The sequence below is a fragment of the Allobosea sp. GW821-FHT10B12 genome (assembly GCF_059415545.1).
In genome coordinates this window covers 278,588-335,032 of sequence record NZ_JBWKNL010000004.1, presented here as the reverse complement: position 1 = coordinate 335,032, position 56,445 = coordinate 278,588, and the positions used below count along the sequence as shown (strand labels likewise).

Below are 56,445 nucleotides of genomic sequence, written 5' to 3'. Positions count from 1 at the left end.
ACCGTGGAGTTGGCGCGCCTCAATATGTCGTATCTTGAACGCGATTGTAGACGAAACTCGGTGTCCAGCAAGATTGAATCGTCAGGGCGCGAAAATAGCGAAATGGCTTTTATCGTGACATGTCATCTCTTGCTAAAAAGTATATGTTACCTATATTCGCCCTTAGATTTAAGGTGCGCCCAATAATTTGGCAAAAAATGCATGCGCCTGAGTAGTTTAATTTACAAAAAATAACAGTATATACCTCACGAATCCATCTTCAGCGCGGCGATGAAGGCTTCCTGCGGAATCTCGACGCGGCCGAACTGCCGCATCTTCTTCTTGCCTTCCTTCTGCTTGTCCAGGAGCTTGCGCTTGCGCGAGGCGTCGCCGCCATAGCACTTGGCGGTCACATCCTTGCGCAGGGCCCGGATCGTCTCGCGGGCGATGATCTTGCCCCCGATCGCCGCCTGCACCGGAATCTGGAACATATGCGGCGGGATCAGCTCCTTGAGCTTCTCGCACATCGCCCGGCCGCGCGCGTCGGCGCGCGAGCGGTGGACCAGCATGGAGAGTGCGTCGACCGGCTCGGCATTGACCAGGATCGACATGCGCACGAGGTCGCCCTCGCGGTAGTCGGTGATGTTGTAGTCGAAGGAGGCATAGCCCTTCGAGATCGACTTCAGCCGGTCGTAGAAGTCGAACACCACCTCGTTCAGCGGCAGATCGTAGACGACCTTGGCGCGCGAGCCGACATAGTTGAGGTCGATCTGCAGGCCACGCCGGTCCTGGCAGAGCTTCAGCACCGAGCCGAGATACTCGTCCGGGGTGAAGATCGTGGCGCGGATCCACGGCTCCTCGATGAACTCGATCTTCATCACGTCCGGCATGTCGGCCGGGTTGTGCAGTTCGAGCGTCGTGCCGTCGCGCAGCTTGAGGTGATAGACGACCGAAGGCGCGGTCGAGATCAGGTTGAGGTTGAACTCGCGCTCGAGCCGCTCCTGGATGATCTCGAGATGCAGCAGCCCGAGGAAGCCGCAGCGGAAGCCGAAGCCGAGCGCCGCCGAGGTCTCCATCTCATAGGAGAAGCTGGCGTCGTTCAGGCGCAGCCGCGACATGGCGCTCCGCAGCACCTCGAAATCGGCTGCGTCGACCGGGAAGATGCCGCAGAACACCACCGGCTGCACCGGCTTGAAGCCCGGCAGCGGCTCGGCGATCGGCTTCTTGTCGTCGGTGATGGTGTCGCCAACGGCGGTGTCGGCGACTTCCTTGATCGAGGCGGTGAAGAAGCCGACCTCGCCAGGGCCGAGTTCCTTCACTTCGAGCATTTTTGGCTTGAACACGCCGACGCGGTCGACGCCATAGCTGGCGTTGGCGCGCATCATCCGGATGGTCATGCCCTTCTTCAGCACGCCGTCGATGATGCGCACGAGCACGACGACGCCGAGATAGGCGTCGTACCAGGAGTCGACCAGCAGGGCCTTGAGCGGGGCTTCGAGGTCGCCTTTGGGCGCCGGCAGTTTCTTGACGATGGCTTCGAGCACGCCCTCGATGTTGAGGCCGGTCTTGGCCGAGATCGGCACGGCCTCGGAAGCGTCGAGCCCGATCACATCCTCGATCTGCTGCTTGATCCGCTCGGGCTCGGCCGCCGGCAGGTCGATCTTGTTGAGGACCGTGACGATCTCGTGATTGGCGTCGAGCGCCTGGTAGACATTGGCGAGCGTCTGCGCCTCGACGCCCTGCGAGGCGTCGACGACGAGCAGCGAACCCTCGCAGGCCGCCAACGAGCGCGAGACCTCATAGGCGAAGTCGACGTGCCCGGGCGTGTCCATCAGGTTGAGAATGTAGGTCTTCCCATCCTCGGCCAGGTAGTCCAGCCGGACGGTCTGCGCCTTGATGGTGATGCCGCGCTCCTTCTCGATATCCATCGAGTCGAGGATCTGCTCGCTCATGTCGCGCGCCGCGACCGTACCGGTCTGCTGGATCAGCCGGTCGGCAAGCGTCGACTTGCCGTGGTCGATATGCGCCACGATCGAGAAATTGCGGATGTTGTCGAAACTGCGGGTGCTCATGCGCGCGCCATAGCAGTGCGCGCCCCTTGCGCCAAGGGTGTGGGGCAGATCGAGTGCCGCTTCACTCTGCCGCGAGCAGGCGTTCCTGCGCCCAGTTCAGCGCCTTGTAGTCGAAGCCGGCCTCCAATGTCGGCTTCACCACGGAAAAATAGGGCGAGATGTCGAAGTCACGCGGCATGTAGAGCGAATGGTGCCGGATATGCAGGATTTCCTGGAAATCCTCCTCGCCCATCGCCTGAGCGTATTCGACCGTCGGCAGGACGGGGTAGCGCGCCGCCTCGAAGGCCTGCGCGATCAGGGTCGAGCAGATCGCCCGCGTCGGGTCGCCGGAGCCAAGCGCGATCATGCGCCGGCGGAAACCGGCCGGCGCCCAGGGAATCGGGACGAGCCAGCGCGCCAGGTCGAGAATGTTCTTGAGGTCGTACTGGGTTCCGAGCCGGTCGAGCACATAGTCGACCGCAATCTGGCGGCCCTCGCGGTCAAGCGCCTGCGGCCGGCAGATCCGGGTGCCGAAGGCGCCGTATTTCGACAGCGGCGAGAGCACGCAGCCGACATCCATCTCGACTTCGGCCAGCACCAGCGGCTCACCCTCAGGGCTGAACCGGCCGGTCTCGCCGACATAGAGCGCTGCGTGCGACCAGGTCGACTGCGTCAGGTACTTGATCGCCGCCGAGACCTTCATGTGGCCTTCGACCAGCAGCACGTCGCCGGGTCTCAGTGCCGCCTCAAGCCTCGCAAGGGCCTTGCGATCGACCGGCCCGCTTTGCGGCTTGCCGCGCGTGATGAAGCGGACCACCGACCGGCCGACATATTCCAGCCCTCTGTTCATCGACGCCTCCCCTTGCGCCGGCGCCGTTTCCGGCGTCTTCCGGCTCCAGCAAAACGCGAGCCCGTGACTTTTTCGGAAATCACCTGCCGGATTTGCGCTGGCGAGACCGGAATTCGCCGAACGTCGTAAAATCCAGGTTGACGGCGGGTCGCAGCGACCTTGTTCCTGACGATCCACTATGTTGGAATTAATCTTGCATAGTAGACTGCGCCGCCGGCTGGCGGTGCGAGGAGACAGATCATGACGAGGCCGGACAGCGTGACCATCGAACAGCTCGACGGGGATGGGGCGCGGGCAGCGATACCCGGGCTGACGGAGATCCTGCGCGATTCCGTGGCGAACGGCGCCTCGGTCGGCTTCATGGACTGGAACACATCAGCCGAATTCGAGAGCTTCTGGCGCGGCATCGCGGCGGAGGTCGCCGCCGGGCGCATCCATCTCTTCGTCGCGCGCGACGAGAGCGGCATCGTCGGCACGGCGCAGCTCCACCCGGTCGGCAAGCCGAATCAGCCGCACCGCGCCGAGATCGCCAAGGTGCTGGTGCATTCGCGCGCTCGTCGCCGCGGCATCGGCGAGGCGCTGATGCGGGCGGCGGAGGCGGCGGCGCTGGCACTCGGGCGCGATCTCCTGGTGCTCGACACCGATGAGGCCGGCGCGGCGCGCCGCCTCTACAACCGGCTGGGCTGGACGGAGGTCGGCACGATCCCGCGCTATGCGCTGATGCCGGACGGGCGCGATTGCGGCTCGACTTTCTTCTACAAGGCACTTTCCCAATTAACATGCTAGCTCTGGTTGCGTATCTCTAGCTCTGGTTGCAACTCTGCAGAAAGGAGACTGGTTTGCCATTCGGCGATGGATTCGAGGCGCTGATCGACGGGCTCTACGAGGCTGCCGTCATTCCGGAGCGCTGGCAGGGTTGGCTTGCCGGGCTGGCGCAGGATAGCGGCGCGACCGCCGCATTGTGCTCGCGGATCAGCGAGACGCGGGTCTCGATCATCAGCACGAGCGCCGCCTTCCAGGAGATGTGGGACGAGATCTGGCTCACCCAGGGCGGAGCGCAGAACGAGCGGACCAAACGGGCCATCGCCTTCCGGCACGCCGGCTTCGTCACCGATGGCGACGTCTTCGCGCCCGGTGAGGCCGAGGCGCTGCCGCTCTACCGCGACTTCCTGATCCCGCGGGGCTACGGCTCCGGCGCCGCCACCGCAATCGCCATCCCCTCGGGCGACTTCGCGATGCTCAATGTCGAGAAGCCCTATGCGGAAGGCCCGTTCCCCCGGGCGATCGTCGACGCGCTCGACCGCGTCCGGCCCCATCTTGCCCGCTCTGCCCTGATCGCCAACCACCTGGAGGTCGAGCGCGCACGCAGCGCGGCCGCAGCGCTGGAACTCATGAAGCTGGCAGCGGCCGTCCTCGGCAAGGGCGGTCGAATCCTCGCCGCCAACAGCCTGCTGACGCGGCTGATGCCGTCAGCCGTCGAGGACCTTCCGTCACGGCTGAAGCTCACCGACGCAGGCGCCGATGCGCTTTTCGTGACCGCGCTGGAGGCGCTTGGCCGCGGCGGGAACATGGCTGCGGTCCGCTCGATCCCGATGCGGGCGCGTGGCGAGCTGCCGCCGATCATCTTCCATCTGGTGCCGGTCAAGGGCGCGGCCCATGACCTGTTCACCCAGGCGAGTGCGATCCTCGTCGCGACGCCGCTGGTGCAGGCCGCGGCTCTCTCCCCCGATCTTGTCGCCGGCCTGTTCGACCTTACCCCGTCGGAAGCGCGCCTCGCTGCGCTGATCGCCGGTGGTCATCCGCCGCGTGAGGCGGCGGCCGCGCTCGGCTGGACGGAGGGGACGGCCCGCTCCACGCTCAGGCAGGTGTTCGCCAAGACGGGCGTGACCCGGCAGGCCGAGCTGGTCGGGCTGCTGCGCGGCGCCGTGCCGAACTGAGGCCGGACGGTCGTTCCGATCCTGGCAGACCAAACCGCTAGCCGAGCTCGGCGCTGCGCGAGAGCGCATCGACGATGCGGCGCAGGCCTGACAGCAGCGCCTCGCGCTCGCCCTCGGAAAAGCCGGCCAAAGCGCGCGCATTGACACCCTTGGCGGCGGCAAGCGCCGGCTCCTGCAGGGCTCGCGCCCGCCCCGTGAGCTGGATACGGCGGGCGCGGGCATCGGCCTGGTCGGGGCGACGCTCGATCAACCCGTCGCGCTCCATCCGGGCCAGCGTCGCCGCCATGGTCGCTTGCTCGACATCGAGCCGCCCGACCAGGTCCTTCTGGGTCAGCCCATCCTCGCGCCAGAGCTCGAGCAGCACCATGAACTGCGCCGGAGCGAGGCCGAGCGGGCGCACCGCCTCGGCGAGCTCGCGCGCGAACAGGCGGGCGACATGATTGGCGAGATAGCCGGCGGAACTGGTCTTGAAGCTGGTCATGCAGGGCCCGATCCGGCGAGATTGCAATCGGACAGCATGCTATGCAATAATAGATAGCATGCTGTTCATTTTGAGGAGACGGCCATGCCTGACTCAATCCTCGATGCGACCATGGAGCGAAGCGGCGTTTCCGTCACGGGTCTTGTCGCGCTGATCCTGGCGACTTTGTTCGCCGGTGCTGCGATCTACATTCTCGCCGCCGAGCAGCCGGCGCGGCTCGCGCTCACGGACGCGCCACTGCTGCGGCACTGGCAGGAGAGCTATCCGCGTGCGGCGCGGATGCAGGCCGGGCTCGCGGTGCTCGCGAGCCTTGCTGGCGCATTCGCCTTCTGGCGGGCGCGGAACCCGCTCTGGCTCGTCGGCGCGGCATTGATGCTCGCCAACCTGCCGTTCACGCTGACCGTGATCGCGCCGGTGAACAACGCGCTGTTGGCGCTCGGCGCCGAGCAGGCGGGAGCGGCGAGCCGGGCGCTGATCGAACGTTGGGGATCGCTCCACGCCGTGCGCGCCGGGCTGTCAGTGCTGGCGGTCGCCGCTTTCGCGCTGGCGATCGCCCGCGGCACGCCTCACTCGGCGTTGCGGAAATAGGGCTCGACCGTGCCCTTGAGCTTCACCGTCATCGGGTTGCCATGGCGGTCCTTGGCATTGCCGGCGGTGAGGCGGACCCAGCCCTCGCTGATGCAGTATTCCTCGACATTGGTCTTCTCGACGCCCTTGAAGCGGACGCCGATGTCCTTCGCCAGCAGCTCTTCGTTGTAGAAGGGGCTGTTGGGGTTGGAAGAGAGGCGGTCGGGGAGGGTGTCGGCCATGGCGCTACTCGTCGGTTGCGGTGATTTGCCGGACAGGTAGCAGGCCATGGCGCGTTCGGCAAAATGCGCCGCACGCCGTCATGCTCGCCCTTGTGGCGAGCATCCACGTCTTGAACACCACATGCGATCAAGGAAGCGAAGACGTGGATGGTCGGGACAAGCCCGACCATGACGGAAAATGCGATGGCAGAAGCGTCTCAGCGCTCGGCGAAGGCCTTCTCGATGACGTAGTCGCCGGCCTCGCCGTGATTGCCTTCCTCGAGGCCACGCTCCTCGAAGATCTGCTTGAGGTCGACCAGCATCTGCGGGCTGCCGCAGAGCATGAAGCGGTCGCTGGCAGGGTCGAACGGCCCCAGGCCGGTATCGCTGAAGAGCTGGCCGGAGGTGATCAGGTCGGTGATGCGGCCGCGATTCCGGAACGGCTCGCGCGTCACGGTCGGGTAGTAGATCAGCTGCTCGCGGATCATCTCGCCCAGGAACTCGTCGTTCGGCAGTTCCTGCTGGATGCGCTCGCCATAGGCCAGCTCGGAGACCTGGCGGCAGCCGTGCATGAGCACGACCTTCTCGTAGCGCTCATAGGTCTCGGGGTCGCGGATCAGCGACAGGAAGGGGGCAAGGCCCGTGCCGGTGCCGAGCAGGAACAGGCGCTTGCCGTCCTTGAGGTTGTCGAGCACCAGCGTGCCCGTCGCCTTCTTGCCGATGATGATCGGGTCGCCGACCTGCAGGTTCTGCAGGCGCGAGGTCAGCGGGCCGTCCGGCACCTTGATCGAGAAGAACTCGAGGTTCTCGTCGTAATTGGTGCTGGCGACGCTGTAGGCGCGCAGCAGCGGCTTCTCTCCGACCTTGAGCCCGATCATCGTGAACTGGCCGTTCTTGAAGCGGAAGGTCGTGTCGCGGGTCGTCGTGAAGCTGAAGAGCGTATCGGTCCAGTGATGGACGGAGAGGACGCGCTCCTCGTAGAAATTGCTCATCTCGTCGATCCTTAGATAGTCTAGCGATTTAGCAGATTATCGGATGCAGGCCACCCAATATCACATTGCCGGACGTTCGGAAAGCAGGTCGATCTTGTCCGGTATTCCCTTCCAGTCGTCGGCATCCGCCGGCGGCTCGCTCTTCTGGGTGATGTTCGGCCAGAGCGGCGCCAGCCTCGCGTTCAACGCCAGCCACTGCTCGGCCCCGTCGGCGCTGTCGGCAACGATCGCCTCGGCCGGGCATTCCGGCTCGCAGACGCCGCAGTCGATGCATTCGTCCGGGTGGATGACGAGCATGTTCTCGCCCTCGTAGAAGCAGTCGACCGGACAGACCTCGACGCAATCCATGTACTTGCAACGGATGCAGGCGCTGGTGACGGCGTAAGGCATGCGCGATCCTTGCTGCTTGACAGCCGGGTCCGGACGGGGCAGAAATTCATTCGTATACAAACAATATCTCGCATCCCGCCACGCTTGTCAATCGGGCTTGTGGCAATGAGGATGGCGGCGGATTTCTGGTAACGGACGACAGGGCGGATACGATGGCTGAACAGCAGGCGACGACGGTCAGCAGCACCCACAAGCTGGTGGTGAAGAATATCGGCCTGATGCTTTCCGGCGATATCGAGCGTCCCATCCTCGAAGCCGATACGCTCGTCGCCATCGGCGGCCGGATCGCCGCGGTCGGCCGCTTCAAGGATCTCGATACAGAAGGGGCCGACACCGTCATCGATGCCCACGGCACGGTGCTCTCGCCCGGGCTGATCGACAGCCATGTCCACCCCGTCGCCGGCGACTGGACGCCACGCCAGAACCAGCTCGGCTGGATCGATTCGACCATGCATGGCGGCGTCACCACCATGATCTCAGCCGGCGAGGTCCACACGCCCGGCCGACCCAAGGACATCGTCGGCCTCAAGGCGATGGCGATCTACGCCCAGCGCGCCTTCACCGCCTTCCGCCCCGGCGGCGTCAAGATCCATGCCGGCGCGCCGGTGATCGAGCCCGGCATGGTCGAGCAGGACTTCAAGGATCTGGCCGACGCCGGCGTGAGGCTGCTCGGCGAGGTCGGGCTCGGCGGCGTCAAGGACGGTGCGCGGGCGAAGGAGATGGTCGCCTGGGCCCGCAAATACGGCATCCAGTCGACCATCCACACCGGCGGCCCCTCGATCCCCGGTTCGGGGCTGATCGGCGCCGATGTCGTGCTGGAGGCAGATACCGACGTGGTCGGCCATATCAATGGCGGCCATACCGCACTGCCGGACAAGGAGATCCGCTGCATCTGCGAGGGCTGCAAGCGCGGCCTCGAACTGGTGCACAACGGCAATGAGCGCGCCGCGCTCTATACGCTGCGCGTCGCCCGCGAGATGGGCGAATTGCAGCGCGTCATTCTCGGCACCGACGGGCCGGCCGGCTCGGGCGTGCAGCCGCTTGGCATCGTCCGCATGGTTTCGATGCTGTCCTCGCTTGGCGATATCCCGGCCGAGGTCGCCTTCTGCTTCGCCACCGGCAACACCGCCCGCATGCGCAGCCTCGATTGCGGGCTGATCGAGGTCGGTCGCGCCGCCGATTTCGTCTTCATGGACAAGGCCCAGCATTCCGCCGGCAAGACCTTCCTCGACTCGATCCAGCTCGGCGACCTGCCCGGCATCGGCATGATCGTGATCGACGGCATCGTCCGCAGTGGCATCAGCCGCAACACCCCGCCGGCGGAGAAGATTCCGTCGGTCGGCCACTGAGCGGCAGTTCCCCGCACCTCCCCGTCATGGTCGGGCTTGTCCCGACCATCCACGTCTTCCCTCACCAGACGCGGTTCAAGACGTGGATGCTCGCCACAAGGGCGAGCATGACGGCAGTATGCTTCAGTGTGGAAATCCCGCTTGCAGCTGACTTCGATTTGTCATTATTCTCATTCGTATACGAACGATCTCGGTGGCCGTGACGATCAGGACGATCAGGCGCGCCTCGCCCCGCCTGGGCGAGCCATGAGGACGACGAAGCGCTTCACGCTTCGCGTCAACGGTGCGAGCCATGAGGTTATGGGCGAGCCCCAGACGCCGCTGCTGTTCTTCCTGCGCAACGATCTCTGCCTCAACAGCCCGAAATTCGGCTGCGGCCTCGGCGAATGCGGCGCCTGCACCGTGCTGGTCGACGGCCAGGCGGCGCGCGCCTGCGCCCTGCCGGTCAGGCTGGCAGAGGGAGGAGAGATCGTCACGCTCGAAGGTCTCGGCAGCGTCGAGGCTCCGCACCCGATCCAGCAGGCCTTCATCGACGCGCAGGCTGCCCAGTGCGGCTACTGCATCTCCGGCATGGTGATGACCGCGAAGGCCTTCCTCGACGTGCAGCCCGATCCGAGCGAGGCCGAGGTGCGCGAGGCGCTGCGCCATAATCTCTGTCGTTGCGGCACCCATGTCGAGATCGTCAGGGCGGTGCTGCTCGCTGTCGAACGCGGCCGACAGGATACGGCGGCGCCATGAGCGATCCCCTCTCCCGCAAGCTGCTGCTGAAGCGCGCCGGCGTGATCGGCGTTGTGGCGCCGCGCAAGGGCGCAGCCGCGGACGCCGCGCCAGAGGACGGGCTCGATCTGCATGTCTGCCTGACGGCGGAAGGCCGCGTCTTCGCCTTCAACGGCCATGTCGATCTCGGCACCGGCATCCGCACCGCGCTCGCCCAGATGGTGGCGGAAGAGCTCGATTTTCCCTTCGAAGCGGTCGAGATGGTGCTCGGCGACACCGCCGAGACGCCCGATCAGGGGCCGACCATCGCCAGCGAGACGATCCAGGTCACCTCGGTCGCGATGCGGATCGCGGCGACGCAGATCCGCGCGAGATTGATCACGCTCGCTGCTGCGGCGCTCAGCTGCGGCGAGGACGAGATCGCGCTCAGCGACGGTGTGATCTCGCGCAAGGGCGAGACCGCGCCTGCCATCGCCCTCGACACAGTGCTCGCCAATGAGCGCATCCTGCTGCCTCTCGCGGAGAGCGCCAAGTTCAAGCAGGTCGATCAGCACAAGCTCGTCGGCCGTTCGGTCGCCCGCGTCGACATCCCCGCCAAGGTCACCGGCAGCTTCACTTACGTCCACGATGTCCGCGTTGCCGGCATGCTGCATGGCCGGGTGGTGCGCCCGCCCTATGCCGGCATGGATGCCGGCGATTTCGTCGGCCGGAGCCTGATCGCCGTCGACCGCGACTCGATCGCCGACGTGCCCGGCATCCGCGCCCTCGTGGTCGAGGGCGACTTCATCGGCATCGTTGCCGAGCGCGAGGAATGGGCGGCGGAAGCCGCGCTCAAGCTCAAGACACAATGGCGCGAGTTCACGCCGCCCGACCTCTCCGATCTCGGCCAGGCGCTGCGCGCCCACCCCTCGACACCACGTCTCCTCGCCGAGGAGGGCGATGTCGACACGGCGCTGGCGAGCCTCGAGACCCGGCTCGATCGCACCTATGTCTGGCCCTACCACATGCACGGCTCGATCGGCCCGTCCTGCGCCGTCGCCGATGTGCGCGAAGACGGGATCACCGTCTGGACCGGCAGCCAGAATCCCTATCCGCTGCAGAACGATCTTGCAGTGCTCACCGGCCTGCCGAAGGAGCGGATCGACATCATCCGCTTCGAGGCGGCCGGCTGCTATGGCCGCAACTGCGCCGACGACGTCGTCGCCGACGCGGTGCTGCTGTCGCGGGCGGTCGGCGCGCCAGTCCGGGTCCAGCTCACCCGCGAGCAGGAGCATCTCTGGGAGCCGAAGGGCGCGGCCCAGCTGATCGACATCAAGGGCGGGCTCGGGCCGGGCGGCTCGCTCAAGGCCTATGATTTCCACACCTGGTACCCGTCCAATGCCGCGCCGACCCTGGCGCTGCTGCTGACCGGGTGCATCCCGAACCAGCCGGCAACGCTGAGGATGGGTGATCGCACCGCGCTGCCGTCCTACAATTACGAAAACATGCGGCTGACGGCCTATGACATGCCGCCGATCGTCCGCGCGTCCTGGCTGCGCGGCGTCTCGGCCATGCCGAACGTCTTCGCCCATGAGAGCTATATCGACGAGCTCGCGCATGAGGCCGGCGTCGATCCTGTCGAATTCCGCCTGCGCCACATCAATGACGAGCGCGCCGCCGAATTGACGCGTGCCACCGCCGAGCGGGCGAACTGGCAGCCGCATGTGGGCCCGCGCGTGGAGCAGGACGGCGAGATGCTGCGCGGGCGCGGCTTCGCCCAGGCGCGCTATGTCCACGGTAGCTGGCCGGGCGTCGGCGCCGCCTGGGCGGCCTGGGTCGCCGACGTCGCGGTCAACCGGATGACCGGCGAAGTGACCGTCAGCCGCGTCACCGTCGGCCAGGACACCGGCATGATGGTCAATCCCGCCGGGGTGACGCACCAGATCCACGGCAACGTCCTGCAATCGACCAGCCGGGTGCTGCGCGAGGAAGTGACATTCTCGCAGACCACCGCCGTCGCCAGCCGCGACTGGGGCTCCTATCCGGTGCTGACCTTCCCGGAACTGCCGGCGATCGACGTCATGCTGATGGATCGCCAGCATCTGCCGCCGATGGGCGCCGGCGAGTCGGCTTCCGTCCCGAGCGCAGCGGCGATCGTCAACGCCGTCTATGATGCGACCGGCGTGCGCTTCCGCGAATTGCCGCTGACGCCGGAGCGCGTGCTCGCCGGTCTCAACGGCACACCACTATTGAAGCCGCCACCGCGCGAGCCGGCAAAACGCCTGCCCTGGTGGAGCAAGCTCGGCGCCGCCGTTGCGGGCGCCGCCACCTTTGCCGCGGTTTCGCTCGCCTTCGCGCCGTCGATCGCGCCGATCGCCCGGCCCGATCCGTCGACCTGGTCGGCGGCGACGATCGAGCGCGGCCGCCAGCTCGCGGCGCTCGGCGCCTGCGCCACCTGCCACACCGGCAAGGATGGCGTGCCCTATGCCGGCGGGCTCGCTCTGCCGACGCCGTTCGGCACGGTGCTGACCACCAACATCACGCCCGATGTCGAGACCGGCATCGGCACCTGGTCCTATGCCGCCTTCGAGCGGGCGATGCGCGCCGGCCTGCACCGCGACGGCCGCCAGCTCTACCCGGCCTTTCCTTATCCGAGCTTTGCCAAGGCGAGCGAGGCCGACCTGCAGGCGCTCTACGCCTTCCTGATGTCGCAGCCGGCGGTGCGGCAGGAGAATGAGCCGAGCCGGCTGACCTTCCCGTTCAACCTGCGCCCGCTGCTGGCCGGCTGGAACCTGCTGTTCAACCGGGGCGGCGAGCTGAAGCCTGATCCGGTGCGCTCGGCGGAATGGAATCGTGGGCGCTATCTCGTCGATGGGCTCGGCCATTGCGGGGCCTGCCACACCCCGCGCAATGCGCTCGGCGCCGAGAAGGGCGGCAGCGCCTATCTCGCCGGCGGCGAGGCGGAAGGCTGGGAGGCACCGGCGCTGACGAAGCTTTCGGCCGGCCCTATCCCGTGGAGCGAGGCGCAGCTCTACACCTATCTGAAGACCGGCACCTCGCAGCATCACGGTGCCGCCGCCGGCCCGATGGCGCCAGTCATCGCTGAGCTCAGGGAATTGCCGGATGCCGATATCCGGGCGATGGCGACCTATCTGGCTTCGCTGAGCGAGCCTCTGCCCGAGGCCGAGGCTGCGGGTCGTGCCATGCAGATCGAGGCGATGACGGCTTCCGCGGCGAGCCCTGCGACCTCGCCGGTCTCACGCCTCTATGAGGGCGCCTGCGCCGCCTGCCACGAGACCGGCCGCGCCGCGCCGCTCGTCAATGCCGGGCCCGCGCTCGGCCTGTCCTCGAAGCTGCACGCGGCGACCCCGGCCAATCTCGTCAACATGCTGCTCGAAGGCGGCCAGCACGGCATCGGCTCGATGCCCTCCTTCGCCACCGCGCTCGACGACCGGCAGCTGGTGGAGCTGGCGGCCTATCTGCGCGGACGCTTCGCGCCCGGGAAGCCGGCCTGGGAGGGGATCGAGGCGGCGGTGGCGCGGGCGCGGAAGGCCGGACGCTAACCTCTCGGCGTCATGGTCGGGCTTGTGCCGACCATCCACGTCTTCCTTGGTGAAATGCTCTGACCAAGACGTGGATGCTCGCCACAAGGGCGAGCATGACGTGGAGGTTCAAGCTCAAATCTGAACTGCGGCTTGCTTACCGCAGTCCGTCCTCGCCCTTGGCCTCGGCATGGGTGAGCCCGCCGACGCGCGGCAAGGGCCGGCCGCCACTGGTCAGTGCCACCGCGACGACGATCTCGCCGGCGCGCGGCGCGTCGGGAATGCGGACTTCCATGCCGTCGAAATGGCTGCGGACATAGGCCGCCGCCTTGTGGCCGAGCGGCACGTCGAGGACGACGCCGAGCGCGCCGCGCTTCTTCGAGGACGGGATCAGCGCCGGCGCCTTGCCCAGGAGCTTGCGCAGCGGCGCGCCGAGCTTGGGATGCAGGATCGCGGCGGCATGCTCCAGCTCGCCGTCCTCGCCGACGGCGGCAGCCTTGCCATAGCCCTGTACCGCCTCGCCCTCGATGCCGAGCGCTGCCAGCGCGTGGCGGCCGAGCAGGTCGCCGAGCTCCTCGCCGATATCGATCAGCTCGGAGAGGTCGTCCTGATAGGTGCCGGCGAAGGGATTGGCGATCACGGCAACCGCCGCCGCGCGCTTGATCGGCGGCGAAACGGGACGGCCGAGCTCGCTATGGGTCTCGTCGAGGATCGTGACGATCTTGCGAACCTTAGCTTTCATCGCAGGCCGTCCTCGCCCTTGATCTCGCTCGCCTTGAGGCCGCCGACGCGGGCATGGATGCGCGGCCCGGTGGTCATCACCAGCGCGAACAGCAATTCATCGGCCTTGGGCGCATCGGTGATGCCGATCTCGAAGGAATCGAAATGGCTGCGAACATAGGATGCGTTGACATGGGTGACCGGGATATCGAGGCGTGTGCCGGGCCCGCCGACCTTCTTGGTCGAGGGCACGATCGCCTTGGCGTCGCCGAGCAGTTCGCGCATGGCGTAGCCGCCTGGCACATGCCAGAGCGCGCCATGCTCGAGTTCGCCGGCGGCGCCGACGATGGCGCCTTTGCCATAGCCCTGGATCGCCCCGGCGTCGCCGCCCATCGCCGCGAGCAGGCGCTGTGCCATGGCGAGGCCGAAGGGTTTCAGATCATCCATGAAGCCCTGGATGTCCTCGACATAACGGCCGGCATAGGGGTTGGCGATCACCGCCAGCGCCGCACCGCGCTTCAGCGGCACGGAGGCGGCCGGGCCGCCCTCATGAAAGATCTCCTCGACGGTCACGGCGTATTTTCGCACGGCGATCTCAGGCACGGGCCAGTCTCCTCTCAGGCTTTTCTTGAACGATCATAGGCGTGGCGAGCGCGCGGCTCACGCCCTGAAGATGCATGGCGGCCGAGACGATCAGGCCTGCTGTCCGCAGGTTCTCTGCCTCGGCGAGGCCGGCCGCGAGCGCGGTTTCGATCTCGTCGACGGAAAGCGGTCCGACGTTGCGGGTCACCGGACTCTCGCCGAGATCGCTGTCGCTCTGGATGGAACTCGCTGGCAGGCGCTCGACCGCGGGATGACCGGGCAGGTCGATCGCATTGGCGATCACGGTCGCGGCGGCGTCGGCCATGGCGGCGGTCGGCGCCAGCACCGTCACCGCCTCGGCAATCCCGAGCGAAAAGCTGCGGCCGGGATAGCCTGACGTCGCGATGCCGGCGACGCCGTCCTCCGACCGAATCGTCGCGGTGGCGAAGAATTCCGGCCGATCGGGCCGCTTCACCAGCCCGATGCGGAACTGCTCGCCGGGAGCGAGATGCAGGGCGATGTCGCCGCCGTTGTTGACATAGGCGCGCTGCAGCGGCGCGGCCTGGCACATCACCCCGAGGATTTCCTGCGCCACCGAGCCGGCGACCGCAGCCATCGGCGTGATGAAGCTGGTCTCAGAGAAGGGGCTGACCGCCGCATGCATGCGCCGGGCGACCGGCCCGAGCGGCAGCGGGCTCGTCCGGCTCACCGCCGTGCGCAGCAGCTGCAACTCGTCGCAGAGCTCGGCGAGCAGGCCGTCGAAGCGGAGGATAGCCGCCTCATGCGCGGCCTTGACCGCGCCCGGCTCGCCGACAGCCTCGATGACGAGATCGATCGGCCCCTGCTGCAGGAGCAGGCGCCGGCCATCCGGCATGATACGCGCGGAAGGCTTCTCCCACATCGCTAAGCCCCATTACTCGGGCGCGGAACCACGACAAGCTCTCTCTCCCGCTTGCGGGGGAGAGATGGAGAGGGGGCCTGCCACCCTCGACGATCGATCCGCGCATCATGGGAAAGGGCTCGGCCTCGAAAAGCCCCCTCCCAACCCTCCCCCGCAAGCGGAAGAGGGCTCCCGCGCCCCCTGGGCAGCGTCGAACGGATGGGACAGGCCAACATCGCCCTACCCCAGCGAGCGGCGCGGCTGCTCCGGCGCCAGCGGCCAGGGATTGTCCGGGCGCTGCGGCAGGCGCAGGCGGCTGCCGCCCTTGAGCGAGGCGAGCGGCTGGATTGCGTCCATATGGCCGCCAAGCGCCTCGTAATCGGTCAGGCTCATGGTGAATTCGAGCGGCGCGACCAGCGCCGGCGTCGGCACATAGCCGAAGGCGTTCTCGGGCAGGCGGGTGACGTCGACCATGAAGGTGATGCCGCCGCCCGGCCAGATATACACAGGCGCGCCGCCGCAGGTGACATAGGTCAGCGCGTCCTTGACCGAGCGCGTCAGGCGGACCGGATTCTCGGTGACGCCGGCGCGCAGCGAGCCGCCGGCGCCGCCGATGAAGAGCACGGTCGAGAGCGCCGGCTCGCAATTCTCGGCGATGCGCTCGACCGGCTCGACCAGCGGCTGCGGCATCTGCATCTCGACCGGAACGAGGTTCTCGTCGAGCTCGTAATAGGCGGCGTGCTCGCCGGTGGTCGAGACCATCAGCAGGCGCAGGCCGGGATAGGCGACCTTGGGATCGAAGGGTCCGAGAATGGTCAGGGGATCGCTGATATTGGTGCCGCCCCAGCCGGTGCCGGGCTGGGCCACCTGGAAATAGCGGCCGGGCGTCGAGCGCCGGCCCTTCATCTTGATGCCAGTGCCGGCCATGCCGAGCAGCTTGCCGGCCTGGTGCTCGGAGAGCACGCCGGTGATGTGGTCGTCGACGACGACGACCTCGTCGACCTTGCCATGCCATTGCTTGGCGAAGATGCCGATCGTCGCCGAGCCGCAGCCGACGCGCATCCGGCTCTCCTGGATGCCGTTGACGATCGGCGGCTTGCCGGCCTGGACGATCACGGTCTCGCCGTCGTCGATGGTGAGCTCGACCGCCTTGCCATTGCTGAGCTGGAGCAGCGCGTCGCAGGTGACGCGGCCCTCCTTCTTCGAGCCGCCGGTGAGATGGTGGACGCCGCCGAGCGAGAGCATCTGCGAGCCGTATTCGCCGGTGGTGACGTGGCCGATCGCCTCGCCCTCGACGCGCACTGTCGCCTGCTCCGGGCCGAGGAAGCGGTCGGTGTCGATCTTCACCTTGACGCCGCAATAGCTGAAGATGCCCTCGGTCACGACGGTGACCATGTCGACGCCGTCGACCTGCGACGAGACGATGAACGGGGCCGGCTTGTAGTCGGGGTAGGTGGTGCCGGCGCCGATCGCGGTGATGAAGGTGCCCTGCTGGTGGACGATCTCGCCGTCCCACTCACGGCTACCGGCGAAGGGAACGACCTCGCCGCCATGTTCCAGCGTGCGCTCGAGCACGATATGCGGCTCCATCCGGACCAGCTCGCCCTCGACATTGCCGTAGCGATCGCAGGCGCCGACGGCGCCCGGCTTGATGAAGCACATCACCGGGCAGGCATCGCAGCGGATCTTGTCGTCCGCGACCGGGCTCGCTTCGTCCAGCGCCATGCTTGATCCTCCCGCAAAGCGGGTCTTAAGAATTTTGTTTGTGTACAAACGATACTGGCGCGCCTCTTAGACCAAGTCAAGACAGCGGCGAGACGCGGGACGGCCGCCTATTCTACGCCCAATCGCGAGATTGGCCCACGGCCTCAGCCGTCATGGCCGAGCTCGCGATGGTTCGTCGCGGAAAAGGAGAAGCGGCCACTCAATCTTGCATACAAGATTATTTATGGCGCTTCTGAGCCGGATATATACCCAGCGGAGATGACCTCCATATGACGCGATTGACGGTTGCAAGCACGGCTTCAATGGCGCATTGACAGCCAAATTTTCCCGCTGCTATTGTTTGCATACAAACATGTTTGAAGCGGCAGCGCCGCGGGAGAGAGGACCCTTCCATGTATGACGTCTTCGCCACGGACCGCCTGATCGACCACTGGCTGGTCGAGGATATCGGCGCCTGCGACCTCACCGTCCAGGTGATGATCGAGCCGGGCGAGACCGGCAAGTTCCACATGAACGCCCGCGAGCCGATGATCGTCGCCGGCGTCGAGGTCGCGGCCCGCGTGTTCAAGCGCTACGACCCCGAGCTCAAGGTGACCCTGCGCGTCAAGGACGGCGACAAGGTCGAGAAGGGCGCGATCCTGGTCGAGATCGAAGGCTCGGCCCGCAGCGTGCTCACCGCCGAGCGCACCGCGCTCAACATCGCCCAGCGCCTCTCCGGCATCGCCAACGAGACCGCCCGCTATGCCGCCGCCATGGCCGGCAGCAAGGCGCGGCTGATCGACACCCGCAAGACGACGCCGGGCCTGCGCATGATGGAGAAGCACGCCGTGACCTGCGGCGGCGGCCTCAATCACCGCCTCGGCCTCGATAATGGCGTGATGATCAAGGACAACCACATCGCCGTCTGCGGCAGCATCACCGCCGCGGTCGAGCGCGCCCGCAAGAAGCTGCCGGTGCTGACCAAGCTCGAGGTCGAATGCGACCGGCTCGAGCAGGTCGAAGAGGCCGCCAAGGCCGGCGCCGACGTGATCATGCTCGACAACATGTCGGTCGCCGACATGACCAGGGCGGTCGAGCTGATCGCCGGCCGCGCCAAGATAGAGGCCTCCGGCGGCATCAACATCGACACGATCGGCCCGATCTCCCGGACCGGCGTCGACTATATCTCGACCAGCAAGATCACCCAGTCGGCGCCGGCGGTGGACATCGGCCTCGACGAAGCCTGAGCAGGACTGCGGCCTGGGAATGCGGCAAGGCACCTTCTTCCTCGTCGTCGGCCCCAGCGGGGCCGGCAAGGACTCGCTGATCGACGGCGCCCGCGCCCTGCTGGAGCCGACGGGCCGCTATGTCTTCGCGCGCCGCGTCGTCACCCGCCCGGCCGGCTCGCCGGGCGAGGACCATGAGGCGGCGACGGACGAAGCCTTCGACGCGCGCGAGGCCAGGGGCGATTTCCTGATCACCTGGGGCGCCCACGGCCTGCGCTACGGCCTGCCGGCCGAGCTGAAGCGGCTGGTCGAAGCCGGCCGCAACGTCATCGCCAACGGCTCGCGCGCCACGATCGCGGCACTCGCCGCCCGCCTGCCGCGCTTCGTCGTGGTCGAGGTCACCGCGCCGCCCGAGGTGCTCGCCGCCCGCATCGCCGGGCGCGGGCGCGAAAGCGGCGAGGCGATCGAGAAGCGCCTGTCGCGCACGGTCGAGCCGCGCCCGGAAGGGATCAGGGCAGCGACGATCTGCAACGACCAGAGCGTCGAGATCGGCATCGAGCGCTTCATCGCCGCGGTCGAGGCCGCCGCCAACACGATGCGCCTGCGTCGCCTGCCGCTCTTCGCCGGACGGGCGCATTGCGCCTATCTCCCGGCCAAGGGCGAGATCGTCAACGGCTTCGACTATCTCGGGCCCGGCCGGATCGAGATCTCCGGAGCAACGGCGAGCATCCGCTCGGATGTGCAGGTGGTCGATTCACCCGCTTTGCTTGGCAGCGACGAGATTGGCCTGTCGGCCGAGGCCTTCGACGAGCTTGGCCTGCCCGAGGGCAGCGAGGTCACGCTCCGGCGCACGCCCTCGCCCGAAAGCCGGGCGGCGCTGACCCGCAAGATCCAGGGCGGCGAGCTCACCGAAGAGCAGTACCACACGCTGATCCGGGACATCGTCGAGGCGCGCTATCCCGATGGCGAGGTCGCAGCCTTCCTGGTCGCGGCGACGCAGAAGCTCTCCGACGACGAGGTCGTCGCGCTGGCGCGGGTGCGCACCCGCTTCGCGCAGAAGATCACCTGGCCTGACAAGATCGTCGTCGACAAGCATTCGATGGGCGGCATCCCCGGCAGCCGGATCACGCTGATCGTCGTGCCGATCGTCGCGGCGCATGGCGCCTTCCTGATGCCCAAGACCTCCTCGCGCGCCATCACCTCGGCGGCGGGCACGGCCGATGCGATGGAGGCGCTCGCCCACGTCGAGCTTAACCCGGCCGAGCTGCGTGCCTGTGTGGAGAAGGCACGCGGCTCGATCGCCTGGAACGGCCGGCTCAACCATTCCGTCGTCGACGACGTGATGAACGCGATCACGCGGCCGCTCGGCATCGATTCCAATCGCTGGTCGGTCGCCTCGATCCTGTCGAAGAAGCTCACGGCCGGCTCGACCCATGTCATCGTCGACCTGCCCTATGGCCCACGCGCCAAGCTGAAGAGCGAGGCGGAGGCCGCCGAACTCGCGCAATTGTTCGAGACCGTCGGCGCCGGCCTCGGCCTCGTCGTCAGCGCCTTCCCGACCGATGGCAGCCGCCCGATCGGGCGCGGCATCGGCCCGGCGCTGGAATGCCGCGATGTCGGCTGGGTGCTCGACAACGACCCGCAGGCACCGGCCGACCTGGTCGAGAAGGCGCTGTTCTTCGCCAGCCGCATCCTGGCCTGGGACCCAGCTCTCGGCTCGGTCGCGGCCGGACGGGCACGCGCCGAAGAGCTGCTGCGCTCAGGCGCAGCGCGGGCCGCCTTCGAGCGGATCATCGATGCTCAAGGGCGGCGCGAGCCACCGGTCGCGCCCGGGCTGCTGGTCCATACCGTGCGCTCGCCCAAGGCCGGGATCGTCAGCGAGATCGACGGCTGGGCAGTCGCGGGAATCGCGCGGCGCGCCGGCGCCCCTTTCGACAAGGCGGCGGGCATCGACCTGCGCCGCCATGTCGGTGACAGGGTCGCGGCGGGCGACCCGCTCTTCGCCATCCACGCCAGCGCCTCGAGCGATCTGGACGAGGCCAAGGCGATGGCGGAGAGCTGCGAGAGTTATGTGATCACTTAGCAGATGCGCTTCAGCGCAACTGCTTAAGCAGTGCGATCAGCGTGGTTCGTTGGTTGGTCGCAAGCGGGGCGAGCGTGACCTTCGTCACCGTCTCCGCCTTGGGCAGGAGCTCGCGGGTGTAGTCGAGGCCGGCCGGACTGAGCTCGACGATGAGGCGACGGCCATCCTCGGGATCGGGCTTGGTCTGGACCAGCTTGCGCTTGAGCAGGCGGTCAACCACGCCCTTGATCGTGGCGGCGTCCATCGCGGTCTGGCGTCCCAGCAGGTTCTGCGAGGAGCCGCCATCCTGATAGAGCCGCGCCAGTACCGCCCATTGTGTCGGCGTCAGGTCACTGCCCATGATCTCGTTGAAGATCGAGACATGGCGCTGCGCCGCCTGGCGCATGATGAAGCCGACCTGCTCGGCGAGGTCGTAGTTCTCGTCGACAGGCTCGGGCGTCTCGGCCGCATTGCTCGGTCGCGCCATCGCTGATCCTCGTTCGTATACGAACGATATACCTAGCGCGCTTTTCTGGCGATCGGAACCGGCTAGATCGCCGAGAATCACGCTTCGTCCACGACATCAGCGAAGCAGGTCCTCAGACCGTCGTCCAGCATCCCTCACGGAAGCTCGTGGCCGCGGCATCGACCGTGCGCTCGATGCGCAAGCCCGCCTCAAAGTCGAGAAGATGCGCCGGTTCGCCGGCGATGGCGCGCAGCAGCTCGCGGCATTCGATGATCTTGAGCTCGTTGAAGCCGAGACCATGGCCGGGCGCCGGAATGAAGCGGCCATAGGGCTCATGCGCCGGGGCGGTCAGGATGCGGCGGAAGCCCTGGACGTCAGCCTTCCCCTCGGCGGTGTAGAGCTCGATCTCGTTCATCCGCTCCTGGTCATAGGCGATCGTGCCCCTGGCGCCGAAGACCTGCAGGGCGATCCGGCCCTTGCGGCCCCAGGCCGAGCGGTTGAGGGCGACGAGCCCGGAAGCGCCGGTGGAAAGGCGCAGCAATAGCATGGCGATGTCGTGCGTTTCGACCGTGCGGGTGCCGCCAGCCTGGAGCGGGCGCTCGGCATAGGGCCTGGCCATGTCGGCCATGACGGCTTCGACCTCGCCGAGCAGAACCTTGATCAGCGAGAAGGCGTGCACGCCGAAATCGTCGAGCGCGCCATGTCCGGAGGCAGCCTCGCTTTTCCACGAGAACAGCGCGCCGGCATCGGCCATGAAATCCTCGTCCATCTCGACGCGGACATGGTTGACCGGCCCGATCGTGCCGTCAGCGATCAGGCGCTGCGCCAGCCGGATAGCCGGGTTCTGGATGTAGTTGTAGCCGAGGGCCGCGACCGTGCCGGCCGCCTTCGCGGCCGCCAGCATCGCCTCGGCGTCATCAAGGCTGGTCGCCATCGGCTTCTCGCACCAGACATGCTTGCCAGCCTTGAGCGCCGCGATCGCCATCTGCGCATGAAAGGCGTTCGGCGTGGTGATCGAGACGACATCGACATCGGGATGGGCGACCAGCGCCTGCCAGTCGGCGGTCGCCCCGGCAAAGCCGAACTCGCCGGCCCGCTGAGCCGCCAGCGCCTCGTCGACCTCGCAGAGCATGGCGAGTTTCGGGCGGGGCATGTCGCCGAAGACCGGGGCGACCGCGTTCCAGGCCAGAGCGTGGCACTTGCCCATATAGCCGGTGCCGATCAGGCCGACGCCGAGCGCGCGCATGAGCAATCTCCGTAGCGAAGAGAAAAGAAGGACCAGATGCTCGTCAGATGTCAGACTGTGCCGCCAAGCTCCTCGGAGACCGCCTGCAATTCCTTGCCGCCGGCCATCAGGTTCTGCAGCTCGTCCATGGCGATGCCGGACTTGGCGTAGGTGCCGAGCGTTTTGCCGCGGTTGAGCACGGTGAAGCGGTCGCCGACGGCATAGGCGTGGCGGACATTATGGGTGATGAAGATCACGCCAAGGCCTTTTGCCCGCACGAGGTTGATGTATTTCAGGACCATCGAGGTCTGGGCGACGCCGAGCGCCGAGGTCGGCTCGTCCAGGATCAGCACCTTGGCGCCGAAATAGACGGCGCGGGCGATGGCGACGCATTGGCGCTCGCCGCCCGAGAGCGTGCCGACCGCCTGATGCGGATCGCGGATGTCGATGCCGATCCTATGCATCTCGTCGCGCGTCACCGCATGGGCGAGATCGAAATCGATCCATTTCAGCGGGCCGAAGCCACGGATCGGCTCGCGGCCCATGAAGAAGTTCCGCGTGATCGACATCAGCGGGATCATCGCCAGGTCCTGGTAGACCGTGGCGATGCCGGCATCGAGCGCATCGCGCGGGCTGGAGAAGGCGACCGGCCGGCCCTCGACCAGGAACTCGCCCGAGCTCGGGCGATGACAGCCCGAGAGCGTCTTGATCAGCGTCGACTTGCCGGCGCCGTTGTCGCCGAGCAGGCAGAGCACCTCGCCGGCCGAGACCTTGAGCGAGACGCCCGAGAGCGCGATCACCGAGCCGAAATGCTTGACGATGTCGCGGACCTCGATGAGGGGCGTCTGTTCGGGAGATGCGGTCATGTTCAGCGCTCCCCTGTCGCCTTGCGGCGGATGAAGTTGTTGAAGAGAACGGCGAGCAGCAGCATGCCGCCGAGGAAGACCTGGAACCAGTCGCTGTCGAAACTGGTATAGGTCAGGCCGATCGAGACCATGCCGAAGATGATCGCGCCAAAGAAGGCGCCGATCGCCGAGCCATAGCCGCCGGTGAGCAGGCAGCCGCCGATGACGGCGGCGATGATCGCCTCGAATTCCTTCTGGAAGCCGCGGCGGGCATCGGTCGAGCCGGCATCGAGCACGGTCAGGATGGCGACGAGGGTGGCGGCGCAGGCGGTCAGCACGAATAGGGTCGTCTTGACCATGTTGACCGGCACGCCGGAATTGCGGGCCGCGTTGGGATCGCCGCCGGCGGCGAAGATCCAGTTGCCGAAGCGGGTGCGCAGGAGGACATAGGTCGCTAGCGCCGCAATGGCGAGGAACCAGAGCACCCCGACGGGGACGCCGGTCACGGTCGGCGTGCCATTCGGGAACTTGGCGATCCAGTCGGCCTTGGCGAGCCAGGCGAACAGCCCTTCCAGCGCCTGGCCGGAGAAGAGCTCGCGCACCACGCCTGTGCCCGCCTTGTCGCCGATGCCGCGCAATTGCGTCGAGCCTCCCGTCGCCCATTTCAGCCCGACCAGCGAGAGCCCGCGCAGGATGAACAGGAAGGCGAGGGTGACGATGAAGGAGGGCAGCCGGGTGCGAATGACGATTTGGCCGTTCACCGCGCCCATCAGGCTGGCGAAGACGAAGGTCGCGACGATCGCCGCCAGCAAAGGCAGGTCGCCGACGACGATCAGCGCCCCGAAGACGAGGCCGGCGAAGGCGATCATCGAGCCGATCGAGAGGTCGAACTCGCCGCCGATCATCAAAAGCGCCGCGGCGATGGCGAGGATGCCGAGCTGCGATGCCGGCGAGAGCACCGTCATGACACCAGCGAGGGTGAACATCGCCGGGTTGGCGGTGAGCCCGAAGAAGACGGTCACGAGGACGAGGCCGGCGACCGCCCCCAATTCGGGCCGGCGCATCAGCCGGGCAACCAGCGAGACGCGGCGCAGCCGCTCGTCACGGGCCTCTGCGGCCGGGTCAGCTGGACGGGATGCACCCGCGGCGAGATCGGCGGTCGACGTCGTCATGGCGCGCACCTTCAGCTTCTGAACCGTCCGGGGAGGGAGCGGCGGCGCCGGTCGCGCCGCCGCAGATCGCTCAGCGGATGCCCTTGGCCGAGAGGTCGACGACCTGGGCCGCCTTCTCCTTGGTGACGAGATTCGGGCCGGACGGGACGTTACCGCCGGGAACGAGCCCGTATTCGGCGTTGAGCGCCAGGAAGGCGACCGGCAGATAGCCCTGCAGGAACTGCTGCTGGTCGATGCCGAAGGCGGCTTCGCCCGCCGCGATCGCCTTGAGGAAATTGGCCGAGAGATCGAAGGTCGCGACGCGGACGGTGGCGATCTTGCCGGCCTCCTTGACGCCCGCCAGGGTCGGCTCGCCGCCGAGCGAGGCGCTCAGCGCCATCACCGTATCGACGCTGGCATCGGAGAGCGCCGCCTTGACCTTGGAGCGGATCTCGGACGGATCGTTCGAGACCGGCAGGGTCGTGACCTTGCCCTTGAAGCCCTCGGCGAAGCCCTTGCAGCGCAGATCGAGCGCGACATTGCCGACCTCGTGGTTGACGCAGACGCCGACCTTGCCGCCCATGCTGGCGAGCTTCTCGCCGGCGGCCTTGCCGGCGTCGAACTCGTCCTGGCCGACATGCAGCAGAGCGCCGAGCTTCTTCGAGACGTCGGAGCCCGAGTTCATCGAGATCACCGGGATGCCGGCGGCGACCGCCTTCTGGATGGAAGGGCCGAGCGCCGAGGCGTCGGGGATCGAGACGACGAGGCCGGCAGGCTTCTGGTTCACCGCCGCGTCGATCAGCTGGCTCATCGCCACCATGTCGAAGGTCTCTGGGGCGCGGTAGTCGACGGCGACTTTCAGATCGGCCGCCGCCTTGGCGACGCCGTTCTTGACCACCGACCAGAATGGGTCAGCGGCCTGGCCATGGCTGACGACGATGATCCTGGTCTGCTGCGCGACGCTCGGCGTCGCACCGGTCACCGCGATGGCGGCGGCGGCAATCATCCCTGCGAGAAACCGCTTCATCTCATCCTCCCATGCGGGGATGTCCCCCGCTTTCGTTGTCGGTCCGATCGGGTTCGACCGGCCGGTTTTCGGGCGACGTGGCGGGCCGCGGAGCGTCGCGGACAACCTGGATGGCGAAGAAGGGAGGACACGCGCCAGGCGCGACCGCCGACTCTGCGCTGCATTCAAAAACGAAACAAAAAAACCGTTTTTAATATTCAATGGAACAATCATTCCATTACGCATGCGCGCCTGTCAAGCGCCTTCTGCGCCGCTGACATACCGGTACGTGTGGCTTTCCGTGCCACCGGGACCAGAGAAACCCATCACCAATATCGATTTGCCAGAAGCGGGCTGCCGCCTCGATTGTCGCGGATCGAAGCGGCGCGCTCAGCGTCCGGAATCAGGGGAATCTCATGGGCCTGCCAGCGACCGCACGCATCGATATCGAGCGCTTCTGGACGACGATCGAGCGCTCGGCTGAGATCGGGGTCGGCCGACCCGGCGGGCTGTCGCGGCTGGCGCTCGGCGACGCGGACCGGGAGGTGCGCGACGTCTTCATCGAATGGTGCCGGCAGGCGGGCCTCAGCGTGCGGATCGACGGCATCGGCAATATCTTCGCGCGCCGGGCCGGTGAGGACGACAGCCTGCCGCCGGTGGTGATGGGCAGCCATCTCGACACGCAGGTGAATGGCGGGCGCTTCGACGGCATCGCCGGCGTGCTCGGCGGGCTGGAGGTCTGTCGGACGCTCGACCAGCTCGGCCATCGCACGAAACGGCCGATCGAGGTGGTCAACTGGACCAATGAGGAGGGCGGGCGCTTCTCGCCGCCGATGGTCGGCTCGGGCTGCTTCACCGGTGCCTATACGCTCGACTGGGCGCTGGGGCGGCGCGATGACGACGGCAAGACGATCGGCGAGGAACTCGACCGGATCGGCTATCGCGGCGAGATGGAGGCGACGCCGCATCCCTTCGACGCCTATGTCGAGTTCCATATCGAGCAGGGACCGATCCTCGACCGCGAGGGCATGCAGGTCGGCGTCGTCACCGGCGGCTATGCCAGCACCGGCATGCTCGTCGAGTTCAAAGGCGAGACCGCTCATACCGGCCCCTGGCCGATGGAGCGGCGCAAGAATGCGCTGATCGCCGGAGCACGCCTGCTCGTCGCGGTCGACGATCTCGGCTGGGAGCATGCCGGCAGCGGCGGCAAGGCGACGGCCTCGCGGCTGGTGGCATGGCCGAACAAGCCCGGCATTCTTTCCGACTGGGCGCAGGCGACCTGCGATGTCCGCCATGCCGACCCGGAAACCGCCAAAGTGATGGCCGAGCGCGTGCGCCGCGCCGTGCATGAGGCGGCGGCGCGGGCCGATTGCACGGCCGAGATCCTCGACGTCTGGAACTGGGGCGGCAAGGTCTTCGCGGATGAACTGATCGAGCAGGTCCGGGCCACTTCGCAGACCCTCGGCTACCGCACGCGCGATATCCTCAGCCAGGCCGGGCACGACGCCTATTTCGTCGCCCGCCATGCGCCGACGACGATGATCTTTTCGCCCTGCCAAGGCGGCATCACCCACAACAACCAGGAACTCTGCACGCCCGATGATCTCGAGCCCGGCCTCAACGTGCTGCTGCACACGGTGGTGGCGCGGGCGGATCGCTAAGCTTCAGCCGAGCGCGGCGACGCATTCGATCTCGATGTCGAAGGGCAGCGGCCAGGGCCGGATCGCGGCGCTGGTCCGGGCCGGGAAACCGTCGCTGAAGTAGGTCCGGTAGACCGCGTTGACCCCGCCCATCAGCGCGGGATCAGTGACGAAGATCGTCGCCTTGACGACGGCGTCGAGCGAAGAGCCGCCATGGCGCAGGGTCACGGCCAGCGCCTCCATCGCGGCGCGGGTCTGCGTCTCGATATCGCCGCCGACGATCTCGCCGGTCACGCTGTCGATCGGAGGCATGCCGCAAGTGAAGAGCAGGTCGCCGGCGCGAGCCAGCGCCGAGGTCGGCGCGCCGAGCCGGCGGATCGCCTCGGAGATGACGGGGACTTCGATAATCTCGCGGCGCATGATCTGATCCACTTTCCCTTGTCCGACTGAATAGACCGGCTCAGCGGCCCCGCAGCAGGCCGTCGATGCCGGCGGCGCAGAAGCCGGTCAGGCGCTGCAGCAGGAGATCGGCGTTCTCAGCCGCCGGGACGGAGTCGCGCTGCCGATCGAGCCGCATGGCGCGGTCGCCGGCGGCCATGGTCGTGACAAGAGCCCCGACCATGAAGAGATAGGCGTCTACCAGCGCACCCTCGGGCGCCTGCGGGTAGACCTTGCCGAGCGCCGCGACGAACTGCCGTGCGGTCGGATCGAAATGCTCGGCGACGACGCCGCGTGCCGCCTCGCGCGGATCGACAGCCTCGCGGGCGGTCATCATCGCGAAGGCTGCGCCCTGCACGCCTTCGCTGAAGCGCTGGCGGACCGAGGGGCCGATCAGGGCGGCGACGATCTCGCCGACGTCGAGCACCGGCCGGGCCATGGCCTCGCCGAGCGCCTGCGCGCGCGCCAGCGCCAAAGCATGCGCACGGCGGGCGAAGACGGCGCGGTAGAGCGCCTCCTTCGAGCCGAAATGATAGCTCAACTGCGAGAGCCGCACGCCCGCCGCGGCCGCAAGATCGCGCATCGAGGCGCCGTCGGCACCGCCACGCTCGGCGAAGAGCCGCTCGGCAGCGTCGAGAATGCGGTCGCGCGTCGGCATCGCGGACATCGTGCCCTCCGGAAATCCAGCGAATCGCTCTTACCAGAAAGCGGTGGGCTTGCTATAGGTCGGACGTTCGTCCAAATTCGAACCACAGAGAACACATCCTCATGGGAGGACCTACCGGCATGCTGCCTGGCCGCCTCGTCGATCTGTCGATTCCGCTCGAGAACGACGTTCCTGCCGATCCGCCCTTCCAGAAGGTCAAAATCGACTATCGCACGCATGCGGCGACCGCGAAGGACATTGCGGCGGCTTTTCCCGGCCTGAAGCCCGAGCAGCTTCCGGACGGCATGGGCTGGGCGGTCGAGCTCGCGACGATCTCGACCCATAACGGCACCCATGTCGATGCGCCCTGGCATTACCACCCGACGCAGGATGGCGGCGCGCCGGCGCTCCGGATCGACGAATGCCCGCTCGACTGGTTCCTGCGACCGGGCGTGAAGCTCGACTTCCGCCATCTCCCTGACGGCCATGTCGTCACCCCCGCGGAGATCGACGCCGAGCTCGCGCGCATCGGCCACAGCTTGAGCCCGCTGGAGATCGTCGTCGCCAATACGCGGGCTGGCGCCCGCTATGGGCAGGCGGACTACGTCGATTCCGGCTGCGGCTTCGGCCGCGAGGCGACGCTGCATCTGGTCCGGCAGGGCATCAAGGTGGTCGGCACCGATGGCTGGAGTTGGGATGCGCCGTTCAGCCACACCGCTCGCCGCTTCGCCGAGACCGGCGACGCCTCGCTGATCTGGGAGGGGCACAAGGCCGGGCGCGAGGCCGGCTACTGCCAGATCGAGAAGCTGCACAATCTCGAAGCGCTGCCTGCGACCGGCTTCACCATCAGCTGCCTGCCGGTGAAGGTCCGCAACGGCTCGGCCGGCTGGACCCGCGCCGTGGCGATTTTACCAGCCTGAACGCAGGGACGAAGGAGAGCTTCATGAGCAAGGTCATCATCACCTGCGCCGTCACCGGCGGCATCCATACGCCGACCATGTCGGACCATCTGCCGATCACGCCGGACGAGATCGCCAGCCAGGCGATCGCGGCGGCGGAAGCGGGCGCGGCGATCCTGCACCTACACGCCCGCGATCCCAGGGATGGCCGCCCGACGCCGGACCCGGCGGTGTTCATGGAGTTCCTGCCGCGGATCAAGCAGGCGACCGATGCGGTCGTGAACATCACCACCGGCGGCGGCCTGACCATGACCGTCGAGGAGCGCCTCGCCGCGCCGCTCAAGGCCGCGCCGGAAATGTGCTCGCTCAATATGGGCTCGATGAATTTCGCGCTGCACCCGCTCGCCGAGAAATACAGCGACTGGAAGCATCCCTGGGAGCAGCCTTATCTCGCCAACACCAAGGACTTCATCTTCCGCAACACCTTCGGCGACATCGAGCGCATCTACAAGCTGCTCGGCGAGGGCCACGGCACCAAGTTCGAGCATGAGTGCTACGATGTCGGGCACCTCTACAATCTCGCCCATTGCCTCGATCGCGGCTGGTTCCGGCCGCCGGTCTTCCTGCAATTGATCTTCGGGATTCTGGGAGGCATCGGCGCCGATCTCGACAACCTGATGTTCATGAAGCGCACCGCCGACAAGCTGTTCGGCAAGGACTATCACTGGTCGGTGCTCGCCGCCGGGCGCCATCAGATGGCGTTCTGCACGCAGGCCGCGATGCTGGGCGGCAATGTCCGCGTCGGGCTGGAGGACAGCCTGTTCATCGGCAGGGGCAAGCTCGCGACCTCCAATGCCGAGCAGGTCGCCAAGATCCGCCGCATCGTCGAGGAACTCGGCTACGAGATCGCAACGCCGGAGGAGGCCCGCGTGACGCTCGGCCTCAAGGGCGGCGACCGCGTGAACTTTTGATGCCGCCTCGCCCCAACCCGCTCGACGGCTTCGTCATCGATCCCGCTGCCATCACTTATGTCGGCAAGGGCCTGCAGCGGCCGGAATGCATCCTGGCCGAGCGCGACGGCTCGCTCTGGAGCGCCGATGCGCGCGGTGGCGTCGTCCATATCAGGCCGGACGGTACGCAGCAGCTGATTACCCAGACCACGAGCCGCGGCTTCGCAGAGGCCGCCGACGAGGAGGCGCGCTTCGTCTCCGGCACCTTGCCGAACGGGCTCGCCTTCGCCCGCAATGGCGACGTGCTGATCTCGAATTTCGGCACCGACCGGCTGGAGATGATGACCCGCTCCGGCGAGACCCGCGTGCTGGTCGATCGCGTCGACGGGCAGGCGATCGGCAAGGTCAACTTCGTGCTGCGCGACAGCAAGGACCGGATCTGGCTGACGATCTCGACCCGGACGACAAACTGGATGCGAGCGATGAGCCCCAATGTCCGCGACGGCTATGTCGCGCTCTATGATGGCGGCCGCCTGCGCATCGTCGCCGACGGCTTCGCCTTCACCAACGAGATCCGCCTCGATGCCGACGAGGAATGGCTCTACGTCGCCGAGACCTGCGTCTGCCGGGTGACGCGATTGCGGGTTGGGGCCGATGGCAGCCTGACCGATAGCGAGACCTTCGGCCCGAGCGACCATGGCGCCTTCATCGACGGCATCGCCTTCGACGCCCATGGCAATCTCTGGGGCACGCATGTGATGCTCGACCGCATCTTCGCAATCACGCCGGAAGGCGAGCTGCGCATCCTGCTCGACGACGATCGCGGCAGCGAAGCCGGCAAGGCATTGATGGCCGCCTTCGCCCGCGACGAGGCGACGCCCGAGCTGATGCTCGCCTGCGGCGGCACGATCGCGCCCTGGTTCGCCAGCATCACCTTCGGCGGCGCCGATCTGCGCACCGCCTATATCGGCAGCCTGCGCGGCAGCCGCATCCCCTCATTCAGATCACCGGTCGCCGGCCTGCCGATGGCGCACTGGCACGACCGCTAGCAACGACAAACGATAATCACGGGAGGAATTCACATGAAGGGTCTGGCCTCGGCGCTCGCCGTCACCACCGCATTGCTCGGCGCCCTGCCTGCCGCCGCCGAAATCTCGGACGGCGCCGTCAAGATCGGCGTGCTGACCGACATGTCCGGCGTCTATTCCGACATCACCGGCAAGGGCTCGATCACCGCCGCCCGCATGGCGGTCGAGGACTGCCTCAAGGCCGAATGCCAGGGCATGAAGATCGAGGTGGTCTCGGCCGACCACCAGAACAAGGCCGATATCGGCTCGGCGATCGCGCGCGAATGGATCGATCGGCAGGGCGTCGACGTGCTCGCCGACATGTCGAATGCCTCGCTGCAGCTCGCCATCCCGCCGCTGCTGAAGGATAAGAACCGCGTCGGCCTGTTCCCCGGCGGCACGGCCCGCCTGACCGGCGACGCCTGCCAGCCCGACCATGTCGTCCAGTGGATGTGGGACACCTATGTCCAGGTCGCCGGGATCGCCAACCACCTGACCAAGCCCGGCACCAAATGGTACCTGGTCACCGCCGACTACGCGCTCGGCCACCAGCTCGAAGCCGACGCCAAGACGCTTGTCACCGCCAAGGGCGGCGTCTACTCAGGCTCGGTCCGGCACGCCTTCCCGGCGGTCGATCTGTCTTCGCAGCTCCTGACGGCGCAGGGCTCCGGCGCCGATCTGATCGCGCTCGCCAATGCCGGCGGCGACACCGTCGCCGGGATCAAGACGGCGCGCGATTTCGGCATCGGCCAGGACAAGCAGAAGCTGGTCGCCTTCTTCCTGACGGCGATGGATGTGAAAAGCGTCGGCCTTGCCGCCGCGCAGGGGACGATCCTGACCGAGGGCTTCTACTGGAACCTCGACGAGCGCACCCGTGCCTTCTCCGAGCGCTTCAAGACAGCGCATGGCGCGGTGCCCTCGGCGATCCAGGCCGGCGTCTATTCCTCGGTCCGGCACTATCTCAAGGCGGTCGTCGCCGCGAAGTCGGACGAGGCCAAGACGGTGATCGCAAAGATGCGGGAAGTCCCGATCGAGGACGAGGTCGTGCGCAACGCCAAGCTCCGCGAGGACGGGCGCATGGTGCATGACTTCTACGTCTTCCAGGTCAAGAAGCCGGCGGAGTCGAAGGGCGAATGGGACATCTACGACCTCGTCGCCACCATCCCCGGCGACCAGGCCTTCCGCCCGCTCGCCCAGAGCGCCTGCCCGGCAATCAAGCGCTAGGCTGTCAGCCTCGAAGGCCCCAGAGGCCAGTTCATCGCCGGACTAGCCCAGGCCGAAGGCAAGATCGCCATGGCGGCGGATCGAGGCGCGGATCAACCCGCCCGATCTCGACCAGATCGCGCCCGGCCGGGAAGTCTGCGTCAAGATCCACGCCTTGAGCCGGCGCACCACGCCCGCGCACCTTGGCATTGTCGTGCCAAAAGTAGAAATTGACGTCCCCCGGGTACTCCCGACAAGATGTGCTGTGCTTGCCGACACGGCTCCCGAGTTTCGGGGCGCTCATCGACCGAGTTCCAGCTCGAGGCTGTTCCAGCGCACCCTGCTGGTCGCCTCCTGGTTTCTTGTCGCCAGTGCGCCCGGCGCAGCCAATGAATTCAAGTCCTGGGGTGCCGAAACGGCACCGGTGCTTGCGCTCGACCAGCTTGACGGCCCCGGCATCGCTCTAGCCGACCTTCGCAGCAGCCCTGTCATCGTCCATTTCTTCGCGACATGGTGCGCGCCCTGCATCGAGGAGATGGCGTCGCTGAATGCGCTCGCCGTCAGGGGAACGAGTCCCCCGGTCATCCTCGCGGTCAATGTCGGCGAGGTCGACGCACGCGTGCGCAATTTTTTCCGCGACCGCCCCGTCCCCTTTCCGATCCTGCTGGATCGCGACCGCGCCACGATGAAGGCCTGGAAGGTCGAGAGCCTGCCGACGAGCTTCGTGCTCGACCGCGATCTCAAGCCTGCGCTGAAGACCGAAGAACCGCTCGACTGGACGAGCCCGGCGGTAGCGGCAGCGCTCGCAGCTTTGCCGACCACACAATCGAGAAGCAAGCAACGGGGAGAGGAGACATCGCAGTGATCAGCCGTCGCGACATGTTGAAGACCGGTGCCGCCGCTGCGGCGGCGTTGTCCGTCCCGCGCCTCGCTGCCGCGCAGGATACGCCCTTCGCGCCGAAGCCCGGCGCCTGGCGCGACTTCGAGGTGGCGACCCGCCTCGACCTGTCGGCAAAGGGGAAGGCCCAGGCCTGGATTCCGCTGCCTTCGCTGCGCGAGGGCGAATGGATCAAGCCCGGCAGAAACAGCTGGGAGACCAATGCGATCGCGGCTGAGGTGGTACGTGATCCGAAATACGGCGCCGAGCTGCTGCATGTTGTCTTCAAGGATGGTGAGACGGCGCCAAGCGTCGAGGTCCGGAGCAGCTTCTCGCTGCGCGACCGTGCCGAGGACCTCGGCACGAAGGACACAGCGTCGGCATTGGGTGCCGCCGACCGCGCGCTTTATCTGGAGGCGACCGAGCTGATGCCGACCGACGGCATCGTCAGGGAGACCGCGGAAAAGGCAGCCGCCGGCAAGACGAGCGATCTCGACCGGGCGCGGGCGATCTACGAATGGGTCGTCGCCAACACCTTCCGCGACGCCAAAACCCGGGGCTGCGGCACGGGCGATGTCGCCTCGATGCTGCGCACCGGCAATCTCGGCGGCAAATGTGCCGACCTCAACGCACTCTATGTCGCTCTGGTCCGCAGCGTCGGCATCCCGGCCCGCGACATCTATGGCATCCGCGTCGCGCCCTCGAAGTTCGGCTACAAGAGCCTCGGGACCGGTTCGGACGTCATCACCAAGGCGCAGCATTGCCGGGCCGAGATCTGGCTCGACGGCCATGGCTGGGTCGCGACCGATCCAGCCGATGTCCGCAAGGTCGTGCTGGAGGAGCCGCCAGGCAACAACGCGGTCGACAATCCCAAGGTCATCGCGGCGCGGCAGGTGCTGTTCGGCGCCTGGGAAGGCAACTGGCTCGGCTACAATGTCGCGCACGACCTCGTCCTGCCGGGCTCGAAGCACAAGGTCGGCTTCCTGATGTACCCGCAGGCGGAGGTCGCCGGAGCGCTGCTCGACTGCCTCGACCCCGACACGTTCAGGTACGCCATCAGATCGGCCGAACGGACAGCCTGAGTGCGATGTCGGGGCGAAGGCGATATCTTCGCCCCGTTCCTGCGAGGACTTGCGATGCGGCCAGTCTATCTCGACTATAATGCCACGACGCCGGTCGCGCCCGAGGTCCTCGCGGCAATGATGCCGTTCCTGACCGGCGCCTTCGGCAATCCATCGTCCAGCCATGCGCTCGGTCGCCAGGCGCACGCGGCGGTCGAACGCGCGCGGGCCGAGGTCGCCGGGCTGATCGGCGCGTCACCGGACGAAATCCTGTTCACTGGCGGCGGCACGGAGGCGAACAATCTCGCGATCCGGGGAGCGATTGCCCCTGACGATGGCAGAGCCATCGTCACCACCGCGATCGAACATCCCGCAACCGAGGAATGCTGCCGTTTACACGAGGCCGCCGGGCGCGTCGTCCGGCGTGTCGCTGCCGGTCCCGACGGCATCGTTAGCACTGCGGACATGGCGACAGCGATCGCGCAGGGAACCGGGTTGGTCACGCTCATCCTTGCGCAGAATGAGATCGGCACCTTGCAGCCGGTGGCCGACATCTCCGCCCTCGCCCGTTCCGCCGGCGCCCTGGCTCATACCGATGCGGCGCAGGCGGTCGGCAAGCTGCCCGTCGATGTGCGCGAGCTGGGCGTCGATCTCTTGTCGATTGCCGGCCACAAGCTCAATGCCCCGAAAGGCATCGGTGCGCTGTTCCTCCGCCGGAGCGTCGTCCTGAGGCCTGTGCTCGTCGGCGGCGGGCAGGAACGCGGCATCCGGCCCGGCACCGAGAACGTTCCCTACATTGTCGGCCTCGGCGCTGCCTGCACCCTGGCCGGCGAGCGTCTGAAGCATCGGCGTGCCGCGCTTGCGGCCTTGAGTCAAAGGCTGCTGGCCGGCCTGCGCGAGGCCGTGCCCGGGCTCGTGCTGGTCGGCGATCCCGAGCTCCGGCTGCCGAACACGCTGAACGTCCTGTTCCCCGGTGTCTCCGGGCGGCGCCTGCTCGAGGCCTGCCCCACGGTGATGGCTTCGGTCGGTTCAGCCTGCCATGCCGACAGCGAGGAGCCTTCCGCCATCCTGACTGCGCTCGGCTTCGAGCGCGCGGCGGCGCTGGGCGCGGTGCGGCTTTCGCTCGGCTGGGACAGCACGGCGCAGGACATCGACACCGCGATCACGGAGCTGGCCGGCGCCTGGCGCTCGCTGGCATCGACACGCCAGAGCGCCGCTTGATGGAGACCAAAGAGATGAGCGACACGATCGAGCTCGAAGCCCCGCCGCGCGCCGCGGCGCCGCGCCTCACCAGCCTGGCGCATGGCGGCGGCTGCGGCTGCAAGCTCGCACCCGCGGTGCTGCAGCAATTGCTGGCCGACCATCCGGCCGCCGGCCCCTATCGCCAACTCCTCGTCGGCACGGAAACCGGCGACGACGCCGCTGTCTGGCAGATCGACGACGAGACCTGCGTGGTCGCGACCACGGATTTCTTCATGCCGATGGTCGACGATCCCCATGATTTCGGCCGCATCGCCGCGACCAATGCGATCTCCGACGTCTATGCCATGGGTGGCACGCCGATCATGGCGCTCGCCATCCTCGGCATGCCGCTCGACAAGCTGCCGATCGAGATGACCCGCGAGATCCTGAAGGGCGGCGCCTCGATCTGCGCCGAGGCGGGCATCCCCGTCGCCGGCGGCCATTCGATCGACGCACCCGAGCCGATCTATGGCCTGGCGGTGATCGGCCTGCTGAAGCCGCAGAATCTGCGCCGCAACAGCGGGGCGAAGCCGGGCGACGCGCTGATCCTGACCAAGGCGCTCGGCGTCGGCATCTATTCGGCCGCCTTCAAGAAAGAGCTGCTGTCGCCCGAGGCCTATGACGAGATGATCGCATCCGTGACCTTGCTCAACCGTGTCGGCGCCGAACTCGCCAGGGACGCCGACGTGCACGCGATCACCGACGTGACCGGCTTCGGCATCCTTGGTCACGGGCTTGAAATGGCGCGCGGCTCGCAGGCGACGCTGAAGCTGCAGCTGGCCGCTTTGCCGTTCCTGTCCCAGGCCGGGCGGCTGGCCCGCGAGGGGCGCGTCACCGGCGCTTCGCATCGCAACTGGGCGAGCTATGGCGACGGCGTCGATCTGCCCGCCGGACTTCCGGACTGGCAACGGCATCTCCTGACCGATCCGCAGACCTCGGGCGGATTGCTGGTCTCCTGCGCAGCGGGACGAACGGAGGATCTGCTCGCGCACATCCATGGCCGCGGCTATTCGTCGGCACGCATCGTCGGCACTGTCGAAGCCGGTCTGGGGCGTGTCGTCGTGGCTTGATACTCGCCGTCATTCCCGGGCGGAGCGAAGCGCAGACCCGAGAAGCTCGGAAATGTCAGGGAGCCTTCTCGTCCTGAGATGCTCGGGTCAAGCCCGAGCATGACGTTACGCCTCAGGCCTCCGCCACCTGCAGCCGGCGGCCCCAGACGTCGAAGAATTCGCCCTTGTTGAGCACGAGCCGGTCCTGATCCAGCGCTGCCTCGAGCTCGCGCAGCCGGGCACGCGCGAGCTCGTCGGGCACGAGCCCGCCATCCTCGCGGGTCGGGAAGAAGGCCGCACCGTCCCAGCTCACGCCGGCGCCGCGCAGCAGCATGACGATGTCGCCCCAGTCGAGTTCGTCGCCGACGACATGGACGAAGGTCGAGCGCAGCGGCTCCAGCTTCGGCGCGGCGATCCTGACGAGCACGATCAGCGCGGTGAAGGGCCCCTTGCGGAGCATCTTCGCGAGCCAGCGTTCGAAATCGGTGCCCAGCCCTCTAGAAGTCGACACGTGGCGTATCCGGAATATGGCGCTCGAACAGGTCGTAGAACTCCGTACCGGTCTCGGTGCGGTACCAGACTTCGAAGGCGCGCAGGACATCCTGCGAGGCGGCGCCGGGAACGCCTTCGGTCATCTCGCCCTGCATAACCTCGAACACCGGCACGAGCCGGTCGAGTACCAGCGCCTGTCGCGGGCCGATCTCGCTCCAGCCGAGCGCATCGGCGACGGCAAGACGGGCACGCGGCATTGCCGTTTCCGGCTCGCCGGTATCGGCGATGGCAGCCGCGGCGGTGCGCACCAGGTTGAGCCGGCGGAACGCGTTTGCCCGCTCGCGCGCCAGCGCGTCGATCCGCGTCGCCGCCTCGCGGCGATAGGCGTTCTCGGCCTGGCGCGCATCCTCGGCGGCCTGCTCGAAGCTCGCGATCAGATCGAGGGCGGGCGCTCTTGTCTGCGTCATGGCGCCTTCAGTGAACTGGCGGAAGAGAATGGGAGTCGAACCCACCAGAGACCGTTTGACGGCCCCTCCCGGATTTGAAGTCCGGACGCCCCACCGGGGACGCTTCTCCTCCAGCTTGCGTATCCGGCGGCGGGCCGAACAGGTCGAGCCGTTGCCGATTGATGCGCCTGAGATCGCCGCGGCGGATGGTGACGCCGTGGCGATCGAAGAATTCCAGGATCTGGATCGCGACCTTGCGGCCATTGTCGAGCCTGTCGCGAAACTGCGCGGCGTTGAAGCCGGCGGCATCGGCGGCAGCGAGTTCGGCCGCGATCCCGACCATTTCGGAAACCGTAGCGCGCAGGAAGAAGTGGTCAAGCGCGACCTCGTGCACATCGCCGCGCCGGCCAGCGAGGCGAAAGAGGCGGCGGATGTCGTCCTCGCGGCGGCCGAGCATCTGGCCGATATCGCGCACGCGCGGCGGCCGGAAGCGCTCGCCGGCCCCGATCAGCGGCGCGACGCTGCTCCAGAGCGCCTCGTCCTCCGGCGTCAGCCTGATCTCATGCTCGGGCCGCCTGATCCAGGAACCGACCACGACCAGTTCGCCGACCGCCGCCAGCTGCGCGAGAGCCGTGCGGAACAGGGCGGCAGGCAGCCGCGGCTGGAGCGAAAGCCGAAGCCGCTCCAGCCCCATGCCCTGCTGGTCGGGGTTTTCGACGTGATAGGCCTTCAGCGTCTCGACCAGCGCCCTGGAGAGGCGCTGCCAGATATCCGGCAACATCACCGCTGCACCGATCCGCACCAGCCCGAGCTGCGCGGCCAGCGCTTCGGTTTGTCCAGCGCCAAGCGCGCGGTCGCGGGCGAAGGCATCGAGATCGACGTGATGCGGCGGCACATCGAGCAGGTCGCGCAGCGCCTCGGCATGGTCGCTTTTGGCGAGGGCACGGAGCTGTGCCTGGCGCTCCGGACTGCGACGCTTTCGCTCCGGCGCGCGCAGATCGAGAAAGCGGCCGCCGCCGAGCGTCCGCGAGGCGCTGGCGTCGCGCAGTACGAAGCGGTCGAGCGCCGCGGCCGCGATCGGCGTCTCAAGAACGAGCTGAACCAGCGACGTCGTACCGGGTGCGACCTCACTGCCGAGCAGGACGATGCGTGCGCCGGTTTCGCTGGCGCCGTGATGCAGCCGCACCGGCTGCCACATCGCGAGCGGCTTCTTTTCCGAGGCAAGGACCGTCAGCTCGGCATCGATCCGTGCTGCCGGCGCATGCAAAGCGGGCGAGACGATCATGTCGCCACGCACGATCGCATCCTTCGAGACGTCGGGGCCAGCGAGGTTGAGCGCGCAGCGATCGCCCGCAACGCCGCTTTCGGCCGGGCGGTTCTGGGCGTGGATCGAGCGCACGCGTGCGGTGATGCCGGAGGGCGAGACCGTGACGCTATCGCCTGCCGAGACCTTACCGGACAGCACCGTGCCGGTAACGACCGTGCCGGCGCCGGGCAAGGTGAAGCAGCGGTCGACGGCGAGCCGGAAGGCACTATCGCCACGGCGCATCTGCCCAGTCCGGGCAAGCTCACGCAGCAGCTGTGCAAGCGCATCGATGCCGGCGCCCGTGACCGTCGAAACCGGCAGGATCGGCGCTTCGGCAAAAGGCGTCCCGGCCAGCAGCGCCTCGATCTCTGCTTGCGCCTCGGTGAGACGATCGTCCTCGACCAGGTCCGACTTCGTCACCACCACCACCGCCTGCCCGATCCCAAGCAGGCGGGCGATGTCGAGATGCTCGCGCGTCTGCGGCATCACCCCGTCATCGGCTGCGACCACCATCAGCAGGAGATCGATGCCGGAGGCGCCGGCGAGCATGGTGTGGACCAGCTTCTCGTGGCCGGGCACGTCGATGAAGCCGACGACGCGGCCATCAGCTAGCGGCCAATAGGCAAAACCGAGCGCGATGGTGATGCCGCGCTCCTTCTCCTCCTTCAGCCGGTCCGTATCGACGCCGGTCAGCCGCCGCACCAGCGAGGTCTTGCCGTGGTCGATATGGCCGGCCGTACCGATGATCACCGCCTTAAGCCTCCGCCGGGGAGACGGCAGCGCGCGCGGCCTTGACGAAGGGCGCGGCAAGCAGGCTGCCATTGCGTTCGGCCTCGAGCAGCAGAGCGAGCGCGCGGGCCGGGTCCTTGTCGAGCCCCTGGCCCAGCAGCGTAGCGGCGCCAAGCATCGCCATCGCGTCAGCATCGCCAGCCTCAGAGCCGCGTCGCCACCACTGCGCAGCCAAGTCGGCATCGCGCTCCACGCCGAGCGCATCGTGATGGATCATGCCGAGCCGGGTCATGCTGGTGGCGATGCCGGCCTCGGCCGCCGCCTTCGCCCAGCGCAGCGCCTCCGGCCGATCAACCTCCAGTCCGGTTTCGAGCAGCATCCAGGAGAGCATGTCCTGGGCGGCCGCATCGTCCTGCTCGGCGGCGAGGCGATAGAGCCGCATCGCCTCGCCATTGTCCTGCTCGGTGCCTTCACCCTTGAAATACAGCGTCGCGAGATTGCGCTGGCCGACCGGATCGCCATTCTCGGCCGAGAGCGTCAGCCAGCGCAAAGCAAGAGCCGGATCGCGCTCGACGCCGAGCCCCTCGGCAAAGCAGGCGCCGACATTGTTCTGGGCGCGGGCGACACCGGCATGGGCGAGCGGGCCCCAGATCGCCAGCGCAGCGCCATGGTCGCCACGCTCGACAGCTGCCGTCGCCTCGGCCATCGCCGTGCCGACATCGGCAGGCGCCGCTTTGTCCTTGCCGAACAGGCGGTCAAGCCAGCGCATGGTCCGCTCGCGGCTTCAACCGGCTCAGCTGGCTCGTGAAGGTGGCCTCGTCCTCCAGGCAGCGCAGATCGAACAACAGCGCGCCCTGCGCAATGCGGCCGATCACCGGCAGAGGCAAGGCACGGAAAGCCGCAGCGAGCCCCTCGACCGCCGAGCCGGACGCCTTGGCGGCGGGCTTCAGCGCCAGCCCTGCGCTCGGCAGCGTCTCCAGCGGCAGCGCGCCGGAACCGATCTGGCTGGAGCAATCGACGATCGCGACGGCCCAGCCAGGACCTGCCGCGCTGGCGAGCACCGGCAGCAGCCGCTCGGCCAAGGCATGCAGCTCGGCGGCGGAGCGGGTGAGCAGGCGCAGTGTCGGCAGGCGCTGCGCCAGCCGGTCGGGATCGCGATAGAGCTTCAGGGTCGCCTCGAGCGCTGCCAGCCTGAGCTTGTCGAGCCTGAGCGCCCGCTTCAACGGATTCTTGGCGAGCTTTGCGACGAGGTCCTTCCGGCCGGCGACGATGCCAGCCTGCGGGCCGCCGAGCAGCTTGTCTCCCGAGAAGGTAACGAGGTCGGCGCCGCCTTTCAGCGCGTCCTGCACCGTCTTCTCATGGCGCAGACCCCAGCGCGCCAGATCGACCAGCGTGCCGGAGCCGAGATCGTCGACGAAGGGGATGCCATGGTCGCGGCCGAGCTTGGCGAGTTCGGCAGGCGACACCTCGGCGGTGAACCCCTGAACCAGATAGTTGGAGGTGTGGACCTTCATCAACAGCCCGGTCTGCGGGCCGATCGCCTCGGCATAGTCGCGCAGATGGGTGCGGTTGGTGGTGCCGACCTCGCGCAGCACCGCCCCGGCGCGCGCCATGATGTCGGGCATGCGGAAGGCGCCGCCGATCTCGATCAATTCGCCGCGCGAGACGATCGCCTCGCGCTCCCTGGCGAAGGTGTTGAGCACCAGCAGCACTGCGGATGCGTTGTTGTTGACGAGGACGGCATCCTCGGCCCCGGTCAATTCGCGGATCAGGCCGCGCACATGCGCGTCGCGCTCGCCACGCTGGCCGGCTGCGATCTCGTATTCGAGATTGGTCGGGGCCCGCATCGCCGCGACGACGGCCTCGATGGCCTCTTCCGCCAGCAGCGCGCGGCCCAGATTGGTGTGCAGCACGGTGCCGGTGAGGTTGATGACCGGGCGCTGCGAGGGCCGCTCCCGGTCCTCCAGGCTCGCCAGCGCCCGTTCCGCGATGGCCTCGACCGGGATGGCTGCCACGCCCTCGTCCCGGCGCAGACGCTCCAGTACCTGCCGGACGGCGCCCGTCGCAGCCTGCCGGCCATGGCGGGCGATCGCCAGCTCGCAATGCGGGCTGCGCAGCACCTCGTCGACCGATGGCGGGCGGAAACGTTCGGGTCTGTTCATCAGCTCCCTCCGGGAGACAGAATGGTCAATAGCCGAGCAGGAACGGGTTCACGCCGGCGCGCCGCCAGCCGGCTTCGGAAACGAGAATGTCGAGCCCCAGGCTCGCGACGTCGTCGGCCACCGCCTCGAGCTCGGGATCCTTTCGCTGGTTCAGGATCTTCACATAGGTTTTGCACTCGTCACAGGTCTCGGCCTTGATCGTGTCGGCAATGCCCTCGATCGCCTGGTAGTTGATGCCCTTGGTCGAGCCGCAGGAGACGCATTTCACCCGGACATGGTTCCATTGCGCCGCGCAGAGCGAGCACTGGACATAGCGCACGCCGTCGAGGTCCACCGTGGCGACGATGGCGCTCGTCACCGGCGGGCCGCCGCAGCAAGGGCAGACGCCGTCGGCGACCGGCTGCGGCAGCAAGGCATCGAGCCCGGCCGTGCGCTTGGCTGCGGCAACCTGAAGCGCCGCCGCCGCGAAGATATGGTCGGCGACGGTCTCGGCGGGCACCGCATCGCTGAGCACGGCCGCGAACAAGACGCGCCGACCCTCCTCGTCCGCGGTCCTGGCGCGGCCGAGCGCCTCGTGCGCGAGCTCGGGCATCGCGATCTCGTCCATCAATGCGGTCAGCTTCATGAAGCAGGCGGCAGCGGTCTCATCCTCGGCCAGATCCTCGCGCGGCACGGGCGGCATCGCATTGGCGGCGCGGCGGCGCTGCTCGTCGAGCGAAGGCAGCACGGGCACATCGACCTCGCCCACCAGCCTGTCCTGCGCCTGCGACAATGCGGCCAGGAAGCGCAGATAAGGTTCCAGCTGATGACCGGGTGCGAGCGCATTGAAGCGCATCGCGCGCAGGCCGAAGAGCGATTGCGGTTCGGGCAGGCGCAGGAAGGGCGGCTTGTCACGCTCGGCGATGCCGACATCCTCGAATGTGGCAAAGCCCTGATCTTCACTCATCAGGCACAGACCTTCCGAACCACACGGGTCACGTCGGGGACCGGAGCGGCCCTGGCCGCCTCGGCATTGCTTTACTCTGCCGGGCGCGCGTTATGCCGGCGTGGCGGCGTCTGGCGCTCGTCGATCACGCCTTCCCGCGCTTCGCCGCGCAGCCAGAGCCGATGATGGCGATAGGCCCAGCCGCCGGTCACCTTGCCTTCGGTCATCGCGCTGATCGTGCCACGCACATAGAAGCCGGCATAGATGTGGACGATCACGACGAGCAGCATCGCCACCGCCGCCAGCGCGTGGACGATATGGCCGAGGCGCTGCTGTTCGATGGTGAAGCTGGTGCCGAAATACTCGTACCAGATCATGATCCCACTCACGAACAGGACGATGATCAGCAGCGCCATCAGCCAGAAGATGATCTTCTGCGCGCCGTTATACTTGCCGATCTCCGGCAGGTTCTCCTCGCGCCCGGACATTACCTCGCCGATATGCCCCATCCATTTCGTATCGGCCTTGGTCCAGAAATTGTACCGGACCATCTGGATGAACAGGATGGTGAAGCTCGCCAGCAATACGATGCCGAGCCAGGGATGGAGCCAGCGGGTGTTCGAGCCGCCGCCGAAGAGGCTGCTCAGGAAGAACAGCGAGGGATGGAACAGCGCCGCGCCGCTGATCGCGAGCAGGATCAGCGAGATCGCGGTAATCCAGTGATTGACGCGCACGCGGCCGGGATAGCGGTCGACGGTCGTGCGCTCTTCCTCACGCCTGACGGCCACGGGCGGCCTCCTCGTCGATCAGATGCTCGGCCTCGCGGTCTTCCGCGCGGCTGACGTCGTTGCGCCTGGCCACGGTGGCGTGGACGAAGGCGAAAGCGGCGGCAAAGCCGACTGCTGCCATGCCGGCATATTTGGTCAGACCCTTCCACAGCTCGACGACCTGGCTGATCCGCGGATTCTGCGGCAGGTTGGCGTAGAGCTGCGGCTGGTCGGCATGCTGCAGCACATACATCACATGGGTGCCGCCGACGCCGGGCGGATCGTAGATGCCGGCGTTCCTGAAGCCACGCGATCTGAGGTCGGTGAGCCGGGTTTGCGCGTAGTCCAGCATGGCCTGCTTGGTGCCGAACACGATCGCGCCGGTCGGGCAGGCCTTGGCACAGGCCGGCGCCTGGCCGACCGAGACGCGGTCGGAGCAGAGCGTGCACTTGTAAGCCTTGTGGTCGGCCTGGCTGATGCGCGGAATATTGAAGGGGCAGCCCTTCACGCAATAGCCGCAGCCGATGCAGTGCTCCGAGACGAAATCGACGATGCCGTTGTTGTACTGGACGATGGCGCCGGGCGAAGGGCAGGCCTTGAGGCAGCCCGGATCGGCGCAATGCATGCAACCGTCCTTGCGGATCAGCCATTCGAGATTGCCGCTCTGCGGGTTCTCCCATTCGGTGAACCGCATCAGCGTCCAGGTGTTCGGCGTCAGATCGTGCGGGTTGTCATAGACGCCCCGGTTGATCCCGACCTCTTCGCGCAGATTGTTCCATTCGAGGCAAGCCGACTGACAGGCCTTGCAGCCGATGCATTTGGAGACGTCGATGAGCTTCGCCACCTCAAAATCGTGGCGTATGTCCGGCGGCCGGAAATTGGTGGCCGAGATGCGGGCGAAGTCCTGACTTTGCAATCCTGCCATCGCCGCCTCCCTAGCCGACCGCCGGTCCGTTGCTCGGCTCGACATTCACCAGGAACGCCTTGAATTCGGGCGTCTCGATGTTGGCGTCGCCGACGAACGGGGTGAGGCTGTTGGGGCCGAAGCCCTTCCTGGCCGCACCGGTGAAGCCCCAGTGGAGCGGGATACCGACGACATGGACGGTCTTGCCGTCGCAGATCAGCGGCTTGATGCGCTTGGTCACTACCGCCTTGGCGTGGACCACGCCGCGGGCCGAGGACACCTTCACCCAGCCGCCGGGCTGGATGTTCTTCTCCTTCGCGAGCTGCTCGCTGATCTCGACGAAGAACTCCGGCTGCAGCACCGCATTGACCCAGACATGCTTCGTCCAGAAATGGAAGTGCTCGGTGAGCCGGTAGGAGGTCGCCGCATAGGGGAACTTATCCGAAGTCCCGAGCGCCGCCAGATCGTCCTTGAAGATGCGCGCGGCCGGGTTGCCGCGGATCTTGGGGGCCAGGACGTTGACGACGGGGCTCTCGAACGGCTCGTAATGCGCCGGGAAGGGACCGTCCTTCATCATGCCGCGCGAGAACAGCCGCGCCGTGCCCTCGGGGTTCATGATGAACGGGCCGACATCGCGCGGTTTCGCGGTCGGCGCGATGTCCGGCACGTCGTAGCCGGACCAGTTGGTGCCGTTCCACTCGATCAGCTTGCGCTTGGGATCCCAGGGCTTGCCGTCGATATCGGCCGAGGCGCGATTGTAGAGGATGCGCCGGTTGGCCGGCCAGGAGAAGGCCCAGTTGGAATAGGCGCCGGTGTTGCCGGGATCGCTGGTGTCGCGACGGGCCATCATGTTGCCGCGCTCGGTCCAGCAGCCGGCGTAGATCCAGCAGCCGCAGGCGGTCGAGCCGTCGTCGCGCAGCTGGCCGAAGGTGTCGACCTGCTTGCCCTTCTCCAGCACGATCTTGGTCGGGTCGACCGGATCGTTGACGGTCGAGACGACGTAGCCGTTCAGCTCCTTGGCCATCTCGTCCGCCTGCGGATCGTCCGGATCGCGATAGGCCCAGTGGAGATTGACGATCGGATCCGGGAAGGCTCCGCCCTCCTTCTGGTAGAGCGCGCGCAGACGCTGATACAGCTGCGCCATGATCCAGGTGTCGGTCTTCGCCTCGCCTGGAGGCTCCTGGCCCGGCCAGTGCCATTGCAGCCAGCGGCCGGAGTTGACCAGCGAGCCTTCGTCCTCGGCAAAGCAGGTCGTCGGCAGCTCGAAGACCTCGGTCCGGATGCTCTCGGGCTTGACGTCGTTATGAACGCCCTCGTCCTTCCAGAACCGCGCCGTTTCGGTCTGCAGCGGGTCCATCGAGACCAGGAATTTCAGCTTCGACAGCGCCTGCGTGACCTTGCCGCGGTTCGACAGCGAGAGCAGCGGGTTGAAGCCCTGGCAGAAATAGCCGTTGACCTTGCCCTGATGCATCATGTCGAAATAGCGCAGCATGTCGTAGCCGGGCACGTCGAGCTTGGGCAGCCACTGATAGGCGAAGTCGTTCTCGGGCGTCGCCGCCTTGCCCCACATCGCCTTCAGGAAGCTCACCATGAACTTCCTGTAGTTCTGCCAATAGCTCATCTGGTTCGGCCGCAGCGGCTTGAAGCCGCGCGTCGACATGTAGGTCGAGAAATCGACCTCCTTGTCGGTCCCCAGCGTCAGATAGCCGGGGATCAGGTTCGACATCAGGCCGATATCGGTGAGACCCTGGATATTCGAGTGGCCGCGCAAGGCGTTCATGCCGCCGCCGCGCACGCCGATATTGCCCAGCAGCAGCTGCAGCATCGCCATGGAGCGGATGTTCTGCGAGCCCTTGGAATGCTGCGTCCAGCCGAGCGCGTACATCGAGGTCATGACCTTGTCGCGCGCAGAGGTCTCCGAGATCATCTTGCAGATCGCCAGGAACTTGTCCTTGGGCGTGCCGCAGATGCGCTCGACCATCTCCGGCGTATAGGCCGCGATGTGCCGCTTCAGGAGTTGGTAGACGCAACGCGGATGCTGCAGCGTCTCGTCGACCTGGACATAGCCATCCGGACCGAGCTCGTACTCCCAGCTCGAGCGGTCATAGTCGCGCTTGGCCTCGTCATAGCCGGTGAACAGACCGTCCTGATAGCCGAAGCCTTCCTTCACGATATAGGGCGCGTTGGTGAAGGTGCGCACATAGTCGTGCTGGATCTTGTCGTTGTCGATGCAGTACTTCATCGCCCCGAGCAGGAAGGCGATGTCGGTGCCCTGTCGGATCGGCGCATAGAAATCGGCAACAGCGGCCGAGCGCGTGAAGCGCGGATCGACGACGATCAGCTTGGCGCCACGCTGGGCCTTCGCCTCGGTGACCCATTTGAAGCCGCACGGATGCGCTTCAGCGGCGTTGCCGCCCATGATGACGACGAGGTCGGTGTTCTTGATGTCCGTCCAGGAGTTGGTCATCGCACCGCGACCGAATGTTGGGGCCAGACTGGCCACCGTCGGTCCGTGTCAAACGCGCGCCTGGTTGTCGAACGCCAAGACCCCGAGGCTTCGGACCACCTTGTAGGTCAGGAAGGCGGTCTCGTTGGTCGTCGCCGAAGCCGCCAGGAAACCCGTGGTCAGCCAGCGGTTGACGGTCACCCCGTCCTGGTTGGTCGCGACGAAGTTCTTGTCGCGATCGTCCTTCATCAATCGGGCGATGCGATCGAGCGCCTCGTTCCAGCTGATGCGGCGGAACTCACGCTCGCCGGGGCCGCGATATTGCGGGAACTTGGTGCGCGTCTCGGAATGGACGAAGTCGAGCAGCGCCGCGCCCTTGGGGCAGAGCGTGCCGCGATTGGTCGGATGATCCGGATCGCCTTCGATATGGACGACGGCGGAATGGGCGTTCTTGGACTTGTCGCCCAGGCTGTACATGATGACGCCGCAGGCGACGGAGCAGTACGGGCAGGTGTTCCGCGTCTCGGTGGTCTGAGCCAGCTTGAACGGGCGGACCGCCTGGGCGAGTGCTTCTTCCGGCCCGCCGAAGCCGAGTGCAGCGATGGCCGAGCCGGCTAGTCCGGCTCCTCCCCCTGCTAAAAATTGGCGGCGTGATAGCTCTTTCAGCATCTCATACCTCCCAGAGGGCGCATGTCGCCATTCTCTTAGTTTGGAATAGTGAAACTCTAGGAGTTTGGCGTCAAGACAACACTTTGGTCGACACTGCGGATCCATGTACGGGGTGCGCTTCAGTGCCGCAGCCGTAATATTGCACTGCAACAGAAAATGTATTGCCGGGCTCGTGGCCTTGGCAAGCAGACCTCGCAGTCTTGGCGTGCTGCGCCCAGTGCTGCAGAGGCTCAGCGAATATTCGACCCAGCGTAGGATTATATCCGGAAGCGTCTGCCGAGATATCGAGTTCGCATTGCTGCAGGCCGGATCGGCAATCGATTCGCGGCTACACTCATGACGCGACCGGCGCGCTCAACACATCCCATTACAGATCTTCGCGCCTCTTCCCGGCGCTCCTGCCAGATCAGTGGCGCACCAAGGCGTTGCAATCACGCGATGCTGGGGGATTAACGACCTGGAGAGATTTGGTGGAGCCAGGCGGAATCGAACCGCCGACCTCTTGAATGCCATTCAAGCGCTCTCCCAACTGAGCTATGGCCCCACTCTGCCGACCTTCTTGGGGAAAGGCCGGGAAATCGTCACAGTCCGAAAGCTCTTTCGAGCCGGTCCGCGCTCGTCGCCGCAGCGACGAAGCGCTCTATAGGCAAGCTTGCGCCAAGACACAAGCACTGATGTCACGTTCCTGTCGCGCTTTTTTCAGGAGCGCAATCCGACGCGATTCTGGCGCCGCTCAGGCGTCCTCGTCGCCCTCGATGTCGCCATCGATCAGGTCGGAAACGTCGTCGTCACCTTCCTCGTCCTCTTCCAGGAAGGTGTCGTCGTCATCGCCGGCGACGCCGTCATCCTCGATCTCGATGTCCTCGTCGCTGGTGACCACAGGCTCCTTCTCGGAGGCCTCCGCATCGGCGTCGTCGAGCGAGACGAGCTCGACCGCGCCATCGGCGGCCTCCGTCTCATCCTCGTCATCGGCAGGCTTGGGTGCCGGCGCGGCAGCCTTGGCCTGCGGCTCGAACAGCGAGCGCGGGTAGGACTGGCCGGTATAGGGCGAGACGATCGGATCCTTGTCGAGATCGTAGAATTTGCGGCCCGTGACCGGGCAAACGCGCTTGGTACCAAGTTCCGGTTTCGCCACGGCGTCGGACCTTCAAGTTCGGACAGGGTTCGTAAAAAGCAGGGGCGTCCGTTAGTCGGGCGAAGCGTCGCTGTCAAATCCTGATTTAGCCATCGCACAAGCCTGCGACATCAACTGCAAAACCGCTTCGCATCGGCGCGCCCGGTGCTTTAGAAGTTTGCCTCGACTTGAGCGCCGACGAAAGACGAGATCCGTGCCCGTAACCCAGCCGATAGCCTCCCCGAGCCAGAGGGCAAACCGGCTGGTGATCGCCGTCGATGGGCCGGCGGCCTCCGGCAAGGGCACGCTGGCGCGACGGCTCGCAAGCCATTACGGCCTGCCCTATCTCGACACCGGCCTGCTCTATCGCATGGTCGCCCGCACCATGCTCGATGCCGGCGAGCCGCTCGACGACGCCGAGGCCGCCGCCGCAAGCGCCGCGGGCTTCGACGATGCGGCCATCGACGAATCACGGCTGCGCGGCCGCGAGATCGGCGAGGCTGCTTCGGTGGTGGCGGCGATTCCTGCCGTCAGGCGCGCACTGATCGACCGGCAGCGCCGCTTCGCCGCGACGGATGCCGGAGCCGTGCTCGACGGGCGCGATATCGGCACCGTGATCTGCCCGGACGCTACGGTGAAACTTTTCGTTACCGCGACTCCGGAAGTCCGCGCTGCCCGCCGACACAGGGAACTGGCGGGCCGGGGAGAGGCGGCGACGCTGGACGGCATCCTCGCCGATATCCGCCGCCGCGACGCCCGGGACAGCGGCCGTGGCGATGCGCCGCTCAAGGCGGCTGAGGATGCGGTGCAGCTCGACACCTCCGCGCTTGGCGTCGAGGAAGCCTTCCAGGCCGCGCTCGCCATCGTCGAGGATCGCAGGCGCGGCTAGCCCTGCCGGACCACCGGTTTATCCGGAGCGCTGCTCACTTTTCAGGCTGATACTCCCGCTTTCGTGCTTTGCACGAATCGAAACTGGGCGCAGACTTCAGTGACATTCGTTTGAAGCCTGCCTTCGCCCGAAACCCGTCTTCTTTCGGCGTCACGCTTCGACGACAGATGACGGAGGTTTCGATGCGGCCCTGGCTGTTCGGTCTCTTGAGTCTTGCCGCCGCCGGCCTATGGCCTGCCTCGGCGCCCGACGCACAGCAGGCGGCTGCGCCGCCCGAGGAGGTCGACGTCGCCCTCGTGCTGGCCGTCGACGTCTCCTATTCGATGGATCTCGACGAGCTCGCTTTGCAGCGCAACGGCTATATCGAGGCGTTCCGCTCGAAGCAGTTGCACGAGGCCATCGCCAAGGGCGCGATCGGCAAGATCGCCGTCACCTATTTCGAATGGGCCGGCGGCGACTTCCAGCACATCGTCAGGCCCTGGACCATCATCGAGACGCCGCAATCGGCAATCGCCTTTGCGGAGGAACTCGGCGAGGCGCCGACCCGGCGCGGCCGGCGTACCTCGATCTCAGGCGCGATCGATCTCGCCGTCTCTCTGCTCGAGGCGAGCAATGTCACGCCGATGCGCCGCGTCATCGACATTTCCGGCGACGGCGCCAACAACGACGGCCGCCCGGTGACGGTCGCGCGCGACGCCGCCCGCGACAAGGGCATCTCCATCAACGGTCTGCCGGTGATGCTGAAACAGGCGAGCTATTTCGACATCGACAATCTCGACGTCTACTACGAGGAGTGCGTCGTCACCGGCGTCGGCGCCTTCGTCATCCCGATCCGCGAGCGCCATCAGTTCGTCGATGCGACCCGCACCAAGCTTGTGCGCGAGATCGCCGAGATACCGGCAGGGCCGGAAGCGCTGATCCAGAAGGCGCAAGCCAAGGCGCAACGCGTCTCCTGCATGCAGGGCGAGCGGCAATGGCGCGACCGGATGGGGAACTGAACGGCGCCGTCAGGTCTTGCCGGCGCGAATTGCCCGGCTGGCGTGGAAGAGAATCAGCGTCGTCACGCCGATCACCGACATCACCAGCGGCATGGGCAGCGCACCACCCTTGAGCAGATGGCCGACGAGCAGGCCGACGCAGGCCGCGAGCAGCATCTGGCAGAGCCCCGTAAGGGACGAGGCCGCTCCGGCCCGTTCGGGAAAGGGCATCATCGCCGAGGCCTGCGCCTGCGGCATGGTCAGACCGACGCCGCAGGCATAGAGCGCCATCGGCGCGACGACGCCAACCGGGCCGCCGAAGCCGGTGGCGACACCGGCCAGCATGGCCAATCCCCCAGCCGCGAGGCAGACGACACCGAGCGCGATGACGCCGTCGAGGCCGCGGCGGCCGACCAGGCGCTGCGCGATGATGGTGCCGAGGATGAAGCCGAGCACGGCGCAGCCGAAGGACAGGCCATAGGCCGGCGCCGACAGGCCGTAGACGCCCATCAGCACGTAGGAGGAGCCGGAGATGAAAGCGAAGAGCCCGGCATAGGCGAGCGAGGTCAGCGCGACATAGACCCGGTAGGCGCGGTTGCGCAGCAGCAGCCGGTAGCCACGCAGGATCGCCGGCAGCGACAGGCCGTCCGGCGAGCGCTGGCGCAGCGTCTCCGGCATGATCGTCGCGATGATCGCGAGCATGGCGAGCGCGAAGACGAGCGAGGCGAGAAAGGTCGAGCGCCAGCCGAAGGCGTTCTGCAGCACGCCGCCGAGCACGGGCGCGATCGCCGGCACCAGCCCCATGATCATGCCCATCCGCGCGAGCTCGCGGCCGGCGCGCGGTCCCTCATAGAGGTCGCGCACCATGGCGCGGCCGAGCACGATCGGCCCGGAGGCGCCGAGCGCCTGGGCGAAGCGGGTGCCGATCAGCGCCTCGATCGAGGGCGCGAAGGCGCAGGCGAGCGTGGTCGCGATGAACAGGCCAAGGCCGATCATCAGCACCGGCCGGCGGCCGAGTCGGTCCGAGAGCGGCCCCCAGATGATCTGGCCGGCGGCATAGCCGAACAGGAAGGCGGAGAGTGTCGCCTGCGCTCCGGCGAAGTCCGTGCCCATCACCCGCGCGATCTCGGGCAGCGAGGGCAGATAGAAATCGGTCGAGAGCGGGCCAAGCGCCGTCAGCATGGCGAGGACGGCGGTCATCGCCAGCGTGTCGGGGCGCAGGGGCATCGGCTCTTCCTTCGGACGCCGCCGGTTTATGTCGCCACCGTCAGCCTGTCGAGGCGGTGGCTCGGACGGTCAGCGGAAGAAGATCAGCGTCTGCAGCAGGAAGAGTGGGATCAGGATCGCGCCCGACCAGAGCATGTAGCCGAAGAAGCTCGGCATCGCGACCTTCCGGTCCTTGGCGATGGCGTAGACCATGAAGTTCGGGGCGTTGCCGATATAGGAGTTGGCACCCATGAAGACGGCGCCGGCCGAGATCGCGGTCAGCGTCAGCGCCCCGGTCGTCATCAGCGCCTTGGGATCGCCGCCGGCAAGTTCGAAGAAGACGAGATAGGTCGGAGCATTGTCGAGGAAGGAGGAAAGCGCGCCGGTCAGCCAGAAATAGGCGGTGTTGTTGGCACTGCCGTCGGCATTGCTGACGAGCGCGACGAGCGGGGCGAAGGCGCCGTTGCGTCCGGCCTGGAGCATGGCCAACACCGGGATGATGCAGGCGAAGATGCCGGCGAAGAGTTTTGCGACTTCCTTGATCGGCCCCCAGCTGAATTCGTTGCCGGCCCGCACCGGCTTCGGCGTCAGGACGAGCGACAGGCCTGCCAGCACGAGCAGGACAAGGTCGCGCGCCAGGTTCTGCCATTCGACGGCGATGCCATGGATGGTGAAGGCGACACCCGGCTTCCAGCTCGCCGACATCAGGATGGCGAGGATGACGCCAACGAGCAGGAGCAGATTGACCTTGCCGAAGAGCTTGATGGCGCGATCCGGCGTCGGGTCGCGCAGCGGCGGAAAGCCCTCCTCCTTGCGGAAGAACCAGCTGTCGAGCGCGTAGAACACGGCGAGCAGGATCACGACCGCGGTCAGCGTCTCCGGCAAAAGATGCGTCGTCGTCCAGAAGAAGGAGACGCCGCGCAGGAAGCCGAGGAAGAGCGGGGGATCGCCGAGCGGAGTCAGCGATCCCCCGATATTCGAGACCAGAAAGATGAAGAAGACGACGACATGGACATTGAAGCGCCGGTCGTCATTCGCCCGCAGGACCGGGCGGATCATGATGATCGAGGCGCCGGTGGTGCCGACGAAACTCGCCATCAGCGTCCCGATCGCAAGCAGCACCGTATTGGTCGCCGGCGTGCCATGCAGGTTGCCGGTGATCAGGATGCCGCCGGCGATGGTGAACAGCGCGAAGAGCAGGATGATGAAGGGGATGTAATCGAGCAGGCCCGTGTGCAGCAGCGCGCCGAGCGCCGGGTCGACGCCGCGGAACAGAACGAGGGGCACGACGACCAGGACGGCCCAGAAGGCGGCGAACTTGCCGTAGTTCAGCTCCCAGAAATGCGGGAACAGCACCGGCCCGAGCGCGATCGAGAGCAGCATGCCGGCGAAGGGCAATGCCCAGGCGACGCCCATCGTCGTGCCGCCGATGTCGCCGGCGGCGAAGGCGGCCTCAGGGAAAAGGACGAACAGGAGCGCCGCGCCGGCGAGCTTCGTCAGCATGAAAATCGGCCCTTCCCCCGCCCGCTTGCCGCGGGACGTCGTCGTCACCCCATCGCTGCGACGGTTATATCAAGGCTATGGGAGCGGCAACCGGGCTGCCGCCACCATTATGCCGGCATTCATTCTCATGGAATAATCTTCTCCTGCGGCGTCCCGCCCGCAGCTGATTCGGGACCACCATGTGCCGTTTCCTCGCCTATGCCGGCGCGCCGGTCTTCCTCGAGGACCTCATCGCCTCGCCCTGCCACTCGCTGATCCATCAGTCGCTGCATGCCGAAGAGGCCAAGACCGGCACTAATGGCGACGGTTTCGGCGTCGGCTGGTATGGCGAGCGGGCCGAGCCCGGCCAGTATCGCGAGATCAGGCCGGCCTGGTCCGACGAGAACCTGCTCTCGATCGCACGCCTGGTGCGCTCGCATCTGTTCTTCGCGCATGTGCGCGCCGCGACCGGCACGGCCTCGACGCGGGCGAACTGCCACCCCTTCGTCCATGGCCGGCATCTCTTCATGCACAACGGCCAGATCGGCGGCTACGCGCTGATCAGGCGCAGGTTGGAAAGCCTGATTCCGGACGGGCTCTATGGCGCCCGCGTCGGCACCACCGATTCCGAGGCGCTGTTCCTGCTGGCGCTGGCGCGGATCGCCGAGGGCGCCGCGCCCGGCGATGCCCTGGCGGGGGCGCTTGGCGATGCGCTCGCGCTGATGCAGGAAGCCGGCGTGCGCGAACCCTTGCGCTGCGCTGCCGCACTCGCCGATGGCGAGACGATCCACGCGGTGCGCTGGTCGTCCGATACCAAGCCGCCGACGCTCTATCTCTGCGATCGCGGCGATGCGGTGGTGATCGCTTCCGAACCGGTCGACGCGGCCCGCGACTGCTGGCAGGCCCTGCCCTGCAACACGCTGGTCTCGGTCAAGGCCGGCGCGGTCAGCATGACGCCGTTCGAGGTCGGATTGCGGCAAGCCGCCTGAGCCGACTTGCACCATGCCGCCGCCTGCGCCACATCGCAGGCGCATGCGCGCCTTCGACACAGCCCTCCCGATCGATGCAGTTCTCGACGCCCTCGCCGCCTCGCTGCGCGAGAAGCCGAACGCTGTGCTGGTCGCCCCGCCCGGCGCCGGCAAGACGACGCGCGTGCCGCTCGCATTGCTGGACGAGCCCTGGGCCCAGAAGGGCAGTGAGACCGGCAAGCTGATCGTGCTCGAGCCGCGGCGTCTGGCGGCCCGCGGCGCGGCCAGTCGCATGGCGCAGACACTTGGCGAGCGCGTCGGCGAGACGGTCGGCCTGCGCGTCCGGCTGGGCTCCAAGATCGGACCGAAGACGCGGATCGAGGTCGTCACCGAGGGCGTCTTCGCCCGGATGATCCTCGACGATCCCGCGCTGGACGGCGTCGCCGCCGTGCTGTTCGACGAATTCCACGAGCGCTCGCTCGATGCCGATTTCGGGCTGGCGCTGGCGCTCGACGCGCAGGCCGGCCTGCGCGAGGACCTGCGCATCCTGGTGATGTCGGCGACGCTTGACGGCGCGCGCGTCGCCAGGCTCCTCGGCGACGCTCAGGTGATCGAGAGCGAGGGCAGAGCCTTTCCGGTCGAGACCCGCTATCTCGGCCGCGACCCGCTGAAGCGGATCGAGGATCAGGTCACCGAGGCCGTGCTGCAGGCGCTGAACGAGCAGGCCGGCTCGCTGCTCGTCTTCCTGCCAGGGCAAGGCGAGATCCGCCGAGTCGAGGAGCGCCTGCGCGAAAAACTCCGCGATCCCGCGGTCGAGATCGCGCCGCTCTATGGCGCGCTCGATCAGGCCGAGCAGGACCGCGCCGTGCTGCCAGCGCCGAAGGGCAGACGCAAGGTCGTGCTCGCCACCTCGATCGCCGAGACCTCGCTGACGATCGAGGGCGTGCGCGTCGTCATCGATTCCGGCCTCGCCCGCGTGCCGCTCTATGAGCCCGACATCGGCGTCACCCGCCTCGTCACCCAACGCGCCAGCCGTGCGGCTTCAGACCAGCGCCGCGGCCGCGCCGGCCGCACCGAACCCGGCATCTGCTACCGACTCTGGGAGGAGGCGGCGAACGGCGCGCTCGAAGCCTTTGCCCGTCCGGAGATCCTCTCTGCCGATCTCGCTCCGCTGTTGCTCGACTGCGCCGCCTGGGGCGTCTCTGATCCCTCCACACTCGCCTTCCTCGACCCGCCGCCGGCGCCGGCCCTGAAGGAGGCGCGGACGCTGCTGGGCGACCTCGATGCGCTCGACCCGGACGGGCGCATCACCGAGGACGGCAAGGCGTTGCAGGGCCTGCCGCTGCCGCCGCGCCTCGCGCATATGGTCGTCGGCGCGGCGCATCACCGCCAGGGCGAGCCTGCGGCACTGCTGGCCGCTCTGCTGGTCGAACGCGGGCTCGGCGGCGACGCTATCGACCTCGCCGAACGGCTGGAGCGCTTCGGGCGCGAGCGCGGCGGCCGTGCCGGCGACATGCGCCGCCTCGCCGAGGGCTGGGCGCGGCAAGCGGCGAGCAAGGTGAAGGCGGGCACGGAGCAGCCGCTTTCGCCCGGTTTCCTGCTGGGCCTCGCCTTCCCGGATCGCGTCGCCAAGGCGCGTCAGCCCGGCTCAGGGCAGTACCTGCTCGCCAATGGCCGCGGCGCTGGCCTCGAACCCGGCCAGAGGCTGGCGCGCGAGCCCTATCTCGTCGTTGGCGAGATGACGGGGTCCGCGCAGCAGGCCCGTATCCTCAGCGCCGTCGCGATCAGCGAGACCGAGATCGCCGCGCTCGCCGCCTCCGGCCTGATCAGGATCGGGCTGTCGGAGCGCAACGAGACCGTGTTCGACCGCCAGGCAAGGGCATTGCGCGCGCGTGCTGCCCGCAAATATGGCTCGCTGGTGCTGGCCGAGCGGCCCTTGCCGGTCGAAGCTTCCCCGGAGAATGCCGAGGTGCTGGCGAAAGGCATCGCTGCGCTTGGCATCGAGGCGCTGCCCTGGAGCAAGGGCCAGGCGCAGTTGCGCGAGCGCATCGCCTTCCTGTGTGCGGCGGAGGGCGAGGATGCCGGCTGGCCCGATCTCTCCGATACTGGCCTCGCCGAGACGGCCGCGGATTGGCTCGCGCCACACATCGTCGGGCGGAGTTCTCTTGCCGCCATCACGCCGGGCGATCTCGACGCGGCGCTATCGACCCTCCTGCCCTGGGAGCTGAAGCGGCGGCTCGATGCGGAGGCGCCGACGCATTTTGCCGCGCCGACCGGCTCGCAGCTCGCGGTCGACTATGGCGCCGAGGCCGGGCCGACGATCTCGGTCCGCGTGCAGGAGCTGTACGGGCTGTCGCAGCACCCCTCGCTCGCCGGCGGGCGGGTGCCATTGGTGCTGGAGCTGCTTTCGCCGGCGCATCGGCCGATCCAGGTGACGCGTGACCTGCCGGGCTTCTGGCGCGGCTCCTGGGCTGCGGTTAAGAGCGAGATGAAAGGGCGCTACCCGCGCCATCCCTGGCCGGACGATCCCGCTGCGGCGGCGCCGACGACGCGGGCCAAGCCACGCGGGACGTAAGACGTCAGCCGCCGAACAGGCGCTCGAAGAAGTTCTTCTCCTGCGGCGCCGGCGGCGTCCAGGCGCGGTCGCCCGAGGCGGCCTGCTGGGTCCGCGCCGGCGGCGCGACGCCGGCGACCGGCTCGCCGGTGTCGAAGATCGACTTCGGCGCCGATTGCCAGAGCCCGCCCGGCAATTGCACCGGCTGCTGGCCGGCATGGGCCGTCTTCATGTACTTGCCCCAGATCTCGGCCGGCAGGCCGGCGCCGGTGACGCGCTTCATCGTCGAGTTGTCGTCATTGCCGACCCAGACGGCGGTGACGAGGCGCCCGGTGAAGCCGACGAACCAGGCATCGCGATAGTCCTGTGTCGTGCCCGATTTGCCGCCGACCTCCCAGCCGGGAATGTTGACCTT

At 67.2% G+C, this 56,445-nt stretch carries 50 protein-coding genes, 2 tRNA genes and 1 pseudogene (1 of these 53 running past the window's edge); 21 read left to right on the top strand and 32 right to left on the bottom strand.

Features of this window, described 5'->3' with window-relative positions; genetic code table 11:
* Positions 1-245: 245 nt before the first annotated feature.
* Together lepA and AC07O0_RS16200 are read right to left on the bottom strand one after the other, a co-directional pair.
* Positions 246-2,051, bottom strand: coding sequence for a translation elongation factor 4 (gene lepA / locus AC07O0_RS16205; protein ID WP_494624711.1), 1,806 nt, complete (start codon positions 2,049-2,051; stop codon positions 246-248).
* A gap of 61 nt (positions 2,052-2,112) precedes the next feature.
* Positions 2,113-2,880, bottom strand: a complete 768-nt coding sequence (locus AC07O0_RS16200; protein WP_454029139.1) for a YiiX/YebB-like N1pC/P60 family cysteine hydrolase — start codon at positions 2,878-2,880, stop codon at positions 2,113-2,115.
* 240 nt (positions 2,881-3,120) lie between these two features.
* Between AC07O0_RS16200 and AC07O0_RS16195 the strand changes: the two genes are divergently transcribed.
* Both AC07O0_RS16195 and AC07O0_RS16190 read left to right on the top strand, forming a co-directional pair.
* On the top strand, positions 3,121-3,666 hold the full coding sequence (locus AC07O0_RS16195) for a GNAT family N-acetyltransferase (RefSeq protein WP_494624710.1): 546 nt from the start codon (positions 3,121-3,123) through the stop codon (positions 3,664-3,666).
* A 53-nt stretch (positions 3,667-3,719) separates the two neighbouring features.
* Positions 3,720-4,817: a helix-turn-helix transcriptional regulator gene (locus tag AC07O0_RS16190; RefSeq protein ID WP_494624709.1), complete on the top strand. Its 1,098-nt coding sequence runs from the start codon at positions 3,720-3,722 to the stop codon at positions 4,815-4,817.
* A 37-nt stretch (positions 4,818-4,854) separates the two neighbouring features.
* On the opposite strand, the gene AC07O0_RS16185 is transcribed toward AC07O0_RS16190, so the two are convergent.
* Positions 4,855-5,298: a MarR family winged helix-turn-helix transcriptional regulator gene (locus AC07O0_RS16185; protein WP_494624708.1), complete on the bottom strand. Its 444-nt coding sequence runs from the start codon at positions 5,296-5,298 to the stop codon at positions 4,855-4,857.
* An 84-nt stretch (positions 5,299-5,382) separates the two neighbouring features.
* Here AC07O0_RS16185 and AC07O0_RS16180 point away from each other — a divergent pair, with 84 nt between their 5' ends.
* On the top strand, positions 5,383-5,886 hold the full coding sequence (locus tag AC07O0_RS16180; protein ID WP_494624707.1) for an anthrone oxygenase family protein: 504 nt from the start codon (positions 5,383-5,385) through the stop codon (positions 5,884-5,886).
* Here the strand turns inward: AC07O0_RS16180 and AC07O0_RS16175 are convergent.
* The 3 genes from AC07O0_RS16175 to fdxA all read right to left on the bottom strand — a co-directional run bounded on the left by AC07O0_RS16175 (position 5,865) and on the right by fdxA (position 7,468).
* A complete protein-coding gene (locus tag AC07O0_RS16175) occupies positions 5,865-6,107 on the bottom strand; it encodes a DUF3297 family protein (protein WP_494624706.1) in 243 nt (80 codons plus the stop codon). The two genes, AC07O0_RS16180 and AC07O0_RS16175, sit on opposite strands and share 22 nt — an antisense overlap.
* A gap of 197 nt (positions 6,108-6,304) precedes the next feature.
* Positions 6,305-7,078: a ferredoxin--NADP reductase gene (locus AC07O0_RS16170; RefSeq protein WP_494624705.1), complete on the bottom strand. Its 774-nt coding sequence runs from the start codon at positions 7,076-7,078 to the stop codon at positions 6,305-6,307.
* Positions 7,079-7,138: 60 nt separating this feature from the next.
* Positions 7,139-7,468 (bottom strand): ferredoxin FdxA, encoded by a 330-nt coding sequence (gene fdxA / locus AC07O0_RS16165; protein ID WP_091835349.1) that lies wholly within the window; start codon positions 7,466-7,468, stop codon positions 7,139-7,141.
* A gap of 152 nt (positions 7,469-7,620) precedes the next feature.
* Between fdxA and AC07O0_RS16160 the strand changes: the two genes are divergently transcribed.
* The 3 genes from AC07O0_RS16160 to AC07O0_RS16150 all read left to right on the top strand — a co-directional run bounded on the left by AC07O0_RS16160 (position 7,621) and on the right by AC07O0_RS16150 (position 13,076).
* Complete coding sequence (locus AC07O0_RS16160) at positions 7,621-8,817, top strand: amidohydrolase family protein (RefSeq protein WP_494624704.1); 1,197 nt, start codon at positions 7,621-7,623, stop codon at positions 8,815-8,817.
* 246 nt (positions 8,818-9,063) lie between these two features.
* Complete coding sequence (locus tag AC07O0_RS16155) at positions 9,064-9,555, top strand: (2Fe-2S)-binding protein (RefSeq protein ID WP_494624703.1); 492 nt, start codon at positions 9,064-9,066, stop codon at positions 9,553-9,555.
* Positions 9,552-13,076: a molybdopterin cofactor-binding domain-containing protein gene (locus AC07O0_RS16150; RefSeq protein WP_494624702.1), complete on the top strand. Its 3,525-nt coding sequence runs from the start codon at positions 9,552-9,554 to the stop codon at positions 13,074-13,076. Before AC07O0_RS16155 ends, AC07O0_RS16150 begins: the two co-directional genes overlap by 4 nt.
* Before the next feature lie 136 nt (positions 13,077-13,212).
* On the opposite strand, the gene AC07O0_RS16145 is transcribed toward AC07O0_RS16150, so the two are convergent.
* The 4 genes from AC07O0_RS16145 to AC07O0_RS16130 form a co-directional block, all read right to left on the bottom strand.
* A complete protein-coding gene (locus tag AC07O0_RS16145) occupies positions 13,213-13,797 on the bottom strand; it encodes an amino acid synthesis family protein (protein ID WP_494624701.1) in 585 nt (194 codons plus the stop codon).
* The gene (locus AC07O0_RS16140; RefSeq protein ID WP_494624700.1) at positions 13,794-14,378 is read right to left on the bottom strand and encodes an amino acid synthesis family protein; all 585 of its coding nucleotides are present in this window, start codon (positions 14,376-14,378) and stop codon (positions 13,794-13,796) included. The genes AC07O0_RS16145 and AC07O0_RS16140 overlap by 4 nt, the downstream gene beginning before the upstream one ends.
* Entirely contained in the window at positions 14,371-15,258 is an 888-nt protein-coding gene (locus AC07O0_RS16135; protein WP_494624699.1) for a UPF0280 family protein, read from the bottom strand. Before AC07O0_RS16135 ends, AC07O0_RS16140 begins: the two co-directional genes overlap by 8 nt.
* Positions 15,259-15,477: 219 nt before the next feature.
* Entirely contained in the window at positions 15,478-16,962 is a 1,485-nt protein-coding gene (locus tag AC07O0_RS16130; protein WP_494624698.1) for a 6-hydroxynicotinate reductase, read from the bottom strand.
* Positions 16,963-17,354: 392 nt separating this feature from the next.
* Here AC07O0_RS16130 and nadC point away from each other — a divergent pair, with 392 nt between their 5' ends.
* Together nadC and phnN are read left to right on the top strand one after the other, a co-directional pair.
* Positions 17,355-18,188 (top strand): carboxylating nicotinate-nucleotide diphosphorylase, encoded by an 834-nt coding sequence (nadC, locus tag AC07O0_RS16125; RefSeq protein WP_494624697.1) that lies wholly within the window; start codon positions 17,355-17,357, stop codon positions 18,186-18,188.
* Positions 18,189-18,207: 19 nt separating this feature from the next.
* The gene (gene phnN / locus AC07O0_RS16120) at positions 18,208-20,250 is read left to right on the top strand and encodes a phosphonate metabolism protein/1,5-bisphosphokinase (PRPP-forming) PhnN (protein ID WP_494624696.1); all 2,043 of its coding nucleotides are present in this window, start codon (positions 18,208-18,210) and stop codon (positions 20,248-20,250) included.
* 10 nt (positions 20,251-20,260) lie between these two features.
* Here phnN and AC07O0_RS16115 read toward each other — a convergent pair whose 3' ends face one another.
* From AC07O0_RS16115 to AC07O0_RS16095, 5 genes are all read right to left on the bottom strand, one after another.
* Complete coding sequence (locus AC07O0_RS16115) at positions 20,261-20,716, bottom strand: MarR family winged helix-turn-helix transcriptional regulator (RefSeq protein ID WP_494624695.1); 456 nt, start codon at positions 20,714-20,716, stop codon at positions 20,261-20,263.
* A 112-nt stretch (positions 20,717-20,828) separates the two neighbouring features.
* Positions 20,829-21,941 (bottom strand): Gfo/Idh/MocA family protein, encoded by a 1,113-nt coding sequence (locus tag AC07O0_RS16110; RefSeq protein ID WP_494624694.1) that lies wholly within the window; start codon positions 21,939-21,941, stop codon positions 20,829-20,831.
* Between the two features lie 50 nt (positions 21,942-21,991).
* Positions 21,992-22,786: an ATP-binding cassette domain-containing protein gene (locus AC07O0_RS16105; RefSeq protein WP_494624693.1), complete on the bottom strand. Its 795-nt coding sequence runs from the start codon at positions 22,784-22,786 to the stop codon at positions 21,992-21,994.
* A 2-nt stretch (positions 22,787-22,788) separates the two neighbouring features.
* A complete protein-coding gene (locus AC07O0_RS16100; protein ID WP_494624692.1) occupies positions 22,789-23,937 on the bottom strand; it encodes an ABC transporter permease in 1,149 nt (382 codons plus the stop codon).
* Positions 23,938-24,007: 70 nt separating this feature from the next.
* Positions 24,008-24,943: a sugar ABC transporter substrate-binding protein gene (locus AC07O0_RS16095; RefSeq protein ID WP_494624691.1), complete on the bottom strand. Its 936-nt coding sequence runs from the start codon at positions 24,941-24,943 to the stop codon at positions 24,008-24,010.
* A gap of 395 nt (positions 24,944-25,338) precedes the next feature.
* Between AC07O0_RS16095 and AC07O0_RS16090 the strand changes: the two genes are divergently transcribed.
* Positions 25,339-26,583, top strand: a complete 1,245-nt coding sequence (locus AC07O0_RS16090) for a Zn-dependent hydrolase (RefSeq protein ID WP_494624690.1) — start codon at positions 25,339-25,341, stop codon at positions 26,581-26,583.
* A gap of 3 nt (positions 26,584-26,586) precedes the next feature.
* Here AC07O0_RS16090 and AC07O0_RS16085 read toward each other — a convergent pair whose 3' ends face one another.
* Both AC07O0_RS16085 and AC07O0_RS16080 read right to left on the bottom strand, forming a co-directional pair.
* Complete coding sequence (locus tag AC07O0_RS16085; protein WP_494624689.1) at positions 26,587-26,982, bottom strand: RidA family protein; 396 nt, start codon at positions 26,980-26,982, stop codon at positions 26,587-26,589.
* Between the two features lie 40 nt (positions 26,983-27,022).
* On the bottom strand, positions 27,023-27,667 hold the full coding sequence (locus tag AC07O0_RS16080; RefSeq protein WP_494624688.1) for a TetR/AcrR family transcriptional regulator: 645 nt from the start codon (positions 27,665-27,667) through the stop codon (positions 27,023-27,025).
* A 119-nt stretch (positions 27,668-27,786) separates the two neighbouring features.
* Between AC07O0_RS16080 and AC07O0_RS16075 the strand changes: the two genes are divergently transcribed.
* From AC07O0_RS16075 to selD, 8 genes are all read left to right on the top strand, one after another.
* The gene (locus AC07O0_RS16075; RefSeq protein ID WP_494624687.1) at positions 27,787-28,566 is read left to right on the top strand and encodes a cyclase family protein; all 780 of its coding nucleotides are present in this window, start codon (positions 27,787-27,789) and stop codon (positions 28,564-28,566) included.
* Positions 28,567-28,589: 23 nt separating this feature from the next.
* Entirely contained in the window at positions 28,590-29,516 is a 927-nt protein-coding gene (kce, locus tag AC07O0_RS16070) for a 3,5-dioxohexanoate:acetyl-CoA acetone transferase (protein WP_494624686.1), read from the top strand.
* Positions 29,516-30,544: an SMP-30/gluconolactonase/LRE family protein gene (locus AC07O0_RS16065; protein WP_494624685.1), complete on the top strand. Its 1,029-nt coding sequence runs from the start codon at positions 29,516-29,518 to the stop codon at positions 30,542-30,544. The genes kce and AC07O0_RS16065 overlap by 1 nt, the downstream gene beginning before the upstream one ends.
* A gap of 33 nt (positions 30,545-30,577) precedes the next feature.
* Positions 30,578-31,786: an ABC transporter substrate-binding protein gene (locus tag AC07O0_RS16060; RefSeq protein WP_494624684.1), complete on the top strand. Its 1,209-nt coding sequence runs from the start codon at positions 30,578-30,580 to the stop codon at positions 31,784-31,786.
* 154 nt (positions 31,787-31,940) lie between these two features.
* Positions 31,941-32,630, top strand: a complete 690-nt coding sequence (locus AC07O0_RS16055; RefSeq protein WP_494624683.1) for a TlpA disulfide reductase family protein — start codon at positions 31,941-31,943, stop codon at positions 32,628-32,630.
* Positions 32,630-33,724: a transglutaminase-like domain-containing protein gene (locus tag AC07O0_RS16050; protein ID WP_494624995.1), complete on the top strand. Its 1,095-nt coding sequence runs from the start codon at positions 32,630-32,632 to the stop codon at positions 33,722-33,724. The genes AC07O0_RS16055 and AC07O0_RS16050 overlap by 1 nt, the downstream gene beginning before the upstream one ends.
* A gap of 54 nt (positions 33,725-33,778) precedes the next feature.
* Positions 33,779-34,924 (top strand): cysteine desulfurase family protein, encoded by a 1,146-nt coding sequence (locus tag AC07O0_RS16045; RefSeq protein WP_494624682.1) that lies wholly within the window; start codon positions 33,779-33,781, stop codon positions 34,922-34,924.
* A gap of 14 nt (positions 34,925-34,938) precedes the next feature.
* Positions 34,939-36,015 carry a selenide, water dikinase SelD gene (gene selD, locus AC07O0_RS16040; protein WP_494624681.1) on the top strand — a complete coding sequence of 359 codons (1,077 nt, stop codon included), beginning with the start codon at positions 34,939-34,941 and terminating at the stop codon, positions 36,013-36,015.
* A gap of 112 nt (positions 36,016-36,127) precedes the next feature.
* Here the strand turns inward: selD and AC07O0_RS16035 are convergent, their stop codons facing one another.
* The 12 genes and pseudogenes from AC07O0_RS16035 to AC07O0_RS15980 all read right to left on the bottom strand — a co-directional run bounded on the left by AC07O0_RS16035 (position 36,128) and on the right by AC07O0_RS15980 (position 47,975).
* Complete coding sequence (locus tag AC07O0_RS16035; RefSeq protein ID WP_494624680.1) at positions 36,128-36,505, bottom strand: hypothetical protein; 378 nt, start codon at positions 36,503-36,505, stop codon at positions 36,128-36,130.
* Complete coding sequence (locus AC07O0_RS16030; protein ID WP_494624679.1) at positions 36,492-36,953, bottom strand: hypothetical protein; 462 nt, start codon at positions 36,951-36,953, stop codon at positions 36,492-36,494. The genes AC07O0_RS16035 and AC07O0_RS16030 overlap by 14 nt, the downstream gene beginning before the upstream one ends.
* A gap of 16 nt (positions 36,954-36,969) precedes the next feature.
* Positions 36,970-37,065: transfer RNA gene (locus tag AC07O0_RS16025), tRNA-Sec, on the bottom strand.
* 108 nt (positions 37,066-37,173) lie between these two features.
* Positions 37,174-39,060: pseudogene (gene selB / locus AC07O0_RS16020) on the bottom strand (selenocysteine-specific translation elongation factor); the annotation flags it as partial.
* A complete protein-coding gene (locus AC07O0_RS16015; RefSeq protein WP_494624678.1) occupies positions 38,993-39,736 on the bottom strand; it encodes a tetratricopeptide repeat protein in 744 nt (247 codons plus the stop codon). The pseudogene selB and the gene AC07O0_RS16015, both read right to left, overlap by 68 nt.
* Positions 39,723-41,129, bottom strand: coding sequence for an L-seryl-tRNA(Sec) selenium transferase (selA, locus tag AC07O0_RS16010; protein WP_494624677.1), 1,407 nt, complete (start codon positions 41,127-41,129; stop codon positions 39,723-39,725). The genes AC07O0_RS16015 and selA overlap by 14 nt, the downstream gene beginning before the upstream one ends.
* A gap of 25 nt (positions 41,130-41,154) precedes the next feature.
* The gene (gene fdhE / locus AC07O0_RS16005; protein WP_494624676.1) at positions 41,155-42,075 is read right to left on the bottom strand and encodes a formate dehydrogenase accessory protein FdhE; all 921 of its coding nucleotides are present in this window, start codon (positions 42,073-42,075) and stop codon (positions 41,155-41,157) included.
* A gap of 71 nt (positions 42,076-42,146) precedes the next feature.
* Positions 42,147-42,842, bottom strand: coding sequence for a formate dehydrogenase subunit gamma (locus AC07O0_RS16000; RefSeq protein ID WP_494624675.1), 696 nt, complete (start codon positions 42,840-42,842; stop codon positions 42,147-42,149).
* On the bottom strand, positions 42,826-43,746 hold the full coding sequence (fdxH, locus tag AC07O0_RS15995) for a formate dehydrogenase subunit beta (protein ID WP_494624674.1): 921 nt from the start codon (positions 43,744-43,746) through the stop codon (positions 42,826-42,828). Before fdxH ends, AC07O0_RS16000 begins: the two co-directional genes overlap by 17 nt.
* 10 nt (positions 43,747-43,756) lie before the next feature.
* Positions 43,757-46,840 carry a formate dehydrogenase-N subunit alpha gene (gene fdnG / locus AC07O0_RS15990; RefSeq protein WP_494624673.1) on the bottom strand — a complete coding sequence of 1,028 codons (3,084 nt, stop codon included), beginning with the start codon at positions 46,838-46,840 and terminating at the stop codon, positions 43,757-43,759.
* Between the two features lie 468 nt (positions 46,841-47,308).
* Positions 47,309-47,384 (bottom strand) — tRNA-Ala (locus AC07O0_RS15985).
* Positions 47,385-47,573: 189 nt separating this feature from the next.
* Positions 47,574-47,975, bottom strand: coding sequence for a TIGR02300 family protein (locus tag AC07O0_RS15980; protein ID WP_494624672.1), 402 nt, complete (start codon positions 47,973-47,975; stop codon positions 47,574-47,576).
* Positions 47,976-48,216: 241 nt separating this feature from the next.
* On the opposite strand from AC07O0_RS15980, the gene cmk reads away from it, so the two are divergent.
* Together cmk and AC07O0_RS15970 are read left to right on the top strand one after the other, a co-directional pair.
* Positions 48,217-48,843 (top strand): (d)CMP kinase, encoded by a 627-nt coding sequence (gene cmk, locus AC07O0_RS15975; RefSeq protein WP_494624994.1) that lies wholly within the window; start codon positions 48,217-48,219, stop codon positions 48,841-48,843.
* A 182-nt stretch (positions 48,844-49,025) separates the two neighbouring features.
* A complete protein-coding gene (locus tag AC07O0_RS15970) occupies positions 49,026-49,841 on the top strand; it encodes a DUF1194 domain-containing protein (RefSeq protein ID WP_494624671.1) in 816 nt (271 codons plus the stop codon).
* Between the two features lie 9 nt (positions 49,842-49,850).
* Here the strand turns inward: AC07O0_RS15970 and AC07O0_RS15965 are convergent, their stop codons facing one another.
* Together AC07O0_RS15965 and AC07O0_RS15960 are read right to left on the bottom strand one after the other, a co-directional pair.
* The gene (locus AC07O0_RS15965; protein WP_494624670.1) at positions 49,851-51,047 is read right to left on the bottom strand and encodes a multidrug effflux MFS transporter; all 1,197 of its coding nucleotides are present in this window, start codon (positions 51,045-51,047) and stop codon (positions 49,851-49,853) included.
* A 69-nt stretch (positions 51,048-51,116) separates the two neighbouring features.
* The gene (locus tag AC07O0_RS15960) at positions 51,117-52,529 is read right to left on the bottom strand and encodes a sodium:proton antiporter (RefSeq protein WP_494624669.1); all 1,413 of its coding nucleotides are present in this window, start codon (positions 52,527-52,529) and stop codon (positions 51,117-51,119) included.
* A 179-nt stretch (positions 52,530-52,708) separates the two neighbouring features.
* Here AC07O0_RS15960 and AC07O0_RS15955 point away from each other — a divergent pair, with 179 nt between their 5' ends.
* Positions 52,709-53,497: a class II glutamine amidotransferase gene (locus tag AC07O0_RS15955; protein WP_494624668.1), complete on the top strand. Its 789-nt coding sequence runs from the start codon at positions 52,709-52,711 to the stop codon at positions 53,495-53,497.
* Between the two features lie 43 nt (positions 53,498-53,540).
* On the top strand, positions 53,541-56,051 hold the full coding sequence (hrpB, locus tag AC07O0_RS15950; protein ID WP_494624667.1) for an ATP-dependent helicase HrpB: 2,511 nt from the start codon (positions 53,541-53,543) through the stop codon (positions 56,049-56,051).
* A 4-nt stretch (positions 56,052-56,055) separates the two neighbouring features.
* On the opposite strand, the gene AC07O0_RS15945 is transcribed toward hrpB, so the two are convergent.
* Positions 56,056-56,445: the end of a transglycosylase domain-containing protein gene (locus tag AC07O0_RS15945; protein ID WP_494624666.1), read on the bottom strand. Its footprint extends 1,761 nt past the window's final position; 390 of the gene's 2,151 nt are visible here — the last part of the coding sequence; the start codon falls outside the window, past its right edge; the stop codon is at positions 56,056-56,058.

Excerpts from the sequence above, each read along its gene's own strand:
- hrpB (WP_494624667.1), top strand. The coding sequence starts at position 53,541 with ATGCGCGCCTTCGACACAGCCCTCCCGATCGATGCAGTTCTCGACGCC.
- AC07O0_RS16170 (WP_494624705.1), bottom strand. The coding sequence starts at position 7,078 with ATGAGCAATTTCTACGAGGAGCGCGTCCTCTCCGTCCATCACTGGACC.
- AC07O0_RS15955 (WP_494624668.1), top strand. The coding sequence starts at position 52,709 with ATGTGCCGTTTCCTCGCCTATGCCGGCGCGCCGGTCTTCCTCGAGGAC.
- AC07O0_RS16180 (WP_494624707.1), top strand. The coding sequence starts at position 5,383 with ATGCCTGACTCAATCCTCGATGCGACCATGGAGCGAAGCGGCGTTTCC.
- AC07O0_RS16075 (WP_494624687.1), top strand. The coding sequence starts at position 27,787 with ATGCTGCCTGGCCGCCTCGTCGATCTGTCGATTCCGCTCGAGAACGAC.
- kce (WP_494624686.1), top strand. The coding sequence starts at position 28,590 with ATGAGCAAGGTCATCATCACCTGCGCCGTCACCGGCGGCATCCATACG.
- AC07O0_RS16115 (WP_494624695.1), bottom strand. The coding sequence starts at position 20,716 with ATGGCGCGACCGAGCAATGCGGCCGAGACGCCCGAGCCTGTCGACGAG.
- AC07O0_RS16155 (WP_494624703.1), top strand. The coding sequence starts at position 9,064 with ATGAGGACGACGAAGCGCTTCACGCTTCGCGTCAACGGTGCGAGCCAT.
- AC07O0_RS16105 (WP_494624693.1), bottom strand. The coding sequence starts at position 22,786 with ATGACCGCATCTCCCGAACAGACGCCCCTCATCGAGGTCCGCGACATC.
- AC07O0_RS16095 (WP_494624691.1), bottom strand. The coding sequence starts at position 24,943 with ATGAAGCGGTTTCTCGCAGGGATGATTGCCGCCGCCGCCATCGCGGTG.
- fdxH (WP_494624674.1), bottom strand. The coding sequence starts at position 43,746 with ATGGCAGGATTGCAAAGTCAGGACTTCGCCCGCATCTCGGCCACCAAT.
- AC07O0_RS16060 (WP_494624684.1), top strand. The coding sequence starts at position 30,578 with ATGAAGGGTCTGGCCTCGGCGCTCGCCGTCACCACCGCATTGCTCGGC.
- lepA (WP_494624711.1), bottom strand. The coding sequence starts at position 2,051 with ATGAGCACCCGCAGTTTCGACAACATCCGCAATTTCTCGATCGTGGCG.
- fdxA (WP_091835349.1), bottom strand. The coding sequence starts at position 7,468 with ATGCCTTACGCCGTCACCAGCGCCTGCATCCGTTGCAAGTACATGGAT.
- AC07O0_RS16200 (WP_454029139.1), bottom strand. The coding sequence starts at position 2,880 with ATGAACAGAGGGCTGGAATATGTCGGCCGGTCGGTGGTCCGCTTCATC.
- AC07O0_RS16045 (WP_494624682.1), top strand. The coding sequence starts at position 33,779 with ATGCGGCCAGTCTATCTCGACTATAATGCCACGACGCCGGTCGCGCCC.
- AC07O0_RS16150 (WP_494624702.1), top strand. The coding sequence starts at position 9,552 with ATGAGCGATCCCCTCTCCCGCAAGCTGCTGCTGAAGCGCGCCGGCGTG.
- AC07O0_RS16160 (WP_494624704.1), top strand. The coding sequence starts at position 7,621 with ATGGCTGAACAGCAGGCGACGACGGTCAGCAGCACCCACAAGCTGGTG.
- AC07O0_RS16195 (WP_494624710.1), top strand. The coding sequence starts at position 3,121 with ATGACGAGGCCGGACAGCGTGACCATCGAACAGCTCGACGGGGATGGG.
- AC07O0_RS16185 (WP_494624708.1), bottom strand. The coding sequence starts at position 5,298 with ATGACCAGCTTCAAGACCAGTTCCGCCGGCTATCTCGCCAATCATGTC.
- AC07O0_RS16175 (WP_494624706.1), bottom strand. The coding sequence starts at position 6,107 with ATGGCCGACACCCTCCCCGACCGCCTCTCTTCCAACCCCAACAGCCCC.
- AC07O0_RS16100 (WP_494624692.1), bottom strand. The coding sequence starts at position 23,937 with ATGACGACGTCGACCGCCGATCTCGCCGCGGGTGCATCCCGTCCAGCT.
- AC07O0_RS15970 (WP_494624671.1), top strand. The coding sequence starts at position 49,026 with ATGCGGCCCTGGCTGTTCGGTCTCTTGAGTCTTGCCGCCGCCGGCCTA.
- nadC (WP_494624697.1), top strand. The coding sequence starts at position 17,355 with ATGTATGACGTCTTCGCCACGGACCGCCTGATCGACCACTGGCTGGTC.
- AC07O0_RS16030 (WP_494624679.1), bottom strand. The coding sequence starts at position 36,953 with ATGACGCAGACAAGAGCGCCCGCCCTCGATCTGATCGCGAGCTTCGAG.
- selA (WP_494624677.1), bottom strand. The coding sequence starts at position 41,129 with ATGAACAGACCCGAACGTTTCCGCCCGCCATCGGTCGACGAGGTGCTG.
- fdhE (WP_494624676.1), bottom strand. The coding sequence starts at position 42,075 with ATGAGTGAAGATCAGGGCTTTGCCACATTCGAGGATGTCGGCATCGCC.
- AC07O0_RS16015 (WP_494624678.1), bottom strand. The coding sequence starts at position 39,736 with ATGCGCTGGCTTGACCGCCTGTTCGGCAAGGACAAAGCGGCGCCTGCC.
- AC07O0_RS15960 (WP_494624669.1), bottom strand. The coding sequence starts at position 52,529 with ATGCTGACGAAGCTCGCCGGCGCGGCGCTCCTGTTCGTCCTTTTCCCT.
- AC07O0_RS16065 (WP_494624685.1), top strand. The coding sequence starts at position 29,516 with ATGCCGCCTCGCCCCAACCCGCTCGACGGCTTCGTCATCGATCCCGCT.
- AC07O0_RS16135 (WP_494624699.1), bottom strand. The coding sequence starts at position 15,258 with ATGTGGGAGAAGCCTTCCGCGCGTATCATGCCGGATGGCCGGCGCCTG.
- AC07O0_RS16080 (WP_494624688.1), bottom strand. The coding sequence starts at position 27,667 with ATGTCCGCGATGCCGACGCGCGACCGCATTCTCGACGCTGCCGAGCGG.
- AC07O0_RS16090 (WP_494624690.1), top strand. The coding sequence starts at position 25,339 with ATGGGCCTGCCAGCGACCGCACGCATCGATATCGAGCGCTTCTGGACG.
- selD (WP_494624681.1), top strand. The coding sequence starts at position 34,939 with ATGAGCGACACGATCGAGCTCGAAGCCCCGCCGCGCGCCGCGGCGCCG.
- AC07O0_RS16110 (WP_494624694.1), bottom strand. The coding sequence starts at position 21,941 with ATGCGCGCGCTCGGCGTCGGCCTGATCGGCACCGGCTATATGGGCAAG.
- AC07O0_RS16085 (WP_494624689.1), bottom strand. The coding sequence starts at position 26,982 with ATGCGCCGCGAGATTATCGAAGTCCCCGTCATCTCCGAGGCGATCCGC.
- AC07O0_RS16145 (WP_494624701.1), bottom strand. The coding sequence starts at position 13,797 with ATGAAAGCTAAGGTTCGCAAGATCGTCACGATCCTCGACGAGACCCAT.
- phnN (WP_494624696.1), top strand. The coding sequence starts at position 18,208 with ATGCGGCAAGGCACCTTCTTCCTCGTCGTCGGCCCCAGCGGGGCCGGC.
- AC07O0_RS16130 (WP_494624698.1), bottom strand. The coding sequence starts at position 16,962 with ATGGCGCTGGACGAAGCGAGCCCGGTCGCGGACGACAAGATCCGCTGC.
- AC07O0_RS15965 (WP_494624670.1), bottom strand. The coding sequence starts at position 51,047 with ATGCCCCTGCGCCCCGACACGCTGGCGATGACCGCCGTCCTCGCCATG.